The organism is Micromonospora sp. NPDC005413 (assembly GCF_040606435.1).
Taxonomy (GTDB): Bacteria; Actinomycetota; Actinomycetes; order Mycobacteriales; family Micromonosporaceae; genus Micromonospora.
The window spans coordinates 257588-313737 of record NZ_JBEXEV010000002.1 but is presented as its reverse complement, the minus strand read 5'-3'; the positions used below and the strand labels follow the sequence as shown (position 1 = coordinate 313737).

Genomic DNA, 56150 nt, shown 5'->3' with positions numbered 1-56150 from the left:
CTTGTGGTGCTTTTCCTATATGCATCCGCAGTGCCGGTGGTGACAGTTAGCGTCTGTCCATTCGGCAGTGCGTGAGCAGGCAGTTAGTGCCCGGGGACCTGCTGGAACAGCTCAACCTGACGAGCATATCCACGCAATGTCCCGGTAACTCAAGTTCGCTTGTGAATACTTTCACGAACACTCGCGATGTCAAGGGTGCCGCTCGGAAAAACTCCGGGCGGTGAGCAAGCCCACAACCCATTTGCCCGAGTTCCAGCGCTTTCCTGGTTACCCGCCGTGCCACAGTCGAGGATCAATATAGTACAGTCCGCGTGACATTGCTGACATTTCCGGCACCTGCCCCTCGGTGTGGCGGCGACGGGCCGATGCGGTTGTGGCGACCGTGTCGACCTGGGGCAGTACCCGAGACCTAGCAGATTACTCTCAGTGCGGCGGGAACGGAGGTGAATCTGACTTTCTCCCGCTCGCCAAGATAGTCGCCGTCCAGCTGGAACGCCTGCGGACGGCTGGAGAGCAGCGTGAACTCCGCCGTGTCATGGAGTCGTAACACCTGCCGACCACGCGGATCCGCCTGCCGAGACAGGAACTGCGTCACCGTCCGTGTTGTGCTAGCCACCCGGAGCTGACGCAACGCCAGCACATCCAGCCCGAGGTCGAACGACGCCGCTGGGTTCGGGTTGACCTCCCGGTCGCCCAGATACGTCCAGGGCGCCGTGTTCTGGATGATGACGGTCGCCAGCTCGGCCTCCGCCGGCTCGCCCGGACGCTCCAGGGTGATCGCGGGATGCCGCCGGTCCGAGCCGAGGAAGTACTGGTTCATGATGGAGCGCAGATAGAGCGCCGGCGTGGAGACTCGACCCTTCCGTCGGGCCTGCTCCACCCGGTGGATCACTGCGGCGTCCAGGCCGAACCCGGCGCAGAAGGTGAAGTAGCGGTCGTCCGCGCGGCCCAGCCCGACCGTCCGGCTCCGGCCCAGCCGCAGCCCTTCGAGGATCATGCTCGTCGCCTCCGGCCACTCCCGGGGGAGGCCCAGCGCGCGGGCGAACACGTTGGTCGATCCGCCCGGGACGGTCGCCAGCGCGGGCAGCCGCTCGGACAGCGGGGCGTCACCGGCGCGGGCTGGTGGGTCGGCCGTCATCAGGCCGTTCACCACCTCGTTCACGGTGCCGTCGCCACCCAGGGTGACGACCAGGTCGACCCCCTCCGCGGCGGCCTCCCGGGCCAGCGCAACGGCGTGCCCGCGCCGCCGGGTGTAGCGCACACTGAGGTCGACTTCGCTGCGCAGCGCCCGGACAAGCACGTCCCGGCTGCGTTCGCTGGTGGTGGTGGCCTTTGGATTGACCACCAGGACGGCCCGCATGGGCGGCACTTTACCTGCCGGTAGCCCAGGTATCGTGGCGCGCGTGACCATCGACTCGGCCCCTTTTCCTGTCACGCTCCGCTGGGCGGTCCGGCTGCTGTGGGCGGAGGCGGCTGTCGTCGGGCTGATCGCCATCTGGCTGGTCTGGGCCGACCTCACGGCCACCACCACCGATCTTCTGTCAGCGTTGCTGATCACGGTGTTCGCCATCGGGGCGGCGGTCGTGCTCTGGGCGCTGGGCCGTGCGCTGCTGCGCCGTCAGGCGGGCGCACGCTCCCCCGCGATCGTGCTCCAGCTGATGCTGCTGCCGATCGGGTGGTTCATGATCCAGGCCGGGCTTGTCTGGTTGGGCGTGCCGTTGATGGCGCTCGGCCTGGGCGTGGGCTGGCTGCTGGTCAGCCCTCCGACGACCCGGGCCCTCGGCTTCGAGTGACCGTGCCGGCGCGCGTTGGCCCGGTCAGTAGCCGCCAGCGCGGCGGGTGAGCAACGCGATCGTGGCCCGACCGTCGGTGGCCGTGGCGGACGCCGAGGTGGTCAGCGCGGTGAGCACCTTCCAGGCGAAGGACGACTCGGCGGGCAGCGTGGCACCACGCACGGTCGGCACGGTCACCTCGACGGTCAACGCGTCCTCGGTGACCGCGAAGCGGCATTCCAGCTCGGCGTCGCGGGTGGCGATGGCGAGCAGCATGGCGCACGCCTCGTCGACCGCGATCCGCAGATCCTCGATTTCGTCGAGGGCGAACTGCAACCGGGCCGCGAGGCCGGCGGTGGCGGTACGGAGCACGCCGAGGTAACCGCCGTCGGCAGGCACCGTGAGGTGCACCACGTCGTCGTCGGTTGCTGGCTGGCCAGTCAGTTGAGTCACGCCTCATCCCCCCGGTCGGGGACTCTACCCGGTCGGTCGCCTGTACGCGTGCCGGCGGCGGTGGCATGGTTGGCCAGCTCGCGCAACGCGTCGCCGCTGAGCCGGTAGGGGGCCCACTCGCTCATCTGCTCCGCGCCGATCGAGGCGTAGAACCCGGCCGCGAGGTTCCAGTTGAGCATCCACCACTCCAGTCGCCGGTAGCCGCGTCGTACGCAGATGTCGGCCAGGGTGGCGAGCAGCAGCCGACCAGCCCCGGTGCCCCGGGCCGCCGGCCGGACGTAGAGATCCTCCAGGTAGACGCCGTGCACGCCGGTCCAGGTGGAGAAGTTGAGGAACCACAGCGCGAAGCCGGTCGGCTCGTCGTGCTCGTCGACCGCGACGTGCCCGAACAGCGCCGGCGCAGTCGTGAAGAGGGCCGAGGTCAACTGCTCGGTGGTGAGGTGGCACTGGTCGGAGGCACGTTCGTACTCCGCCAACTCGTGCACCATGGCGACGATGGCCGGCACGTCCTCGGGACGTGCCGGCCGGGTCGTCGAAATGACCGGTGAGGTCACGCCTTCTTGGTCTCCCAGAAGATCTTCGAGATCTCGTCGATCTTCGCGAGCAGCTTGTCGGCGGTGGCCGGGTCGAGGCTGCCCTTGACGCCACCGGCGCCGGCGAGCTTGGTGGCCTCGTTGAACAGGCTGTGCAGGTTCGGGTACTTCTCGAAGTGCGGCGGCTTGAAGTAGTCGGTCCAGAGCACCCAGAGGTGGTGCTTGACCAACTCGGCGCGCTGCTCCTTGATGATGACGGCGCGGGTGCGGAACTCCGGGTCGGTGTTCGCCTGGTACTTCTCGCAGATCATTTTGACCGACTCGGCCTCGATCCGGGCCTGAGCCGGATCGTAGACACCGCACGGCAGGTCGCAGTGAGCGCTCGCGATGACGCGGGGCGCAAGGATGCGCGGAAGTCGCATCGGGATCCTCCATGGGAAGTTTGCGATGATCAAAGGCGACATTACTCCTGGGAGTGCTCCCCGAACCGGGTGGAGGTGAAACCAATGGCCACCGATCACCCGGCTGAGGCCGCACGGTTGCGGAGGCCGCTCACCGCCGTTCTGGTGACCGGACCGTCCATGGCGCCGACGCTGCGGCACGGCGACGCGGTGCTGGTCCGCCCCGGTGGCCGCCCGATCCGTCCCGGTGACGTGGTGGTCGCGGTCTTCCGGACCCGTCCGGAGCTGCTGGTGGTGAAGCGGGCGGTTCGGCCGCAGGACGGCGGTTGGTGGCTGCGTGGTGACAACGACCTGATCACCGATGACTCCCGGGCGTACGGCGTGGCCGACGTGCGGGGGAGGGTGGTGGCCCGCTACTGGCCGCGCCCCGGCCGGGTTCCTCGCCACCAGTTATGACCCTGCTCACATCCGAGCGGCAGTGCCGACACTATGCTCGGAAGTGCCCGGGTGACCCCCCGCACCGCGTGCCACCGCTCGCCGCCCACCTCGCGGCCGGGCCCGGCCGCCCCATCTGCTCGACAGATCCTGGAGTCACCACCATGTCTTCGTCCACCGTGGACCCTGCTGATCCCGTCTTCCTGCTGCACCGGGGCGGCAAGATGGCCGTCACCTCGACCGTGCCGCTCACCAGCCGGGAAGATCTCTCCCTGGCGTACACCCCGGGGGTGGCCCGGGTGTGTGAGGCGATCGCCGCCGATCCCACCCTGGTGGACGACTACACCTGGGTGTCGCACACGGTCGCGGTGGTCACCGACGGCTCGGCGGTGCTCGGGCTCGGCAACATCGGCCCCCGCGCCGCGCTGCCGGTGATGGAGGGCAAGGCGGTGCTGTTCAAGCAGTTCGCCGGGGTGGACGCGGTGCCAGTCTGCCTGGACACCCAGGACGTGGACGAGATCGTCGCCGTGGTGCGGGCGCTGGCCCCCTCGTTCGGCGGGATCAACCTGGAGGACATCAGCGCGCCGCGCTGCTTCGAGGTGGAGCGGCGGCTCGACGAGGCGCTGGACATCCCGGTCTTCCACGACGACCAGCACGGCACCGCGATCGTCGTGCTCGCCGCGCTGCGCAACGCCGCCACCCTGCTCAACCGCAAGCTCGGTGATTTGCGGGTGGCGGTGAGCGGTGCGGGCGCGGCTGGGGTGGCCGTGACGAAGATGCTGGTCGCCGGGGGCGTCAACCCCGACCAGGTGGTGGTCTGCGACTCCAAGGGGATCATCGGCCGGCACCGCACCGAGCTGACCGGCACCAAGGCCGAGCTGGCGGCGAGCACCAACGCGGACGGCCGCCGCGGTGACATCACCGAGGCGCTGCGCGGCGCGGACGTGTTGATCGGCGTCTCCGGTGGGCAGATCCCCGAGGCCGCCGTCGCCGGGATGGCCCCGGGAGGGATCGTGTTCGCGCTGGCCAACCCGACCCCGGAGGTGCACCCCGAGGTGGCTGCCCGGCACGTCGCGGTGGTCGCCACCGGGCGCAGTGACTACCCCAACCAGATCAACAACGTGCTGGCGTTCCCGGGGGTGTTCCGTGGTGCGTTGGATGCCGGCGCCACCCGGATCACCGAGGCGATGAAGGTCGCCGCCGCGGACGCCATCGCCGGTGTGGTGGCCGAGTCGCTGACCATCGACGCGATCGTCCCGTCTCCGCTCGACCCGCGCGTCGCGCCGGCCGTCGCCGAGGCCGTCGCTGAAGCCGCCCGCCGCGACGGCGTCGCCCGTCGGTAAGGACGCGTGGGCCGGGGGCGCTCCGGCGCAGCATGCGCCGCCGGCCTAGGCGACCGCGTGGGCGGGGGCGCTCGGGCGCAGCCTGCGCCGCCGGCCTACGCGACAGGGCACCTTCTTAACGGGCGCTCAGCTTGTTACCGTGCCGATCATGCGTGCAGCCTTCGCCTCCAGCTTCAACGACGCCGATCCGCTCGCCGCGCTCACTGTCGGTGAGCGGCCCGAGCCGACCCACCCGGCCGACGACTGGGTGACCGTGCAGTTGCGGGCCACCTCGCTCAACCACCACGACCTCTGGTCACTGCGCGGGGTGGGGCTCAACGAGGCCCAGCTGCCGATGGTTCTCGGCTGCGACGCGGTCGGGCTGGACCCGGAGGGACGCCCGATGGTCGTGTATCCGGTGGTGGTCACTCCGGGCGACCCGCGTGGGGTTTCCATCCTCTCCGAGCACTTCCCCGGGACGCTCGCCGAGCGGGTCGCCGTACCCCGGTCGAACCTGATCCCGCTGCCCGACGGCATGGCGGCGACCGACGCGGCGTGCCTGCCCACGGCCTGGCTGACCGCGTGGCGGATGCTGACCACCAAGGGCCGCGTCGCGGACGCGGACTGTGTGCTGGTGCAGGGTGCGGGCGGTGGCGTCGCCACGGCGGCCGTCGCGCTCGCGGTCGCGATGGGCAAGCGGGTGTACGCGACCAGCCGCGACGCCGCGAAGCGGGAGCGGATCTCCGCCCTCGGCGCCACCGCCGTGGAACCCGGTGCCCGGCTGCCGGAACGGGTCGACGTGGTGATCGAGACGGTCGGTGCGGCCACCTTCGACCACTCGCTGAAGTCGGCCGCGCCGATGGCCCGGATCGTGGTCTCCGGCGCGACCGCCGGGCACGAGCCGTCGGTCAACCTGCGCCGGGTCTTCGCGATGCAGTTGGAGATCCTGGGCACCTCGATGGGCACCCCCGGCGAGTTGTACGAGCTGCTGGCGTTCTGTTCCGACAACGAGGTGCGCCCGGTGGTGGACAGCGTCATCCCGTTCAGCCGGGTCGAGGACGCCTTCGCCCGACTGCACTCCGGCAACGCCTTCGGCAAGATCGTCATCGACCACACCGCCTGACGCGGCGCAAGATCCGCACAACATCACGGAAATAGTGGTCTCCGAGGACATTGAGGCCACTATTCCGCGGATGTTGTGCGGATCTTCGCGCGATCGTGCCGCCGCTTACAGGTGGTCGTCGAAGGTGGCGATGTCGCCGCGCGTCGCGTCGGTGTGGATGCGGCCCTTGGCCCCCGCGTCGCCGTAGAGCGTCCAGCGGAGGAACTCGACGGACGTGTCCGAGACCACCCGCAGCGTCGCGCCGTCGCCGAGCAGCGCCCGCCCGTGGTCGCCCTTCGGCAGGCTCAACATCGCCTTCGGCCAGGGCACCTTGTCGTACGCGGCCTTACCCGCCGCGTACTCGACCACCTCGTCCAACTCCCCGTGCACGAACAGCTGCGGCGCGGCAGCACCAGCGAACGCGGTGCCCACGCCGATCGCCGTGCCGGCGAACACCACGCCCGCGTCCAGCCGTTCGTCCCGGCTGGCGGTGAAGAGACCGATGGTGGTCACCCCGCCTGCCGAATGCCCGGCCGCGGCCACCCGGTCGGCGTCCAGCCGGCCACGCAACGAGTCGCCGGCCTTGCCGTCCAACGCCAGCACCTGCGTCAGCGCGTACGACACGTCGGCCGGCTGGTTGAGCACGTCGAGGACGTTGCCGTCGCCACCCTTGGAGGTGTGCGGGAAGGTCGGCGCGGCCACCACGAAACCCGCCGCCGCCCACCGGGTCAGCAGCGTGGCGTAGTCGTCGGGCCGCCCGCCCAGGCCGTGGCTGAACATCACCACCGGAAAACGGCCGCTCGCCGCCGACGCCGTCCGCTTGGGCGTGCCGCCCGCCTCCCCGGCCGCCGGGTACCAGAGCGTCACCGGCAGCGCACGGCCGTCCCGGTTCAGCTTCAGTTGGCGTACGCCGACAGCGAAGGCGCGCTGTGGCGCGGTCCCGGAAGGGACCTGCGGCGTTGGCGTGGCGGCAGGCTTCGGCTCGGCCGGCGCCTGCCAGCTTTCGCTCGGCCGGGTGTCCGTTGAGCAGCCGACCAGACCGGCCATGAGCACGGTGCTGGCCATCAGTGCGAGGGTGGTGCGACGCGACATGAAACTGATTGTGCCCTGCCCGGCAGGCCCGATCGACAGGGTCCGACGCACTGTGCCCACCCCATCACCCGGCGCTGCGCCGCCGGCATCAGGCGGCAGCACGTTCCGCGAGTGGGCGCCGCCGTCGTGCGGTGTCGGTCAGTGCACGTGGCGGGAAGGCGGCGTTGGGGTTGTACCGGTTCGTCCCGGGCGGCACGATCTCGTCGATCCGATCGAGGGTCGCATCATCCAGGGTGAGCGTGGCGCCCTTGATCAGATCCTCCAGTTGCTACAGCCAGGATGACGTGGACTGGCTGACCGTCTGCATCATTCTCCGCGCCTCGGGGATGCCGCTCCCCGTGCTGCGCCGGTACGCCGACCTCGTCCGGGAAGGTGCCGGCAACGAGGAGGAACGACTCGCGCTGCTCCGCGAGCACCACGGGCAGGTCACTGACCAGATCGGCAGGCTCACCCAGTGCCTGGACCTGATCACATTCAAGGTCGGGGTGTACGAGGACCTGCTCGACCAGGACCGGCGCGCAGCCGAGCCAGGTCGTCGGCGTCCTTCGGTCGACGCGGGCGCTCCGGCATCCAGACCGGGTACATCTGCTTGAACTCGATCTGGGCCGCCACCGAGATCGTCGGCACGACGAGCGGGCCGATCCGGCCTGGCGACGCGTCCAACATTCCGGCCGGCAACGGGGTGCCCTCCCAGGGCCCGGCGCCCACCGTGGGCCTACCGGTCCGATCCCGACCGAGGTACGCGAAGCTGACCTCCAGGTCGCCGACGAACAAATCCAGCTGCCGGTCCACCGGCATTCGGGGGTCGAAACGCCAGCCCCGGCTGAGCAGCAGGGTGGCCAGCCGGTCCGCGTCCTCGCGCCAGCAGTACCAGTCGACATCGACGTGCGGGCGGGTCGCCGCGCCGAGCTGGAAGTCCATTGCCCAACCGCCGCGCAGCCATACCGGCACGCCGGCCGCCCCGGTCACCGCGACCACCTCGGCGATGCTCGCCAACTGGCGGCGCGCGAGCTCGTCCACCGGGCCACCGTACCGGCGCGGCAGCATCAGCGGGCTGGGCGGAACTCGTAGGTGGTCAGCGTGGGGGTGCGGGCGTCGGCGGGGAGGCGGGCACCCGCCGCCGGGTCGCCGTAGAGGGTCCAGCGCAGGAAGTCGGTGGTGGTGGCGAGAACCGGGACGAACCCCGGGTTGCCCGGCGTGAGGTACGCGCCGTGGTCCTGCCCGAGCAGGCTGAGGAACGCGGCCGGGCCGGGGGTACGCCCGTACGCCGCCCGCCCGACCGCCACCGGCACCACCGCGTCGGCCGTGCCGTGCACGAAGAGCACCGGCGCGGCCGGCCCGGCGAAGCTGCCGGGCAACCCACCCCCGGCGATCACGATCCCGGAACGCAACCGGGCCGGGTGCCCCTCGCTGAACATGCCGGAGGTGGTGTAGCCGCCGGCCGAGTGCCCCGCGGCGGCGATCGACGTCAGGTCCAGGTGGCCGGCGAGCGGATCCTCACGGTCCCGGTCGAGGCGGCCCAGGTGTCGGATCAGCCGCCAACCGTCAGCGGGCTGGTTACGCACATCCGCCCGGCTGAAGTGGGCGGCACCCTGACGGGTGTGCGGGAACGCGGGAGCGGCCACCACGAAACCGGCAGCCGCCCAGCGGGTCGTCAGGCCGGCATGCAGGTCGGGTCGGCTGTGCAGCCCGTGGCTGTAGATCACCACCGGGAAGCGCCCGACGGCCACCCCGTCGGCCGACGCCGGATACCAGATCGTCACCGGCAGGGGGCGCGCCGAGCGCGGATCGAGGGTGAGCGTACGCACGCCGACGGCGTACGACCCCTCGGGCGCCCGACGCGCCGACGGCGGCCCGCCGGACCCGCCCGCCACGGCGGTGGCCGGCGCGCAACCCGCCAGCAGAGCTGTCACCAGTACGGCGATCAGCCGTCCCGCCCCCATCGTTCCACGGTAGGTGCCCGAGAGTGCGCAGCGAGCCCGCCGTCCGGCCCGCCTGCACCCGCCACCCGGTCGGGTCCGCTCCGCCGGCCGGGTCGACCCGACCGGTCGGCGTGGGCCGGGGGCGGTGCGCCGCGACCAGCTTCGCTAGGGTCACCGGCATGCCTGAGAACTACACCGACCCCAGCGGCAACACCGAGGCGTTCCGCGCCTTCAACCAGACGGCGGAGGCCACCCCGCAGGCGGAGTCGCCGTCCCGCCTGCCGCTGATCATCGGCGCGGCGGTGGTCGTCGTGCTGCTGGTGGCCCTCGTCGCCTGGCTCGCCTAGGCGTCCGTCGAGGTCCGCTGACCCGGTCGCTCCCTGCTGTGGTCAGCGGCCTTCGACCACATCCCGGGTCTGCCGGGCGATCTCGCGTTCCTCGTCCGTGCGGATGACGCAGACGCTCACCTCGGCGCCGTCGGGCGAGATCACCCGGTCACCGTCGCCGTCATTGCGGGCATCGTCCACGGCGATGCCGAGCCGGTCCAGGCCGGCCAGCGCGGCGGCCCGAACGGGCGCCGCGTGCTCGCCGACCCCGGCGGTGAAGGCGATCGCGTCGACCCGGCCGAGCAGCGCGTAGTACGCCCCGACGTACCCGGTGATCCGCCGGCAGTAAACGTCGAAGGCCAGCTCCGCCGCCCGGTCCCCGGTCGCCCGGCGCTTGAGCACTTCGCGCATGTCGTTGACGCCGGTCAACCCGAGCAGGCCGCTGCGGTGATTGAGCAGGTCGTCGATGTCGTCGACCGACATCCCGCCCTCCCGGCGCAGGTGGAAGATCACGGTCGGGTCCAAATCGCCGCTGCGGGTGCCCATCACCAGTCCCTCCAGCGGGGACATGCCCATCGAGGTGGCCACGCTACGACCGTTCGCCACCGCGCAGGCGCTCGCTCCGTTGCCCAGGTGCAGGGTGATCGTGTGGAGCTGCTCGTACGGGCGGCCCAACAGCTCGGCGGTGCGCCGGGACACGTACGCGTGCGAGGTGCCGTGGAAGCCGTACCGGCGGATGCCGTACCGCTGCGCGGTGTCCCGGTCGATCGCGTACGTCGCGGCGGCCTCCGGCAGGGTGTGGTGGAACGCGGTGTCGAAGACGGCGACCTGCGGGACTTCCGGCAGCGCCTCCCGGGCCACCTCGATGCCGGCCAGGTTGGCCGGGTTGTGCAGCGGGGCGAGCGGCACCAGGTCCTTGATCGCGGCCAACACCGCGTCGTCGATCAGGACGGGCGTGGTGAACTTGCGGCCACCGTGCACCACCCGGTGCCCGACCGCGGTCAGCCCGGTCAGGTCCAGCCCGTCGAGGATCTGCCGGACCGCAGTGGTGTGGTCGGCCGGGCCGCCGCCGGGCTCACCGACCCGCTCGACGGTGCCGTGGTCGAGCACCCGGTCGCCGTCGTAGTGGCGCCACTTCACCGACGACGACCCGCAGTTGAGCACCAGCACCCCACTCATGAGGCCTCCTCGGTGGCCGCCTGGATGGCGGTGATCGCCACCGTGTTGACGATGTCCGGCACGGTGGCACCGCGGGACAGGTCGTTGACCGGCCGCCGCAGGCCCTGCATCACCGGGCCGACGGCGACCGCCCCGGCGGAGCGCTGCACCGCCTTGTACGTGTTGTTGCCCGTGTTCAGGTCCGGAAAGATGAAGACCGTGGCCCGGCCGGCGACCGGGCTGCCGGGCAGCTTCGTCGCCGCGACCGCCGGGTCGATCGCCGCGTCGTACTGGATCGGTCCCTCGACGAGCAGGTCGGGCCGGCGCTCCCGGACCAGCGCGGTGGCCGTGGCGACCTTCTCCACGTCCGCGCCCGCACCGGAGCTGCCGGTGGAGTACGACAGCATGGCCACCCGGGGTTCGATGCCGAACCGGGCGGCGGTGTCGGCGGACGAGATCGCGATGTCGGCGAGCTGCGCAGCGTCCGGGTCGCGGTTGACCGCGCAGTCGCCGTAGACCAGCACCCGGTCGGCGAGCAGCATGAAGAAGACGCTGGAGGCCACCGAGACCTCCGGCACGGTACGGATGATCTCGAACGCCGGCCGGATGGTCGCGGCGGTGGTGTACGTGGCACCCGAGACCATGCCGTCAGCGTGCCCGGTGGCCACCATCAGGGTGCCGAAGTAGTTGGGCTGCGTCACGATGTCGTACGCCAGCTCGGCGGTGACGCCCCGGTGGGCGCGCAGCCGGGCGTACTCGACCGCGAAGTCGTCCCGCCACTGGCTGCCGGCCGGGTCGACGACGTCCGCGCCGGTCAGGTCGATGCCCAGCTCCCGGGTGCGGCGGGCGACGTCGTCGGGGCGCCCGAGCAGGGTGAGGTCGGCCACGCCCCGGCGGAGCAGGATCTCGGCGGCGCGCAGGATCCGCTCCTCGGTGCCCTCCGGCAGCACCAGCCGGCGGCGGTTGGCCCGGGCCCGGTCGATCAGGTCGTACTCGAACATCAGCGGGGTGACCCGTTCGGAGCGGCTGACCCGCAGCCGGCGGGCCAGGTCGACGGTGTCCACGTTGCCCTCGAACGCGCCCAGCGCGGCCTCCACCTTGCGCGGGTTGGCCGGGTTGGGCCGTCCCTCGATCCGGCTGGACGCCTCGACCGTGTCGTAGCTGTCGCTGGTCACCGAGAGCACGGCGAAACCGGTGTTGAGCCGCTCCACCAGGCGCATCGCCCGGGGATCCGGCTTTTCACCGAGGGTGAGCACCACGCCGGCCAGCGAGACCTGCCCGGCGACGTGCGCGGCGCTCGCCGCGACCAGCAGGTCGGCACGATCGCCAGGGGTGATGACCAGCGCTCCCTCGGTCAGGTGGTCGAGCAGGATCGGCACGTGCGCCGCACCGACCACGTAGTCGAGCACGTCCCGGCCGAGGGTGGCGTCGTCGCCGGCCAGCAGGGTGGCGTCGAGCGCCGCCGCCACCTCGGCCACCGTCGGCGCCGACACCGTCGGCACCTCCGGGATGGCGTACGCGGGGACCGGCAGCTCCGGCATTGTCATCGGCCCGGCCACCCGGTTGGCGATGACCGCCAGCACCGTCGCGCCCAGGTCCTCCAGATCGTGGTACGCCCCACGCGCCGCCGCCGCGATCGTCTCCGGTTGCTGCCCGAAGCCGTCGATCACCGGCACCACCACGCTGCCGAACTCGGTGGCGAGCCGGGCGTTGAAGGCCAGCTCGCGGGGGCCGGCGCCGTCCCCGCCGTCGGCGAAGTCGCTGCCCACCACGACCACCGCCGGGCAGCGCCGCTCGACCGCCCGGTACCGCTCGACGATCCGGGAGATCAGCTCTTCCCGGCGACCGTCCGCCACCAGGGCCGCCGCCTCGGCGTACGTCATGCCGGTCAGGTCGGCCTCGGGCAGGTCGACCCGGTAGCGGTCGTGCAGCAGGGCGAGGATCGGGTCGGGGCCGGTGCCGGAGACCAGCGGCCGGAACGCGCCGATCCGTTCGACCTGCCGGGAGAGGAGTTCCGCGAGGCCGAGGGCGATGGTCGACTTACCCCCGCCGGACCCCACGCTGGTCAGATAGACGCTGCGGGCCACGCCCCCACCTTAGAAGATCACCGCCTGACCCGTCCGGGGTCCAATGGCCCTGAAGCGCCGTCTCCACAGCCCGGAGGACGGGTGGAGACCCTCCGTGACGACGAGAAAGTGATGCAACCGACTCTGCGCGCCTGCCGCCCTGCGTGCTCTGCTGGTCGCGGCCGACCAGCGCCGGTCAGCCGTTCAGGAACCCGCGCCGCCCGTGGTCCGGGCCGCCCGTGGTCCGCGCCGGTGGTGCCGTTCCGGGGCGGCCGCCGGGTGGTTCAGTCCTCGTCGATGTCGTCGAGGCGAGCCAGCCAGGTGGCGAACCGCTCGATCGGCGTCTCGAACTCGGGATTGAGGTCGACGAAGTCGCGCAGCCGCTCGCCGAGCCACTCCAGGGTGACCTGCTCGTCGCCCCGGCGCTCGACCAGTTCCTCAATGCCCCGGTCGGTGAAGTACATGGTGCACGTCCTCGCTCGTCGTATCTGATGCGTCGATCTAGGGCTAGTCGTTGTTAGTCGATCTCGGATCGCGACGATAAGCCCTAGATCGCGGCGGAAAGGCCGCCGGTCCCGCCCGCGGGTAGCGGGGCGGGACCGGGGGGAGGGGGTAGGGGGGTAGGGGGTGGGAGGGGGTGGGAGGGGGTGGGGTGGGGGTTAGGGGCGGGGGAGTGCTGCCTCGATGAGGGCGTTTTGCTCGACCTCGTGGGTCTTGGCCGAGCCGACCGCCGGGGCGGCCGCGGCCGGGCGGGAGATCCGCCGCAGCCGGACGTCCGTGAGGTGCTCCAGCAGGTTGAGCGCGACGAACGACCAGGCACCCTGGTTGGCCGGCTCCTCCTGCACCCAGGCGAAGTCCTCCGCGTTCGGGTACTGCGCGAGGGCGGCCCGGATCTCCTCCACCGGCAGCGGGTACAGCTGCTCGATCCGGAGGATCGCGGTGTCGGTGACCTCGCGCTGCTGCCGGGCCTGGAACAGGTCGTAGTAGATCTTGCCGGTGCAGAGCAGCACCCGCTTCACCGCCTCCGGTGCCGGGGCGGCCGTGTCGCGCAGCACCGGCTGGAAGGTGCCGGTGGTGAAGTCCTCCACCGACGAGATGCAGAGCTTGTGCCGCAGCAGCGACTTCGGCGTGAACACCACAAGCGGCTTGCGCTTGGGCGACAGGGCCTGGCGGCGCAGCAGGTGGAAGTAGTTCGCCGGGGTGGTCGGGATGGACACCCGCATGTTGTCCTCGGCGCACATCTGCAGGAACCGCTCCGGCCGGCCAGAGGTGTGGTCCGGGCCCTGGCCCTCGTGGCCGTGCGGTAGCAGCAGGGTGACGGCGGAGCGCTGGCCCCACTTCACCTCGCCGGACGAGATGAACTCGTCGATCACCGACTGGGCACCGTTGACGAAGTCGCCGAACTGGGCCTCCCAGGCGACCAGCGCGTTGATGTTCTCCACCGAGTAGCCGTACTCGAAGCCCATCGCCGCGTACTCGCTGAGCAGCGAGTCGTGCACGAAGAACCGGGAGCGCTCGCCATCGCCGGTGAGCGACTTCAACGGCAGGTAGTCGTCGCCGGTGCGGGCGTCGACCACCGAGGCGTGCCGCTGGACGAACGTGCCGCGACGCGAGTCCTGACCGGCAAGCCGGACGGTGATCCCGTCGTGCAGCAGCGACCCGAGCGCGATGATCTCGCCGAAGCCCCAGTCGATGTTGCCCTCGACGGACATCTTGGCCCGCCGGTCGAGCAGCTGCAGGATCCGCTTGTGCGGGGTGAAGCCCTCCGGCAGGTTGATGTGCGCCTCGCCGATCGCCTTCACCACGGACGCGTCGGTGGCGGTGTCGACCTGCGGCTCCGGCTCCTCCTCGCGGCGCGGCCGGTTGAGCTGGCGCGGTGCCGCGGCGGCGTCCCGGGTGGCCTTGAAGACCTTCTCCAGCTGCGCCTGGTAGTCGCGCAGCAGCTCCTCCGCGTCCTCCACGGTGATGTCGCCGCGACCGATCAGCTCCTCGGTGTAGAGCTTGCGGACCGAGCGCTTCGAGTCAATGATCTTGTACATCTGGGGGTTGGACATCGACGGGTCGTCGCCCTCGTTGTGCCCGCGCCGCCGGTAGCAGACCATGTCGATCACGACGTCCTTGTTGAACGTCTGCCGGTATTCGAAAGCCAGCCGGGCCACCCGGACCACGGCCTCCGGGTCGTCGCCGTTGACGTGGAAGATCGGCGCCTGGATCATCCGGGCCACGTCGGTGCTATAGAGGCTGGACCGGCTGTACTCCGGGGCGGTGGTGAAGCCGACCTGGTTGTTGACCACCACGTGCACGGTGCCGCCGGTGCGGTAGCCGCGCAGCTGCGACAGGTTGAGCGTCTCGGCGACCACGCCCTGCCCGGCGAACGCGGCGTCACCGTGCACCGCCAGCGGCAGCACGGTGTAACCCTCGAGCTTGAGGTCGATCCGGTCCTGCTTGGCCCGGACGATGCCCTCCAGCACCGGGTCGACGGCCTCCAGGTGCGACGGGTTGGCCACCACCGACACCTTGACCGCGTGCTCGCCGCCCGGGCTGGTGAACTTGCCGTTCTGGCCCAGGTGGTATTTCACGTCGCCGGAGCCCTGCGTCGAGCGCGGGTCCAGGTGGCCCTCGAACTCCGAGAAGATCTTCTCGTACGGCTTGCCGACGATGTTGGCCAGCACGTTGAGCCGGCCCCGGTGGGCCATGCCGATGACGACCTCGTCCAGCCCGCTCTCGGCGGAGGACTCCAGCACCTCACCGAGGAGCGGGATCAGCGACTCGCCGCCCTCCAGCGAGAAGCGCTTCTGGCCGACGTACTTGGTCTGCAGGAAGGTCTCGAACGCCTCGGCGGCGTTGAGCCGGTTGAGGACGTGCTTCTGCTCGTCGGCGGACGGCTTCTCGTACTTGCGCTCGATCCGTTCCTGGATCCAGCGCCGCTCCTCCGGGTCCTGGATGTGCATGTACTCGATGCCGACCCGGCGGCAGTACGAGTCGCGCAGCACGCCGAGGATCTCGCGCAGCTTCATCCGCTGCCGGCCGGCGAAGCCGTTGACCGGGAACTCGCGGTCCAGGTCCCACAGGGTCAGCCCGTGCTGGAGGACGTCCAGGTCGGGGTGCTTGCGGATCTTGAATTCCAGTGGGTCGGTGTCGGCCATCAGGTGACCGCGCACCCGGTACGCGTGGATCAGCTCGTGCACCCGGGCGGTCTTGTTGATCTGACCCTCGGAGTTGACGGCCACGTCGCGCATCCAACGCACCGGCTCGTACGGGATGCGCAGCGCGGTGAAGATCTGGTCGTAGAAGCCGTGCTCGCCCAGGATCAGCTCGTGCATCACCTTGAGGAACTCGCCGGACTGCGCGCCCTGGATGATCCGGTGGTCGTACGTGCTGGTCAGCGTGATGATCTTGCTGACGGCCAGCTCGGCCAGGGTGGTCTCGGACATGCCCTGGTAGGGGGCCGGGTATTCCATCGCGCCGACGCCGATGATCGCGCTCTGCCCCTGCATCAGCCGAGGCATTGAGTGCACGGTGCCGATGCCGCCCGGGTTGGTCAGCGAGATCGTGGTGCCGGAGTAGTCGTCCATGGTCAGCTCATTGCGCCGCGCCCGTCGGACCACGTCCTCGTACGCCTGCCAGAACTGCCGGAAGTCCATCTGCTCGCAGCCCTTGATGGAGGGGACCACCAGGTTGCGACTGCCGTCCGGCTTGGCCAGGTCGATCGCGATGCCGAGGTTGACGTGCGGCGGGCGGACCACCGCAGGCTTGCCGTTGGCCTCGGTGAAGGAGTTGTTCATCTCGGGGTGCTGGACCAGCGCCCGGACCATCGCGTAGCCGACCAGGTGGGTGAAGCTGACCTTGCCGCCCCGCCCGCGGGCGAGGTGGTTGTTGATCACGATGCGGTTGTCGACCAGCAGCTTGGCCGGGATGGCGCGCACGCTGGTCGCGGTGGGCACGCTCAGCGAGGCGTCCATGTTCTGGACGATCTTCGCCGCGACGCCTCGCAGCGGCGTGGTCTGCGGGCCGTCGGCGCTCGGCGCGGCGGGCTTCGCAGCCGGCTTGGCCGGGCCGGCCTTCTCCGGGGCGGCCTTGGTCGAGGCCGGCGCGGCGGCGGCGGGCTTGGCCGGTGCCGACTTGGCGGCGGACGGCTTGCTCGCGGTCGCCGGCTGCGCCGTGGCGCTCGGCTGGCTGACCTTGGCGGCTGCCTCCGGCTGGCCGTCCGGCTCGGGGGCGGCGGCCGGCTTCTCCGACGGCTCAGCGCCGCGCGGTGTGGCCGCGCCGGGTGCCGGCCGGTAGTCGGCGAAGAAGTCGTGCCAGGCCGAATCGACACTCGTTGGGTCGGCGAGGTAGCGCTGGTACATCTCCTCGACGATCCACTCATTCGGGCCGAAACCCGCCAGTGGGTTCTCCTGCGAAGTCTGCTGGGTCGACACGGCCGGTAATCGCCTCTTTCACGCGGGTTTGTGTGGCACGCGGTGTGTCCCTCGCGCCCGATTAGGAGCACGGACTGGACAGCTCCCAGGCTACGCCGTACCGATCCCGCAGGCATTTCCGCCTCGGTCCCGTGGCCGGTTTCACAGAAGATGCCAGAAGTTCAGCAACCGCTGCGCGGCCGGTGAAGGGCTGGTAAGCGGCCCGGGTCCACGACGTCCGGGCCCGCCGTCAACGGGTGACGACCCCGGAGCGGCCACCTTGTCGCGGCCACTCCGGGGTCAGGAACGCCGTCAGGCGATGTCGCGCCGCCGAGTGAGCAGCACTCCGACGATCCCACTGACCAGCGCGTAGCCGACCAGCACCAGGGCGCCGACCCACCAGGCCGGAACGAGCTCCGACTGACCTTCGGTGATCATGACCTGGGATGCCACCGCGGGCCAGACCACCTGCCACTTGAGCACCGCCTCGCTGTCGAGCAGGTTCGACAGAAGCAGGAACAGCAGGCCCACCACCTGGGTACCCACCAGGTAGAGCACCGCGGCCGTGATCACCGCTCCGAGCTGGTTGGTGATCAGCGTGCCGATACCCACACCGAGGATCGTCCAGATGGCGTAGGCGAGCAGGTTGAACAGCAGGGCCCGCTGCACCGGCCACTCACCGAGCTGAGTGCCGTAATCGTTCACGGAAAGGAAGATCGTGCCGGCGGCCAGGTCGATCAGCGTGGTCCCGAGCCAGAAGATGAAGCCGAGCAGGCTGGCCGCGACGAGCTTGCCGACGATGACCGAGGTTCGCCGCGGGGTCGTCAGGAACGTCGTGGTCGCCGTCTGGTGGAAGAACTCGTTGGTGACCATCAGGATGCCGATGAGCATCACGAACATCAGCCCGAGGTACTGGCCCGAGGTGTAGATGTTCGCCGCCTGCGCTGCTGGTGTCGACTGCTCTGGGCTGGCGCCGAACTCCCCGCCGTCGCCGCCGAGAACGGTGACGGCGTACCAGGCGTTGAACGCGAACGCCAGGGCGATCGACAGGAACGCGCCGAGAGCCAGCCACCACCAGGTGCTGGTGGTGCGGATCTTGAGCAGTTCGGCTCGGACCAGGTTCATCGGATGCCCGCCTTTCCGGCCGTCAGCTCCAGGAAGACCCGTTCCAGATCGGGTCGTTCGGTGGACAGTTCGTGCAGCTCCACCCCGGCGGCCAGGGCGGACCGGCCGATCGTCGGGGCGTCCACCCCGGCAACCAGCAGGGTGCCGTGCTCATCGGTGTCGACGGTCGCCGACTGCGCCTTGAGCGCGGCGATCAGCGTTTCGGCCTGCGGAGTGCGGACCCGGACCCGGGCGCTCTGCGCCATCGATCCGAGGACCTGTTCGACCGGTCCCTGCCGGATCAACTGCCCGGCCGCGATGATCACCACGTCGTCGGCGAGCAGCTGCATCTCCGACAGCAGGTGGCTGGAGACCAGCACGGTGCGGCCCTCGTGGGCGAGGTTCTTGAGGAACCCGCGCATCCACCGGATGCCCTCCGGGTCGAGCCCGTTGGCCGGCTCGTCGAGGATCAGCACCCGGGGGTCGCCGAGCATCGCGGCGGCGATGCCGAGCCGCTGCTTCATGCCCAGCGAGTAACCCTTGAACTTGCGCTTCGCCGCCGGGGTCAACCCGACCAGGGCCAGCGCCTCGTCGGCCCGCTGGCTGGGCAGCCCGGCCGCCGCGCAGATGACCCGCAGGTGGTTGATGCCGGTGCGACCCTTGTGCGCGCTGGAGGCCTCCAGCACCGCGCCGACATGCCGCAGCGGGTCGGTGAGGTCGGTGTACCGGTGGCCGCTGATGGTGGCCGTGCCGGCAGTCGGCGTGACCAGGTTCAGCAGCATGCGCAGGGTGGTGGTCTTGCCGGCGCCGTTCGGGCCGAGGAAGCCGGTCACCCGCCCGGGCGCCACGGTGAAGGACAGGTTGTTCACCGCCCGCACGTTCTTGTACTGCTTCGTCAGACCGGACACCACGATCTGACCGTCGCTGGTGGGGCTTCGCTGCCCGTCAGTCATCGTTCTCCTCCCGTGTATGGCGTCGATATGCGCCGTGGCACAGCGTGACGGCCTGCGGCAACAAGGTCAATCAGGCGCGGTCCGGACGTTCTGGTCCGTCGCAGGGTGGAGGCGGGTCCTCCCTGCGGACGACGGCCGGGGTCAGCGCGCGATCCAGGTTGCCCGGGCCGTGCCGAGCAGCGCGCCGTCCGGGCCGTACAGGCTGGTGTGCACGAGGGCCTTGCGCCCATCGACGCGGAGCAACACGCCGGTCACCACGCACTCGTCGCCCGGCCTCGGCAGCGCCGCGACCACGGCGGCGATCCGGCCCAGCAGGTAGGGGCGGCCCGGCGCGAGCACCGTCCAACCGCCGGGGCAGTCCAGCGCCGCCCAGACCGTGGGCTCGCTGACCTGCTCGGGCGCCCGGAACGGCGCGGCGGTCCGCCCGTCCGGCAGTCGGCCGGGAAAGATCCGCAGCCCGTCCGCCCGCTGCGGTCCGCAGACGTAACAGCTGGGGAACGGATGCTCGACCAGGCCGGGGTAGCGGGCCGCCGCAGCCACCGCGGTCTCCAGGTCGACAGGGGGTACGACGGCATCGACGACCCCGGTCGGGCGCACCTCGGCCACCAGTTCGCCGGCCGGGTCACGGACCTCGCCGTCGACCAGACTCAGCTCGGTCTCCAGGGGCGGTGGCAGACGCAGCGTCACCTCCACCGGTCCGGTGCCGCCCGCCTCGGCGGCGAACACTCCCGCGCTCCAGCCGCCGTTGCCGGAGCCGGCAGGCCCGTTGTAGCGGGACTCGATGCGCATCGTCGACCTCCGGTGGGGCGTGCCGGCGCCTTCGCCGGCCCGCCCGGCAGCCTCGCACGGTCACCGCCGGGTGTCGCTAGCGGTCTCGCCTGCCGGCGTTCATCCGATCGACACCGGTGGTCCCCGCGGATGGCAACCCGGGCACCTACACAGAACCCATGGCCGTTCTGCATGCCGCTGGCGCACCCCTGACGACCAGCGGATACACCCTGGAGATCGCCGACGACCCCACCCAGGTCGCGGCCGCGCAACGCCTGCGCCACGAGGTGTTCGCCACCGAGCTCGGCGCCACCCTCCTTCCCGGCGAGGCCGGGTTGGACGTGGACCCCTTCGACGCGTACTGCGACCACCTGATCGTCCGCGAGGACAGCACCGGCGAGGTGGTCGGCACGTACCGGCTGCTGCCGCCCGACCGCACCAACCGGCGGTACGCCGAGGGCGAGTTCGACCTCGGCGCGCTCGACCCGCTCCGCGACGACCTGGTCGAGGCGGGCCGGTCCTGTGTGCACCCGGACCACCGCTCGGGCGCGGTGATCAACCTGATGTGGGCCGGCATCATCCGCTACCTGCACCTGCGCGGCTCCCACTGGCTCGGCGGCTGCGCCTCGGTGCCGGTGGCCGACGGTGGGCGGACGGTCGCCGAGGTGTGGGCCCAGGCCCAGACCCGGCACCTGTCGCCGCCGCCGCTGCGGGTCCGCCCGCTGCGGCCCTGGTTCGCCGAGCCGGCCGCCGCTCTCGACCGGGCTGCTCTCGACCCGGCCGGCGGTGCCTCGGTAGCCGCTGCTGAACCGGCCGGGCGCGTCGCCGTGCCGCCGCTGCTGCGTGGCTACCTCCGGCTTGGCGCGTGGATCTGCGGCGAGCCGTCGTACGACCCCGACTTCGGGTGCGCGGACTTCTACGTGCTCTTCTCGCTGGACCGGATGAACCCGCGTTACCTGCGGCACTTCCTGGGCGGGGCGCAGCGGTGACCGCCGTACCGGACGACCTGTGGCGGCCCTCTTCGGGCTGCGACGAGGAGTGCCTGCCGGCGGTCGGAGAGGTGCCCGCGGTGCCGGTGGCTCGCCGGGTGCTCCGGGTGGTCGCCGCGATCGGCATGTTGCTGGCCGGGGTCGGCCTGGTGGTGCTGCTGCCCGTGCTCCCGTCCCGGGAACGACAGGCGGCGGTGCGGGGCTGGGCACGGGCCACGGTGCGCGCCTTCGGCGTCCGGCTGGTGATCCGGGGTCGGCTGCCCCGACGGCGTGCGCTGCTGGTCGCCAACCATGTCTCGTGGCTGGACATCATCGCGGTGCTGGCCGTCGCGCCGACCCCGATGGTGGCGAAGCGGGAGATCCGCTCCTGGCCGGTGGTCGGTCTGCTGGCTGCGGCGGCGGGCACGGTCTTCGTGGACCGCTCCCGGCCGCGGGCGCTGCCGACCACCGTCGGCCGGGTCGCCGACGCGCTGCGCGCCGGCCGGTCGGTGGCGGTCTTTCCGGAGGGTACGACCTGGTGTGCTGGTGACGGCGCCGCCGACTGCCGCCCCGGCGGCGGTTTCCGGCCAGCGATGTTCCAGGCGGCCATCGACACGGGCAGCCCGGTGGTGCCGCTGCGGCTCGCCTACCGCTGCGAGGCCACCGGGACGACCACCACGGCCGCCGCCTTCCTCGGTGCGGACACCCTGCTGCGGTCGGTGGCCCGGGTGGTCGCGGCGCGGGAGTTGGTGGTCTCGGTGACGATCGCCGCCGCGCTGCACCCGGCCCGTGATGCCGACCGGCGGTTGCTGGCCCGGGCCGCTGAGTCGGCCGTACACCTGCTGCCCACGGCGGGTGTCGTGGCGCGGACCCGGCTGCGTTCGGTGCCCACGGTGACCCCGGCCGTTCCCGCGCTGACGCCGGCCGCGGGCCGCGAGCTGGACCTGGCGGCCTGAGGCGATCGGCGACCAACTCGCGACCTGTCTTGTGCTGTCGCGATGTATCGCGTTACTGTCCTCTCTGCAAGGCGCGTGTCCGCGTGCCGTCGAGAGGGGGACGCCATGGCCGGATGGACGGTGGAGAGCCCACAGCGGCTCACCGTGGACGGGCCGGTCACCCGGCTGGACGTCCGCCTGGTGAGCGGGCGGCTCAACGTCTTCGCCACCGACGGCCCGACCCGGATCGACGTCACGCAGGTCGGCCGTCGGCCGATCCTGATCGATCACTCCGACGGCCGGCTCAGCATCCGCCAGGAGCACGGCCGGGGCTGGGCGGGCGTCCTGCGATGGTTCCGGTCGATCCACCGCTATCCGCGGGTGGATGTCTCCGTCGCCGTGCCCGCCGACGTCCTCGCCGATCTGGGCCTGGTCGCGGGCTCGCTGGTCGCCTCCGGCCTGCGTCGGCAGACCACGGTCCACGTCACCTCCGGCCAGATCACCCTGATGGGCCTGCGCGGCAGCACCTCCGCGAAGATCACCTCTGGGCCGGTGGAGGCGCTCGGCGTACGCGGCGACCTCACCCTGGAGACGGTCTCCGGGGAGGTGATCCTCGCCGACAGCGCCGCCGACCGGGTGCGGGCACAGACCGTCTCCGGTGCCATCACGTGCGACCTGGACAACCCTCGGCGCAGCGAGATCCGGCTGACCACCATCTCGGGCAGCATCACCGTCCGGGTCCGCGAGGACAGCGACCTTGCCGTCCGGCTGAACACCGCCTCCGGCCGGATCACCAGCGGCTTCCCGCAGGTGCGCACCTCGACGTTCCCGCTGCCCAGCAGCGAGGGAGTGCTCGGCGACGGCGAAGGTAAGCTCTGGGCTTCCGCGACCTCGGGGAGCATCGCCCTGCTCGCCCGAGCGGTCGACGACGATGGGGAGGAACTGCCGTGACCGCCGTGTTCAGCCACGGGCGGCTCCGGCTCTACCTGCTCAAGCTCCTCGACGACGGCCCGAAGCACGGCTACGAGCTGATCCGCCTGCTGGAGGACCGGTTCCTCGGGCTCTACGCGCCCAGCGCCGGCACCATCTACCCCCGCCTCCAGCGTCTGGAGGCCGAGGGCCTGGTGAGTCACACCGCCGCCGGTGGCCGTAAGACGTACGAGATCACCGACGCCGGCCGTGCCGAGCTGCGCCAACGGGCCGGCGAGCTGACCGCGTTGGAGGCCGACATCGCCGCCTCGGTGGCGGACCTCTCCACCCTGGCCGGCGAGATCCGCAGCGAGGTACGCGGCTCGGTGCGCGACCTCAAGCGGGAGCTGAGCGAGGCCACCCGGCAGACCCGGCGTACCCGTACCCGGTGGGAGGAGCCGGCGCCGCCGCCCCGACCGGCATCGGCCGCCGGGCCGCAAGCCGCGCTCCTCGACGAGTTCGACCAGCGGCTGACCGTGTTCACCGCCGAGGTGGGCCGGCTGGTGCGCGCCCGGCAATTCAGCGACACTCAACTGCGCACCGCGATCCGGCTGCTCGACGGCGCGCTGGACGGGCTGCGCCGCCTGCTGCGCTGACCGACGCCGCCCGAGGGGCGGCCGGTGACTCACAGGATTTTTGCAGCAAGAGTCCAGCGTCGGCGCAGTGACGTCACCGATGATGGGCGCATGCCGGCTACCCAAACCGAGGCGCGACTGCTCGTCGTCGAGGACGACCCCAACATCCTCGAACTGCTCTCCGCGAGCCTGCGGTTCGCGGGCTTCGACGTGGCCACCGCGACCAGTGGGAGCGCGGCGCTGCACGCCGCCAAGGACCACCGGCCCGACCTGGTGGTGCTCGACGTGATGCTTCCCGACCTGGACGGCTTCGAGGTCATCCGGATGCTCCGCGAGGGCGGCACGCGTACCCCGGTGGTCTTCCTGACCGCTCGGGACGCCACCGACGACAAGATCCGTGGGCTGACCCTGGGTGGCGACGACTACGTCACCAAGCCGTTCAGCCTGGAGGAGTTGACCGCCCGGATCCGCGCCGTGCTGCGCCGCACCACGACCGGCGAGCAGACCCCGTCCCGGCTCACCTTCGCCGACCTGGAGTTGGACGAGGAGACCCACGAGGTCCACCGTGCCGGCCAGCGCGTGCAGCTCTCGCCGACCGAGTTCAAGCTGCTGCGCTACCTGATGCTCAACGCCAACCGGGTGCTGTCCAAGGCGCAGATCCTCGACCACGTGTGGAACTACGACTTCCGTGGTGACGACAACATCGTCGAGTCGTACATCTCGTACCTGCGGCGCAAGGTCGACACCACCCAACCCCGGCTGATCCACACCCTCCGCGGCGTGGGGTACGTGCTGCGCAAGCCGGCGGCGTGAACCGGGTCCAGCAGGCGAAAGGGCGGGTCCGCAGCGTGCCGCTGCGGGTGAAGCTGGTCACCTCGGTGCTCGCGCTGGTCGCCGCCGCGCTGCTGGTGATCAGCTCGCTGACCGCGTACTTCCTGCGCAACTACCTGCAGGGCCAGGTGGACGGGCAGGTCAGGTCAACCGCCCAGGGTCTCGGTCAGCTGCTCCCCAAGTTACGCAGCGGTCAGATCAACGCCATGCTGCCCAGCGACTACGTCGTGTCGCTGGCCGACGAGCAGCAGGTGTACCCGGCGATCTACGACAAATACAGTCTCGACCCCGCGCAACTGCCGACCTTCCCCACCAGCCGGGTGGGCTTCGAGGAGTTGGAGGGTGAGCCCCGGACCGTCCTGTCCCACGACGGCCGCACCCGGTGGCGGGTCTACTACGCCGCCCAGCCGGATGGCGAGGTGCTGGCCGTGGGCCAGCCGCTGACCGAGGTGGACCGGGCGGTGAAGCAGCTCGTCTGGATAGATCTCCTGGTCGGCGGCGCAGTCCTGATCATGCTGGCGTCGGTCGGCGCGGCGATCGTCCGGACCAGCCTCAAGCCGCTGGTGGAGATCGAACAGACGGCCGCCGCGATCGCCGGCGGTGACCTGTCCCGCCGGGTTCCCGACCCGGAGCAGGGGCAGGAGCATCCGTCCTCTGAACTGGGCCGGCTCTCCCGGGCGTTGAACGCGATGCTCACCCAGATCGAGGCGGCGTTCACCGCCCGAGCCGCCTCGGAGACCGCGGCACGCTGGGCGGAGAGTTCTGCCCGAGACGCCGCCTTCGCCGCTCAGGCGTCCGAGGCACGGGCCATTCGCTCCGAGGAGCGGATGCGGCAGTTCGTGGCGGACGCCTCGCACGAGCTGCGGACCCCATTGACCACCATCCGCGGCTTCGCCGAGCTGTACCGGCAGGGTGCGGCCCGTGCACCGGAACAGACCGCCGGCCTGCTACGCCGGATCGAGGACGAGGCGGCCCGGATGGGGTTGCTCGTGGAGGACCTGCTGCTGCTCGCCCGGCTGGACCGGGAACGGCCGCTCTCGCTGACGCCGGTGGAGTTGCCGGTGCTCGCCTCCGACGCGGTGCACGCCGCGCGGGCGATGGCCCCGGACCGACGGATCGAGCTGGACATCGAGCCCGGATCGGGCCCACTTGTCGTGTCCGCCGACGACGCGCGGCTGCGTCAGGTGATCGGCAACCTGGTCACCAACGCGCTGACCCACACCCCGCCGGAGGCCGAGATCCGGGTACGGCTGCGTGCCGAACCGGGGAACCTTGCCGTCGTGGAGGTGGCCGACACCGGCCCAGGCCTCTCGTCTGAGCAGGCGGAACGGGTCTTCGAGCGGTTCTACCGGGCCGACGCGGCCCGCACCCGGCGGGCCGACGGCAACACCGGCACCGGCCTCGGCCTGGCCATCGTTGCGGCGCTGGTTGCCGCCCACCACGGCTCGGTCGAGGTGGCCGAGACACCCGGCGGTGGGGCCACCTTCCGGGTCCGGCTTCCGCTGCTTCCACAGATCGACGGAGCGGGCGAGTGACTTTCAGCCAACTTCCAGGACGGTTCCAGCTTGATCGCAGTGCTGGGGGAGAAGGTAGTGCCATGACCGAGTTCGAGTCCGACCCGCAGCGCCGGCCGGCCCCCACCGACGCCGAGCCGTCGCACCCCACCGCCGAGCTGCCGCGCGACGAGCGCGCGCAGTCCGACTCCCCGACCACCCCCGTTCCGGTCGTTTCGACCACCGATGACACGCAGACCACCCCGGTCACGGCCGCACCGGCCGCACCGGCCGCACCGGCCGCGCCCGCCGCGTACGCCGGCCAGCCGGCCAGCGCGCCGCCGGCCACCGCCCAGCCGACCGGGTACGAGCCGCCGACCGGGTACGAGCCACCCACCGCCACGCCTTCCGCGCCGCCGTACCCGGTCTCCGGCTACCCGACGTCCGGCCAACCCGGCTACCCGCAGCCGACCGCTGGCCAGTACCCCGGTGCCCCCTGGTACGCGGGCCAGCAGTCCGGCTGGGCCGGCGGGGGCCAGCCGGGCGTGGCGTACCCGCCGCACCAGCAGCACGCCCAGCACCCCGGTCAGCACCCCCAGCACCCCCAGCACGCCCAGCACCCGGGGCAGCCGGCCCCTCCGTGGGGCCCGCAGGTCGCGCCGCCCGGCAGCGGCCCTCGGCCGGGTCGGATCGCCAAGTTCGCCGGCGCCGGCGTCGCGGTGTTCGCCCTGATGCTCGGATCCGGCGTGGCCGGCGGAGCACTCGCACTCGCCGTGGATGGTGACGGTGGTGGCATCACCCGCACCTACTCCGCGGCCCCGGTGATCAACGGCGCCGACCTGCCGAAGATCGCCGCATCCGTGCAGGACAGCGTCGTCTCGATCACCACCGACAGCGGTGAGGGCTCCGGGGTCGTGCTCAGCGAGGACGGGTACGTGCTGACCAACAACCACGTGGTCGCCTCCGCCGCTGGCGGGACCGTCCGGGTGGTCTTCGCTGACGGCAAGACCGCCGACGCCAAGATCACCGGCACCGACCCGAAGACCGACCTGGCCGTGGTCAAGGCGAACGGGGTGAGCGACCTCAAGCCGGCCACCCTCGGCGACAGCGACGCCATGCAGGTCGGCGACCAGGTGCTCGCCCTGGGCAGCCCGCTCGGCCTGCAGGGTTCGGTGACCTCGGGCATCCTCAGCGCCCGGGACCGCACCATCCGGGCCGGCGAGGGCCAGCAGCAGGACCCGACCCAGCAGAGCCAGCCCGTCAGCTCGATCTCCGGCCTGCTCCAGACCGACGCCCCGATCAACCCGGGTAACTCCGGCGGAGCGCTGGTCAACACCCGGGGCGAGGTGATCGGCATCAACACCGCCATCGCGACCTCCGGGCAGAGCACCGGCAACATCGGCGTCGGTTTCGCCATCCCCAGCAACAAGGCCAAGGACGTCGCGGGCAAGCTCCAGCGCGGCGAGAAGGTCAGCCACCCGTCGCTCGGGGTGGGCGTCAACCAGGCCGAGGGCGGCGGCGCACTCGTCGCGTCGATCACCGCGGGCAGCCCTGCCGAGAAGGCCGGCCTGCAACGTGGCGACGTCGTCACCCGGTTCGGCGACAAGCCGGTCAACGATTCGGACGACCTGGTCGGCGCGGTGCAGGCCGGCAAGGTCGGCGACCGGGTCGAGGTGAAGTTCAAGCGCAACGGCGTCGAGAAGTCGGCAACCGTGACGCTCGCCGAGACGTCCTAACCAACATCTGAACCTGCCTCCTCCCTTCGGCGGCGGGTGGCGGGGCCAAGGGGGTTGGCTCCGTCACCCGCCGCTCTTTTCCGCCCGGACGGCGGTTCACCCGGATCGGGTGAACCGCCGTCACCCGTATTGCCGGCAGGTTCACTGGACGAGTCTCGGCAACCGGAACCGGGGGTGGGCGCCATGACCGAGGTGGTGGATGTCCGGGACGACCAGCGGATCCAACGCGACGTCCTGGCAGAGTTGGCCTGGGACGCCCGGCTGCAACCGAACGAGATCGGCGTGACCGTCGACGAGGGCGTGGTCACCCTGACCGGATTCGTGGACGGTGTCGCCCGCAGTTGGGCCGCGACCCGGTGCGCCCAGCGGGTCCGCGGCGTACGGGCGGTGACCGACGAGATCGAGGTGCGGCTGCCGGGCACGCCGGGGCGTACCGACGGCGAGGTGGCCATCGCCGTCTCCCGCGCGCTGGAGTGGGACAGCTTCGTGCCCGCCGAGCGGCTGGACGTGACCGTGGCCAACGGCTGGGTGATGTTGCGCGGGGAGGTCGAATTCGGGTGGCAGCGGCGCGCCGCCGAGGGGGAAGTGCGCCGGCTCGACGGCGTACGGGGGATCGCCAACCTGATCGAGGTACGACCTCCGGTGCCCCTGGCCGCTGATCGGCTGCGTCGGGACGTCCAGCGGGCGCTGCTGCGCACGGTCGGTGCCGAGCGGGTGACCGTCGAGGTGGACGGCGACACGCTGGTCCTCGCCGGGGTGGTCCGTTCGTGGTGGGAACGCGACCAGGTCGAGCGGGTGGCCTGGTCCGCGCCCGGGGTGCGGGTGATCCACGACCAACTCCTGGTGGGCGGGTGACCGTCCGCTCTGTCCGGTTTACCGGGGACACCACAGGGAAATCGCCGCCGACCATGCCGACCGGCGTTGACGCCGCACCGGGGATCAACGGGGAGGACTCGTGGCCGTGACCCACCCGCCTGCGGGCCGTCCTGATGAGCGGTCGTTGCGCATCGCGATGGTGGTTCCTCCCTGGTTGTCCGTTCCGCCGCCCGGCTACGGCGGTCTTGAGCAGGTCGTCGCCGCCCTGGTGGACGCGCTGACGAGGCAGGGACACGCGGTGACCCTGTTCGGTGCTGGTGATCACCACGGCACCGCCGCCGATGGCTTCGTCTCCACCGTTCCCGAGGTCCAGTACGAGCGGCTCGGCGAGTCACTGCCGGAGCTGGCCCACCTGGCCCGGGTGAATCGGCTGATCACGGCGGCCGACTTCGACGTGATCCACGACCACACCACGATCGGCCCGCTGCTCGCCGGCCGCCGGGCCGTGCCGACGGTCGCGACCGTGCATGGCAACCCGGTGGGGGAGTACGGGGACGTGCTCGGCGACATCGATGCGGATGTCGCCCTGGTGGCGATCTCGCACGCCCAGCGCCGGCTGAACCCCGACCTGCCCTGGGCGGGCACGGTGCACAACGCGTTGGACATCCGTGGTTTTCCGCGCAAGACCGAGCCCGGCCCGGGGCCGGTGCTGTGGCTGGCCCGGTTCAGCCCGGACAAGGGCCCGGACATCGCCATCGGGGCGTGCCGGGCGGCCGGGTTGCCGCTGCTGCTGGCCGGCAAGTGCAACGAGCCGGCCGAGCGCCGCTACTACGAGCAGGTCGTCGCGCCACTGGTCGACGACGACGTGACCGTCGTGCTCAACGCCAACCGCGCGGAGACGCTCCGGATGCTGGTCGACGCCCGCTGCCTGATCATGCCGATCCAGTGGGATGAGCCGTTCGGCATGGTGATGCTGGAGGCGATGGCGACCGGCACACCGGTGGTCGCGCTCAACCGGGGTGCGGTGCCGGAGCTGGTCCGGCCCGGGCTGACCGGGTTGGTCTGTGAGCGGCCGGAGGAGCTGCCCGGAGCGTTGCTGGCAGCAGAGCGACTCGACCCGGAGGACTGTGTGGCGCACGTCGCGGAGAACTTCTCAGCCGAGCGGATGGCGTACGGCTACGCGGAGGTCTACCGGCGTTTGGCCGCAGGCCGGCACGACATCCGCGAATCGACCCCGGTGTCGGCCCGCTGACCCGGGCGTCCAGGTGCGGTCAGACCTGGGCCGCACCCAGCTCGGCGATGGCGGCGTCGAGCTGCTGCGCGTACGCCGGACTGATGCCGCCCTCGCCGAGGCGGACCGTGACCTTCTCGCGCAGCCGGGCGACCGGCGGTGCCAGCTCGTCGCGGCCGGAGCTGACCGCGGCGGTCAGGTTTCGCAGCTCGTTGCGGAGGTCGAGGCCGACGTCAACGCGGATCTCCCCGGCGCTCAACCCGGTGCCGATCAGCTCGTCGACCCGGTTGGCGGCCTCGACCAGGGTGCCCGGATCCCTGGCGGGCGAGCTGGTGCTCGGCTTCGCCGACGGCGTGGCGGTCGGCTCGGACGGCACGGAGGCCGGCGGGTCGGCGGGGCGGGTCGTCCCCGGGCCGACCGTGGGCTGCGTCCGGTGTTCCGGCTCCTGATCGGGCAGGAGGGCCACGCCGGCCAGCGTCCCTCCGACCGCCAGGATCACGGGGACCAGGAACAACGCCAGCCGCCGTCGCGACCAGCCCGCCCCGGCCGGCACGGCCGCCGTCTCTCCGGCCGCCGTCGGGACGCCGACCGGGTGCGGCGGCAGGGGCCGGGTGGGCACCCGGACGGTCACCTCCGGGGGATCGACCGGCAGCAGTTGGTCGCGTAGCGCGGTGGCGACCTGCCGGGCGGTCGGTCGGTCAGCCGGGTTCCGGGCGAGGCTGCGCAGGCAGATCTGGACCACCGGTGGGGGCAGCTCCGGCAGCTCGGCGAGCGTCGGCGGCGGGCCGCTGGCCAGCGCGGCGCTGAGCTGCTCCCAAGTGTCCGCCGGGTACGGAACCCGGCCGGTCAGCGCCTCGTGCAGCAGGACGCCGAGCGAGTACACGTCGGTGGACGGCTGGGCCGGCGCGCCGTCGAGCCGTTCCGGGGCGACGTACGCCGGGGTGCCGAAGGTCTCGCCGTCCTCGTCCTCGTCGGGAGCGCCGATCCGGGTGGCGATGCCGAAGTCGAGCACCTTGACACCCGTCCCGGTCATCATCACGTTGGCCGGGGTGATGTCCCGGTGCACGATGCCGAGCCGGTGCGCGGCGGCCAGCGCGTCCGCGACCTGCGCACCCACCTCGACCGCCTCGGTCCACGGCAGCGGCCCCTCGGTGAGTCTCAGCTCCAACTCCTCACCGCTGAGCAGCTCCATCACCACGAACGACGTGATCGAGCCGTCCGGGGCGACCGTCTCGCCGTAGTCGTGCACCGAGGTCACGTGTGGGTGCACCAACTGGGCGGCGGCCCTGGCCTCCTCGCGCACCATGCCTCGGAACCGCGCGTCGGCGGCCAGCGACGGGGCGAGCACCTTGAGCGCGACGACCCGGTCCAGCACCTCGTCCCGGGCACGCCAGATCACCGACATGCCGCCGGCGCCGATCTGGTCGAGAAGCCGGTATCTGCGGGCCAGCAGTCGGCCTGGATGCAGTGCTGCCTTCACGGATCGCACCTGCCTCGGGGGTGGGAGCGGTATCAGGTTGCGCGAATGTGTCCTGCCTGTCAACGCCGTTGCCGACTCGACCGATGGTCGGAGTCTGGCGTTCGCCGACCATCCGGCGACGGTGGCCGAGCGGTCTGCTGCGGGCCCGTGCCAGGATGAGGGGCATGGCGGGGGGACCGGTGGCGTTCGTACTCGGCGGCGGGGGAGTGCTCGGCGCGGTCGAGGTGGGCATGTTGCGAGCGCTGTTCCGCGCCGGCATCCAACCCGACATGGTGCTCGGCACCTCGATCGGCGCGGTGAACGGCGCGCTCGTCGCCGCCGACCCGTCGGAGGCGGTGACCGACCGGCTCGTCCGGCTCTGGGCCTCGCCGGAGGCGAGCGAGGTGTACGGCGACTCGGTCGCCCGGCAGCTGCGCCGCTTCGCCGCCCGCACCCACCTGCACTCACCCCGGCCGCTGCGCCGCCTGCTGGAGAGCGAGCTGGGGGTGGACACCACGTTCGCCGACCTGCGGGTGCCGTTCCGCTGCTGCGCCGCGAACATCGAGCGGGCCGCCGAGCACTGGTTCGACAGTGGCCCGGTGGTGCCGGCGGTGCTGGCGTCGGCCTCAGTGCCGGGCCTGCTCCCGCCCATGCAGATCAACGGCGCGCACTACGTGGACGGCGGCATCGTCAACTCCATTCCGATCGGCGAGGCGGTGGCCGTCGGCGCTCGCCAGATCTTCGTCCTCCAGGTGGGTCGGATCGAACGGGAGCTGACGCCGCCCCGACGGCCGTGGGAGATCGCACAGGTCGCGTTCGAGATATCCCGCCGGCACCGCTTCTTCCGGGAGATGGCGGCGCTGCCCGAGGGGGTGGAGGTGCACGTCCTGCCAACCGGAGGGCTGAACCCACGCGACGACACCCCATGGGCGTACCGGGACATGGCGGCGGTGGGCCGGCGGATCAGCCGGGCGTACACCGCCTCCCGGCGCTACCTCGCCACCCACGTGGTGCGGTGATGCCGCTGCCCCCCAGGTGGCTGCGCCGGCTGCTGATCGCCCCCGCCGTGGTGGTGCTCGCGTTCTTCGTGGTCACCACGTTGCCGGTCTGGGCGCTGCTCGCCGCGGCGGCCTCCCCGCTGGTCCCGGGCCGGTTACGCCCGCTGCGACTGCTCTGGATCGGGTGCGTCTACCTCGTCTGGGATGCCGCCGCGCTACTCGCGCTCTTCGTGCTCTGGGTCGCCTCCGGCTTCGGCTGGCGGGCCCGGTCCCCGGCCTTCCAGCGCGCACACTATGTGCTGGCCGGCTGGTTCCTGCGGGTGCTGTTCTGGCAGGCCCGCTGGACACTGCGGTTGAAAATCGACGTGGTGGGCACCGACCCGGACACTGCGCTGCCCGGCCGACCCGAGTTGGTGCTCTGCCGGCACGCCGGGCCGGGCGACTCCTTCATCCTGATCCACGGGCTGGTCAACTGGTTCAACCGGGAGCCACGGATCGTTCTCAAGGACAGCCTCCAGTGGGACCCGGCGATTGACGTGCTGCTCAACCGGCTGCCCAACCGGTTCATCGCACCGACGCCGGAGCGCGGCGAGGAGACGGTACGCCAGGTCGGGCACCTGGCCTCCGGCCTGGACGACAACGACGCGTTCGTGATCTTCCCGGAGGGCGGCAACTTCACCCCCAAACGGCGACTGCGCGCCATTGCCCGGCTGCGTTCCCTCGGCCTGGAACGGATGGCCCTGCGCGCCGAGCGGATGCGCCACGTGCTCGCCCCGCAGCCCGGCGGGATGCTCGCCGCGTTGGACGCCGCCCCGGACGCCGGGGTCATCTTCGTCGCCCACACCGGGCTGGACCGGATGGTCACCGTCGCCGACGTGTGGCGGGAACTGCCGATGGACAAGCGGATCGTGATGCGGTTCTGGTCGGTGCCACCGGAGGACGTACCGGTCGGACGGCAGGAACGCATCGACTGGCTCTTCGATTGGTGGGCGCAGATCGATACCTGGATCGCGGCCAATCGGTGAGCGCGAGGAGTGCAGCGAAGCGGAGCCCCGCAGTCGCGAACGAAAAACGGGCCCGGTGAGCGCGAGGAGTGCAGCGAAGCGGAGCCCCGCAGTCGCGAACGAAAAACGGGCTCAGTCGGACAATGCCGCGTAGGGTGCGGTCGTGGACCAGATCTGCGTGGTGACGACGGTGGTGGATGCGCGTTCGGTCGCCGACGTGCTGGCGGCCGCGACCGTCGCTGGGCGCCTCGCCGCCTGCGCCCAGGTGGGCGGTCAGGTGGACAGCACCTACTGGTGGCGGTCCGGAATGGAGACCAGCACCGAGTGGTCCGTGCAGTTCAAGACCTCACCGGACCGGCTCGCCGCGCTGGTGGACCAGATTCGGGTCAGTCACCCGTACGAGGTGCCGGAGATCCTGGTGTCCAGGGTGGAGAGTGGCGATCCGGCGTATGCCACCTGGGTGTACGAGCACACCCGACCCTGAGTACGCGCACTCTTTGCCACGCCCAGGGCGGTTCCGGATGATGACCGGGTGGATCACACCCGCTATCCCTGCCCCGCCTGCGGTGCACCGGCCGACCTGAGCACCGGTTGCACCGGCTGCCGCCGCGCGCCCGACCCGATCGCCGCTGAGGTGGTCCGGTTGGGCAGGGAGGTCGCCCAGCTTGAGCCGGAGGTGGAGCGGGCCCGCCGTACGTACACCGAGTTGGCCGGCCGTCTGTCGGCCATGTCGCGGCGGCGGGCGGAGCTGGCGGCGGTCGTCCGCGCCGGGATGGCTGCTCCCGCCGTGGCGCGCCCGGCCCCTCTCGTCGGCCCGGTGCTGCCGATCGCTCCGGGACCGGTCGCTCCGGCAGTTTCGGCGCCGGGTGCGGCGGAGACGTCGACCCGGACCGTCCAGGGTCTGCTCTTCGTCCTCGGTGGACTCCTGTTGGGCACTGCGGCGGTGGTGTTCACGGCGGTGGCCTGGGCGGCGGTGGGGGTCGGCGGGCGGGCGTTGATCCTGGCGGCGTTCACGGCGCTCGCTCTGGCCGTACCCCTGCTGGCGGTCCGTCGCGGGCTGCGCGGCACGGCGGAGACGTTCGCCGCGGTGGGGTTGCTGCTGGTGGTGCTGGACGGTTACGCGGCCTGGTCGGTGGACCTGGCCGGCGTGGCCGGCTGGCCGGGCAGCCGGTACGCCGCGCTGGTCGGGGGGGCCAGCGCGGCGGTCGCCGTGGCGTACGGCCGGTGGAGCAGGTTGACCGGGCCCTGGTTCGCCGCCCTGCTGGTCGTCCAGCCGGTGTTGCCGTTGCTCGCTGCCGAGGCGGAACCGGGCGCGGCCGGTTGGGCGTTGGTCCTGCTCGGGGTGGCGCTGCTGAACCTGGCTGTGCTGGCCACGCTGCGTGGCCGGGAAGGGGCGGCGCAGCTCGTCGGCCGGGTGCTGGCCGGGATCGGGCACGGCGGCGCGCTCGTTGCTGCCGCCAGCTGCGCTCTGGTGCCGCTGATCCTCGGGCGGGCGGCGGGTTCGCCACTGCTGGCCGGGTTGCCGCTGCTGCTGGTCGCGCTGACCGGGCTCGGTGCGGCCTGGCTGGTCGGGGGGCGGGCGCTGCGGACGGTGGCCGCCGGTCTGCTGGTGCCGGTGCTCGCCGCCGCACTGCTGCGCCCGGTGGCCGAACTACGGCCGTCACTGCTGCTGCTCGCGGCGGCGATGGTGGCCGTCGGGCTGGCCGCCGCGGTGCGGCTGCTGCCGGACGCGACCCGAGCGAAGGCGGCTGGTGCCGGTGGTGGGTGGACCGGTCCGCGCGTCGGGGCGCTGCTGGTCGCGGCGGTCACTGCGCAGGTGGCCGTGCTGATCACCGCCGCGCTCGCCGTCGCCGCCTTCGTCCGGTCGATGCCGCCGTGGGGCGGGGCCGCGACGGGGCCGGATCTGAACTGGGGCTGGCAGCTGGCACCCGCCGTGGCGTTGGCGATCGGCGCGACGGTGCTGCTGATGCCCCGGGGCGCGCGGGCGGTGCTCGCCACGACCGGCACGGTGGCGGTGCTGCTCGCCCTGCCCGCCGGCTGGACGGCCGCCTGGCCGGCGGTGCTCGCCGTCGACCTGGTCGGCGGGGTCGCGCTGCTGCTCGCCGTGCTGGCCCGCCCGGCGACCCGCCCGGTCTCCCTGCTCGCCCGCGCGCTCGGCGGTGCCGTCCTGCTCGGGCACGGGCTGCTGGTCGCCCTGGCCGCCCCGGCGGGTGTCCTGGTGGCGCTCGGCACCATCGCCGTGGTCGGGTTGGCACTGGCCGTACGACGGGGCATCGGACCGTACCGGCACGTCGCCGGAACGGGCCTGCTGGTCGCGCAGCTCGCGCTGCCCGGGATCGCGGTGGTGGCGCTGTTCGCCGCGGGCGCGCCGCCCTGGTGGCAGGCCCGGCTCGCGCTGGTCGCCGCCGGGCTGCCGCTGGTCGCGGTGCTCGCGGCGCGTCGCCACCGGGTGGAGCTGACCGGGTACGCGGTGACCGGCGCCGTGGTCGCCGTGACCGGGCCCGGACTCGCGCCGCTGGTCGTGGCGGGGGACGAGCCGTTCGCGCTGTACGCCGCGCTGGCGTCGCTGGGCGTCGCGCTCATCGCCCTGTGGGATCGACCGGAGGCCGTGGCCCACGAGCCGGCCCGGTCGGGCGAGCCGGGGGACGCTGGGTCGCCGATCGGGGGATCGCCGGCTGGGGGGCTGGCGGCTGGAGGGCTGGCGGTCGGGGGGCCTGCGGTCGGGGGGTCGCCGGCTGGGGTGTCGGCGGCTCGGGAGTCGGCGGTCGGGGGGTCGCCGGCTGGGGGGCTGGCGGTCGGGGGGCCTGCGGTCGGGGGGTCGCCGGCTGGGGGGCCTGCGGCTGGGGGGTCTGCGGCTGGGGGGCCGTTGGTCGGAGGGTCGTCGGTCGGGGGGCCGTCGGCGATCGGCCGGTCGGGCCTCGTGGTGGCGGGCGGCGTGCTGGCGGCGGTCGCTGCCCTGGCGGCCCTGCCGACGGTGCTGACCGCGCTCGTGCCGCCGTACGGCGGCGGGGGGTGGGTCTGGTCGGGGGTGCCCACGGTCGTCGCCGACCCGGCGGCGCTCCCCGTCGGGCTGGCGCTGGTCGTGCTGGCGGTGACCGCTGTGCTGGCCGGTCGGCGGGTTCTCCCACCGGCGCTGCCGGCGTTGCCGTTCGTCGGGGCCGCGCTGCCGGTGCTGCTCGTCGCGGTCGGCGCGCCGTGGCCGGTGCTGCCGGCTGCTGTCCTGCTCGCCGGGGTGGCGGCGCTCCTGTTCGCCGCCCTGGCCGCGCCTCGCCCGGCGCTCGCGCCGATCGCCGTACCGATGGGGACGGTGCTGGTCGCCTCCGGTGTGGTGGGGCTGTTGGCCACCCGGGCCGGCACGCTCGCTGCCGAGGGGGTGCTGTTGGTGGCGGCGGTGGTCGTCGCCGTCGGGGCACGCGCGGTCGAGGTGCGTGTCGCCGGTTGCCTCGCCGCGGTGGGTGCGGCGTCCGCGCTGGCGGTGACCGCCCCGCTCGCCGGAGGGCTGCCGTTGCGGGCTGCGGCGTACCCGTTGCTCGCGGTGGCCGCGCTGGTCCTGGCCGTCGCCGCCGCGACCACCCCGTCGCGGGCGGTCGCGACCGCTCCGTCGCTGGCCGACGCGGCGACTCCGTCGCGGGCGGTCGTGAACACTCCGCCGGGGGCCCGGGTCGGGCGGGTGCTGGACGCTGCCGCGCAGGCGGTGGCGCTGGTGGCGGCGGTGCTCGCCGTCGAGGTGGCGCGGCATCTCGCGACCGTCTGCGTGCTCTGGGGTGCCGCCGTCGCGCTGCGGCTGCTGCGCCGGGGTGAGCCGGCCAGCCGGCGGTGGGTGTTCGCCGGCATCGCCGCCGGCAGCGAGTTGCTCGGGGCGTGGGTGCTGCTGGCCGCTGGCGGGGTGACCGTGCTGGAGGCGTACACCCTGCCGGCCGCCGGGCTCGCCCTCGGCGCGGGTCTGCTGGCGCTGCGGACCCGGCCCGGGCTGACGAGCTGGCCGGCCCTCGGCCCGGGGCTGGTCGCGGCGCTGCTGCCGAGCCTGATGTCGGTGCTGGCCGGGCCGGACCCGCAGCCGTGGCGGCGACTGCTGCTCGGTGCGGCGGCGCTGGGCGCGGTGCTGGCCGGCGCGACCCGCCGTTGGCAGGCGCCGGTGCTGCTCGGCGGCGGGGTGCTGGCGCTGTTGGCGCTCCACGAGCTGGCCCGAGGCTGGGACCTGCTGCCCCGGTGGATCTACCTGGGTGCCGGCGGGCTGGCGCTGGTCGGGCTCGCCGCCACCTACGAGCGGCGGCGGCGTGACCTGGCGCGGTTGCGCGCCGTGGTGGGCCGGCTGGGCTGAGCCGTACGACCGGGGGTAGGGCTCGCCCTACCCCCGGTCCGGGGGTTGCCAGGGTTACTCACCGCTACTGCTGGCGGGAGACTTGACAATAAGCCCGAACCACCCCGGTACGGGCGCAAGCGGAACGGGAGCAGCGATGGCGCTCGGAGCGGTGGCGGAACCGCCGGTACAACGGCGAGGTAGCGACTACGCACAGTTGTCCCGACGGATCAGCCAGGCTGGCCTGCTGGAGCGACGCCCCGGCTGGTACGTCGCCCGCATCGTGCTCACCCTCGGGGCCTTCGTGGCCGGCTGGGTGGCCGTGTTCCTGCTCGGCGACTCCTGGTGGCAGCTGCCGCTCGCGGCTCTGATGGCGGTGGCCACCACCCAGGTCGCGTTCCTCGGACACGACGCGGGGCACCGCCAGATGTTCCGTCGGCGCGGTCCCAGCGAGCTGGTGGGGCTGTTCGCCGGCAACGTGGCGGTGGGCATCAGCTACGGCTGGTGGGTCGACAAGCACAACCGGCACCACGCCAACCCGAACCACGAGGACGAGGACCCGGACGTCGGCGCGGGCGCCCTGGTGTGGACGCCCGAGCAGGCGCTGGAGACCCGCGGCGTCAATCGCTGGCTGGCCAAGCGGCAGGCGTACCTCTTCTTTCCGATGCTCCTGCTGGAGGGTCTGAGCCTGCACGTGCACAGCATCCGGGCGATCATCGGCCGCGAACCGGACGGCCGGTACACCACCCCGATGCGGCGCCGGGCGGTCGAGGGGGTGCTGCTCGTCGCACACACCGCCGGCTATGTGGCGCTGCTGCTCGCGGTCATGTCGCCGGTCAAGGCGCTGCTCTTCGCCGCCGTACACCAGGCGCTGTGGGGTCTCTACATGGGCTGCGCGTTCGCGCCGAACCACAAGGGCATGCCGATGCCGACCGCCGAGGACGACCTGGACTTCCTGCGTAAGCAGGTGCTGACCTCCCGCAACGTGCGGGGCGGCCGGATGGTGGACACCGCGTTGGGCGGGCTCAACTACCAGATCGAGCACCACCTGTTCCCGAACATGCCGCGCGCCAACCTGCGCCGGGCCCAGCCGATCGTGCGCGCCTACTGCGTCGAGCAGGGCATCCCGTACGCCGAGACCGGGCTTGTCGAGTCGTACCGGCAGGCGCTCGGCCACCTGCACGCGGTTGGTCAGCCGCTGCGCGGCTGAGCAGGCACGGCCGCTGCGCGGCTGAGCACGCGGGCCGCTGCGCGGCTGAGCAAACTACGTGGGTGGGGGCGGTGCCGGGATGGCACCGCCCTCGCTTCGGCGTGTGGGCTCCCACCGACACCCCGCTACCGCTGGCTCGATGCCGACGGCCGCCCCCGGTAGGGTCGGCGCATGGCAGACCTGCTCACCGCGGAAGCGGTGCGAGACGAGTTGGGCGGGCTGATGGGCTGGTCCCCGGCCCGGCGGATCGACGAAGTCATCTGGAGCGCCCGATGAGATTCGAGATCAGCAAGGTGCTGGACGCCATCGAGGGCCGGGTCTGCACGGACCCGTTACTGGCTCGGGCCGTGCTCGACCTGGCCGAGGTGATCCGCTACCAGGACCTCGACGGCGGCCGGCCAGCCAGCCTGCTGCGCCTCGGCATGGTCATCGACGCGCTCTCCCGCGAGCTGGAGGAGGACAGCGTCCAGGTCTACGCGGTGGTGCACCGGGCGCTGCTCTCCGACGCCGACCTCACCTCCAACGAGCGGATGGTGGTCCGGCGCTGGGCCGACGACGGGCTCGTCGAGGTGCTCGACAACCCGGGCGACCGGATGTTGGAGGTCGCCGACCTGCTCGGGTTGCCGGTGCTCAGCCGGGTCCGCTTCGACGGGTTGCGTGGCCGGTTCCCGTGGCTGGTCGAGCAGCCGGGTCGGGTGCTCGCCCCGGTGCCGGGCGCCGGTGGGCCGGTGTTCATCGCGCACGTCGGTGGCGGGCACTCACCGGTGGCCGGCAAGCGCTCGCAGACCGGGGCAAAGCTGCTGGCCCGCCAGTGGCACTGCCCGGAGTCGGGTTGCGCGCTGTTCGGCAGCGGTGGTGGGGGCGGCGCGTTCGCCGACCTGGCCCCGGCGGCGGAACGCAGCCCGGCAGGGCAGCCGCCGCCCGCGCTGCGAAATGGCGTACCGACCTGCCCCCGGCACGGCGTACGGCTCGGTGACGCGGGCCCTCGGCCGCGTACGGAGGTGCTCGCGGTGCGCGTCGGCGGCCTGGTCCGGCGGCGGTTCGTGGTGAGCGAGGAGCAGCCGGTCGTGGCTGGCCGGGCCCCGGAGCAGGACGGCGGGATCATGCTCGGGCAGTGGCTCAACGATGAGGCCCGGCGGTGGATCAGCCGTGGCCACGTCCGCTTCGAGCTGCGCGTCGGCGAGGTCATCGTGACCGACGTCAGCACCAATGGCTCCGGCATCCGCCCGGGCGGCTCGATGGCTGAATCGGACCGGGTTCCCCTGGCCCCCCAGCAGTCCCGGGTGTTGGGCGAGAACGACATGGTGGAGCTCTACCCCGGGGTGCAGATCGGTCGCGCCGAGGAGTTGCCCACCGGCGCCCCGTTCACCCCCACCTCGGTAATGGCCGAAGCCCCAACGATGGCCATGCGCCTACCCCGCCCCTAACGCCCCGGCCCCGCCACCCGCCTGCCCCGCGCCCCCCCGCGTGCCCCCCGCGCCCCCCGCCCCGTCGATCTAGGGCATATCGTCGTGATTCGAGATCATCAAGCGACGATTTGCCCTAGATCAACGGGGGCGAGGGGCGGGGGGCACGGCGGGCGAGGGCGGGGTGGGCGAGGGCGGGGTGCGGCGGGGCGGGGGAGGGAGGGGGAGGGCGGCGGGTTAGGCGGCTAGCACCTCGGCTAGCCGGGCTACCGCCTGGTCGATCTCGTCTTCGGTGATGACCAGGGGTGGGGCGAGGCGGATGGTGGAGCCGTGGGTGTCCTTGGCGAGGACGCCACGCTCCATCAGGCGCTCACATGCCTCGCGCCCGCTCATCAGCGCCGGGTCGATGTCCAGACCGGCCCACAGACCGCGGACACGCACCCCGACAAGCCCCTTGCCGACCAGCCCTTCCAGGCCGGCCCGCAGCCGCTCACCCAGCTCGGCCGAGCGGCGCTGGAACTCGCCGGTGGCCAGCAGCCGGACCACCTCGATCGCCACCGCGCAGGCGAGCGGGTTGCCGCCGAAGGTGGAGCCGTGCTGGCCCGGCTTGAGTACGCCGAGCACGTCGGCGTTCGCGGCCACCGCGGAGACCGGCACGATGCCGCCGCCGAGGGCCTTGCCGAGCAGGTACATGTCCGGCACGACGCCCTCGTGGTCACAGGCGAAGGTCGCGCCGGTACGCCCCAGACCGGACTGGATCTCGTCGGCGATGAAGAGCACGTTGCGCTCGGTGCAGACCTGGCGGACGCCCGGCAGGTAGCCCTCCGGCGGCACCACCACGCCCTGCTCACCCTGGATCGGCTCCAGCAGCACGGCCACGGTGTTCTCGTCGATCGCGGCGGTCAGCGCGTCCAGGTCGCCGTACGGCACGACCGTGAACCCCGGGGTGTACGGCCCGAAGTCGGCGCGGGCGTCCTCGTCGGTGGAGAAGCTCACGATGGTGGTGGTCCGGCCGTGGAAGTTGCCTTCGGCGACCACGATGTTGGCCTGCCCGGCGGCCACGCCCTTGACCTGGTAGCCCCACTTGCGGGCGACCTTGATCCCGGTCTCCACCGCCTCGGCGCCGGTGTTCATCGGCAGCACCAGGTCCTTGCCGCACAGCTCGGCCAGCTCCCGGCAGAAGTCGGCGAACTGGTCGTGGATGAACGCCCGGCTGGTCAGCGTCAGCCGGTCCAGCTGTGCGTGCGCGGCGGCGATGAGCTGCGGGTGCCGGTGGCCGAAGTTCAGCGCGGAGTAGCCGGCCAGGCAGTCCAGGTAGCGGCGACCGTCCACGTCGGTGAGCCAGGCACCCTCCGCGGACGAGATCACCACCGGCAGCGGGTGGTAGTTGTGCGCTGTCCAACGCTCGGCGTCCCGGACCGCTCCCGGCGTCCGCAGGATGTCATCCACGATCACTTGCTTGCCTTTCCCTGACGGAGTCGTAGCGTGCAGCACTTCGGTCCGCCGCCGGCCTTACGCAGCTCGGACAGGTCGACACCGATGGTCTCGTAGCCCCGGTCGCGCAGTTTGGCGGCCAGGTCGGTGGCCTGCGCGGGCAGCACCACGTGCCGCCCGTCGCTGACCGCGTTCAGCCCCAGCACCTCGGCGTCGGCCATGGTGGCGTGCACCGCGTCGGGGAAGAGCCGGCGCAGCACGGCCTGGCTGCCGGGGGAGAACGCCTCGGGCAGGTACGCCACGGTCCGCTCGTCGAGCACGGTGAGCGCGGTGTCCAGGTGGTAGAAGCGCGGGTCGACCAGTTGCATGGTGATCACCGGGTAGCCGAAGACCTCCTGCAACTGGGCGTGCGAGGCGTGTGCGGTGCGGAAGCCGGTGCCGGCCAGCAGGTGGTCGCCGGCCAGCAGGACGTCGCCCTCGCCCTCGTTGACGTGCTTCGGGTCGTACATCTCGAAGCCGGCGGCCTCGAACCAGGCCCGATAGGCTGGCGCCTCGTCGGCGCGCTGCGGGTCGCGGAACTGCACGGCCATCGCCTTGCCGTCGATCACGGTGCCACCGTTGGCGGCGAAGACCATGTCGGGCAGGCCCGGCACCGGAGTGATCTCCTCGACGGTGTGGCCCAGGTCGCGGTACGTCTGGCGCAGCTGCTCCCACTGCCGGATGGCCAGCGCGGCGTCGACTGGCGCGCTCGGGTCCATCCAGGGGTTGATCGCGTAGTCGACGGCGAAGTACGTCGGCCGGCACATCAACAGGCGCTGGCTGGTGGCGTCCATCGTCATTGTCCTGCTCCCAGGGTCGGGCGCGCCCGGCCACCGTGGCCCACGGGCTGGCGCCGTTGCTCAACGTTATGCGGCGTCAGCGGCAGAATCCACCACCGAGAGTTGCGCAGACCGGATATTCGTTGCGTGTGACGGGTGTGCGGCCGCGATTCGTTGCGTTGATGGTCGGCTGCCGTGGAAATGCGTCGGGGCCCGGCACTCGCCGGGCCCCGGAAACACTTCAGGGGCGGCGAACCGCCGCCCCTGAAAGGGTGTCGCCCGGCCGGTGAACCACCGGATTGTTCGGGCTGCCGGCGAACCGCCGGCTTTTGCCGGTGCATCACCGGCGAGCGGAACAGTGCCCGCTAGAAACGATCGACAAACTGTGAGTCGAGCCACTCGCGGAAGCGCTGCACCCAGTCGCCGTCGGTGGTCGGCCAGTCGAACTGGCCGGTCATCGCGAGCACCCCGACCACCACTGCGGCCAGCCCGATCAGCACACCGAACAGCGCGTCGGTCTTGCCGGCGACGTGCCGGCGGCGGGTGGCCATCAGGCCGAGCACCGAGAGCACCGCGCCGAACGCGCCGAGCCCGATGCCGTACCCGGCCAGGGTGCCGGTCAGCACGAAGAGCGCACCGGCGACGGAGACGATCAGACCGAGGGTGGCGAGCAGGCTGGCCCGGGGCTTCGGGCCGCGCGTCACCGGCGGCTCGGGCGCGGTCGTGCCCGGGGTCGGGTCGACCGGGCGGTCGGTCGTGACCCGGTCCGTCGTGTCGGGTCGCCGGGTCGTGCTGGCGAGGTCCGCGTCCCGCTCGGTGGTACGTCCCGTGGTCGGGTCGGTGCCGGGCCGCGGCTCGGTCTCCACGGGCCGGGCGGTGGTGGTCTCCACGGGCCGGGCGGTCGCGGGCGGGGACTCTTTCTCCACCGGTCGGCCGGTGGCGGCCCGGGCTACCGCGGCCCGCTTGGCGGCCCGCCGCTCGGCCTCGCCGGCCTGCTCGGCCTCGCCGGCCTGCTCGGCCTCGCCGGCCTGCTCGGCCTCGCCGGCCTGCTCGGTGGGCGCGGCAGCGCTGCGGTACGTCGTCTGGTCGGCGTCCCGGTCGGTGACCACCGGGCGGCCAGCGGTCTCGTCGTCCGCTCGACTCACGCGGGCCTCCGAGTCGTCCCGGCCGTCGACGGCCGGGGTGTCGCGGCCGTCGATACGGCCGTCGAGGTTCTCGTCCCGCGTCGGTGCCGGCTCGGACCGGCGGGACAGCGAAGGAATCTTGACCACTACACACCTCCTGATAAATGCGTGGTGGCCGACGGATCGGGATGGCGCCCACGCGGTACCGCCCTGAACTACCCACCTGGGCGTTTCCTGACACCAATTCCGGGTACGGCCGTGGACGGTCGCCGTCTCGATCACACGATCGTGGGCTGACCAGCAGGGGGCATGGGTCGGGGTGCCTATGGAGCTGAATCGTTTACGACATCGGCGGATGACTCGTCTGTGACATCAGCTCCACAGCGCGCGAGCACACCTCATCCGACATCCCGGCCAAGAGGCGATCAGCGGCCGACCGGGTTGGCGTGCAATGCAACAGCCCGGCGCACTCGCACCCCGGCCTGCCGCACGTACACCTCTCGCTTGTCGACGGCCACGCCCTTCTTATTGAGGACGTAGCCCGTCAGCCAGACCCACCCGTGGTACGTCGGGCGGGGGTCCACACTGACCAGCCGTAGGCGGAGCGCCCGATCGCCGGCGAACTGCACCGAGCACGCCTCGCCGATCAACAGCAGGTCACCGGGCCTCAGGTCGATCACGTCGGCCAGTGCCCACGGCTGATCGGGATGCGGTGGCGGGCTCGGCAGGGCAACTCCGCGCCGCAGCGGCACACCGTGCGCCAGCGCCCCCAACTCCAGACGGGTCGATGCCGGCGGGCGAGGGTCAGCGCGGTGACCAAGAGGTATTCGTTGTACGACACGCGCACGGCGGCGTCCTTCCCGAGGAATAGCGCCGCCCCGGCTAATGCGCATGGGCGAGGCGGAGCGCTTTTGTCGACGCCATTCCCGACGCTTTTCCAGAGGCCTCCGACGCGTGCCAGCATGTTCCATGCTGGCCCCCTTGTGCAACGCGCACGGCCGTCCTACTCTCAGGCCATATTGACGCACGAGGAATGGACGACAAATGCGTGCGGGGCGAAACATTCGGTGTTGCAGGAGGGGTGCGGTGATGTTGCATGACGGATGAAACAAGCGGGTCCACGGTCCCTCGGCGGCAGCTCGGACGGCTGCTCACGCAGCTCCGCGAGGACGCCTCGGTGACGCTGGACGCCGCCGCCGACGCACTGGACTGCTCGCGGCAGAAGGTGTGGCGCATCGAGAAGGGGTTGGTCCCGGTGCGCGTGGTGGACGCCCGTGCGATGTGCGCTCTCTACCGGGTGCCCGAGCCTATGAAGGAGATCGTCGCCGGGCTTGCGAAGGAGACTCGCGCCAAGGGTTGGTGGCACTCGTACGGCGATATCGTTCCGTCGTGGTTCTCGCTTTACGTCGGCCTGGAATCGTCCGCGACTCTGATTCGCCGATATGACTCGGAGCTGATCCCTGGGCTCCTGCAAACTCGCGAGTACGCCAGCGAACTGTTTCGCCGGAAGAATCCGACGATGAGCGGGGAGGATCGGGAGAAGCTGGTGGAGGTGCGGTTGCAACGGCAGGGCATCCTCGTTCGTCGGCTGCCCACCGCGCCGGCCTTGAGAGTCGTCCTGAGCGAAGCCGTGCTGCACCGCACCATTCCCGACCGGCTCGCGATGGCCCAGCAGTTGCGGCACCTGCTCGATGTGGCGGCGCTGCCGAACGTGAGTCTGCGGGTGCTCCCGCTTGCCGCTGGCCCGCCCCTGGCCAGTGAGACGGGGACCTTCGTCCTGCTGGATTTCCCGCAGGCGTTCGGGAGGGCATCGACCGAGCCAACTACCGTCTACCTCGAAAACATCACCGGAGCGCTGTATCTGGACAAGCCAGCCGAGGTGGCAGCCTACGAACACGTCTGGTCGGACCTAAAAGCGCTCGCCTCGGGTGAGGCAGAATCAGAAAAAATGATCACTTCGATCCTCGAGGAGCATCATGACTGACCTTGCCGGTGCCATCTGGCGCAAGAGCACCCGCAGCGGCGGGAGCGGCGGTGACTGCGTCGAGGTGGCCGACAACCTTCCCGGTGTCGTGGGTGTGCGGGACAGCAAGGACCCGATCGGCCCGGCGCTGGCCTTCGCCCCGGCCGCCTGGACCGCGTTCGTTGCCGGCATCAAGGGGCAGCGCCAGGGCTGACGGCACCGCCCAGCTCAGTCGGCCCTGCTGAGCGAGACTGGCTATCCTTGGCACCCGTGCCAGAGGGACACACGATCCATCGCCTGGCGGCCCGGCACGCCGAGCTGTTCGCCGGGGACAAGCTGCACGCCCACAGCCCGCAGGGCCGCTTCGCCGAGGGCGCCGCGCGGCTCTCCGGGACCGTGCTGGAGAGCACCGAGGCGTACGGCAAGCACCTCCTGCATCACTACGCCGGTGAGCTGACGCTGCACGTACACCTCGGGCTGTACGGGAAGTTCACCGATGGGTCGGGGGAGCCGCCGGACCCGGTCGGTCAGGTGCGGCTGCGGCTGGCCAGCGACCGGCACTGGCTGGACCTGCGCGGGCCCACCGCCTGTGAGCTGCTCACCCCACCCGAGGTGGCCGCACTGCGAGGCCGCCTTGGGCCGGATCCGCTGCGCGTCGACGCCGACCCGGAGCGGGCGTACCGCAGGATTTCGCGCAGCCCCACGACGCTGGCCGCGCTGCTTCTCGACCAGTCGGTGGTGGCCGGCACCGGCTTGATCTTCGTGACCGAGGCGCTGTTCCGGGCCGGGCTGTCGCCGACGATGCCCGGCCGGCTGCTGAGCAGGGCGGGCTGGGACGCACTCTGGGCCGACCTGGTCGGGTTGATGCGGCTCGCGGTCGAGCACGGCCGGATCGACACGGTGCGCGACGCGCACCTGCCGGAGGCGATGGGCCGGCCGGCCCGGGTGGACCGGCACGGTGGCGAGGTGTACGTCTACCGCCGCCCCGGCGTGCCCTGCCACGTCTGCGGCACCGAGGTCAGCCGCGGTGAGCTGGCCGGTCGCAACCTCTACTGGTGCCGTACCTGCCAGCCCGGCTGAGCCCCCTGCAGGGCGTCAGCCCTCGTCGAGTAACCAGCGGACGACCTCGATCTGGTGCGGAAAGACGACCTTGTCGGCGATGCTCCAGGCCAGCGTGTGCCCGATCGTCCAACCCCGGGCCCGCTCCCGGTCCAGCCCCAGTTCGGTGCTGAGCCGGTCCAGCCGGTGCCGGACGGCGGCCGGCGAGTGGCCGAGCTCCCGGCCGCGCACCATCGGCACGATCGAGAACTCCCGCTCGCCGGTCAGCGGCTTCGGATCGATCGCCAACCACGGGTCCCGGTCGGCGGCGAGCACGTTGCCGGCGTGCAGGTCCTGGTTGACCAGCACCTGCTCGCCCTGGCTCGACGCCAGATCGGTGAGCAGGGTGAGCGCCGCGTCGAGCAGTCGCCGCTCGCACGGCCGGCCGGCTCGTTCCCATGTGCGGGGCATCCGGTCGATCCAGCCGGCGGCCTCCTCGGCCAGCGGGGTGAACGGCGCGCCCGCCGGCCGCCAGAGTCGGGGCAGCAGCACGGTCACCGCGTCCAGCGCGCGGTCCATGGGCAGCTCGTGCAGCGGAGTGCCGGGCTGGCAGCGTTCCACCAGCAGGGCGCGCCGTTCCGGGTCGTGTGCGAGCAGCCGGATCGCCCCGTCGCCGTCCCAGTGGGCCAGCGCGTCGGCCTCGCGCCGGCTCTCCTCGTCGGGATACTGAAGCTTGAGCACCGCAGCCGTGCCGTCGGGCAGATCCGCCGGGAGCGCCAGGGAGGCGTAGGCGTACCGGAAGGGCGGGCCGAGTCGTAGCGACCACCGCTCGGTGCACTCCGCCAGCCACGTCGGGAGTGTGGCTAGCCAGGCCCGGCCCGCCGGTGACGCACGTACCCAGTCAAGTCCCTCGGGTAGATCCATCCGGCCATCCTGGAGCATCCACCGCGCTTTGGTGGGTCAGGAGCGGGGCGGCGTCAGGCGCGGGCCGCGATAGGGCAGGGTGGCGCTGTAGACCACATTGGTGGTGGTGCTGCCGAACCCGGCGAGATCGTTGACGACCTGTTCGAGGTGCGCCATCGACGTCGCGGCCACCTTCAGCACGTAACAGTCGTCCCCGGTCGTGCGCAGGCACTCCAGAATCTCCGACCGTTGATCCAGTAGCCGGTGCAGCGGTTCGTGCCGACTGCCGGGGTACTTCAGTCGGATCACCGCGAGCACGGCGAAGCCCGCCTTGGACAGGTCGACCTCGGCGCGGTAGCCGCTGATCACACCGGTCGCCTCCAGCCGCCTCACCCGCTCGGTGGTGGCCGACGCGCTCAGCTTGACCCGGCGGCTGAGCTCGGTGATCGGCAAGCGGCCGTCGCCCTGCAACTCGATCAGGATCGACCAATCGAGATCATCAAGATTCTCGGCCATCCGGCCAATCTACCGGCGGATTCACGGCAAAGGCCAGCGAAGGCAGGGATCACGGTGTTCCCGCGCCGCTCCACGCTGGCTAGCGTATAACCCGTGCAAATTGGCGTGAACGTACCGAACTTTGCCCCGGGTACCGACCCCGACGTGCTGCGACAGTGGGCGCAGACGGTCGAGGGTCTCGGCTTCGACCTGCTGATGGTCTCCGACCACATAGCGGTGACACCGGACGTCGCCAAGCAGTATCCGGCGCCGTTCTATGAGCCGTTCACCACGCTGTCCTGGCTGGCCGGGGTGACCTCCCGGGTCCGGCTGGGCACCACGGTGCTCATCGTCCCGTACCGGCACCCGCTGCTCACCGCCCGGATGGCGGCGAACCTCAACCGGCTCAGCGGCGGCCGGCTCGTCCTCGGCGTCGGCGTCGGCTGGGCCCAGCAGGAGTTCGAGGCGCTCGGCGTGCCGTACCGGCGGCGCGGCGCGCTGACCGACGAGTACCTGCGCACCATGCGCGATGCCTGGCAGAACACCGACGACTACGACACGGATGCGATCCCGATCTGGGTCGGCGGCAACAGCGAAGCCGGCATGCGTCGCGCGGTACTTCTCGGTGACGCCTGGCACCCGCTGCGGGTCACGCCCGGATGGCTGGCCGAGGCAGCGGTGCGGCTGAAGATCATCGCCGACGAACTGGGTCGCCCGGTGCCCGCGTTGATGCCGCGCATCGCACTGCGGGAGGTCCCTGAACCGATCACCGCCCCGGACCGGCTCGCCGGTGTCGGCACCATCGACCAGATCATCGCCGACCTCGACCAGATCCGTCTGCTCGGCGCGGAGACGGTCGTGCTCGACCCGTTCAACGGCGACCTGACCGAGATCCGCCAGCCCGAACGCGCCTGGCGGACACTTGCGGCCGTGGCCGCCCACCACACATCCCAGGAGGACCGATGACCCCCGACGACGAAGAGTTTCTCCGCCGCGCCGTGGAACTCGCCAGCGAGGCAGGGGCCTCCGGCGAACGGCCCTTCGGCTCGTTGCTGGTCGGTGCGGACGGCACCGTCCTGATCGAGGACCACAACACCGTGGTCTCTGACTCGGACATCACCGCACACCCGGAACTGAAGCTGGCCCGCTGGGCCGCGAGGGAACTCGCCCCCGACGTGGCCGCCGGCACCACCATGTTCACCAGTTGCCAGCCCTGCCCGATGTGCGCGACCGCGATCGACCGGTCCGGCCTCGGACGGGTGGTGTACGCCCTGTCCGGCGAGCAGTTCGAGGAGGTCAAGCCGGCCACCCCGCCGCTGCCCCCGGTCCGGTACGAGGGGCCGGCGCTGTTCGATGAGGCGCGCCAGCCGATCGACAACTATTACTAACCACAGCGGAGGGGCGGTGTGACGCAACCGGAATTGACAGTCGGCCGGCTGCCGGAGCAGGGTTGAGCGGTGACAACGATGTCAACGGGCAAAGGGGAGGAATCGTACACATGATCCTTCCCGCAGCGCACCCGGCGCGGGCAGCCGGTTCGCGGCGTCCCGTTGGCGGTTCCCCGGCGCGGACCCGGTCCGCCCACCGATCCTGGCCGTATGTCCCTTCCCTACCCGGCGGTGACCAGCTGAGATGACCGACGTGCCCCGATCCGACGCCGCAACGACCCCCGCTCCTGCCGGGTCACCCGACCTGCCCGACCTGGACGATTTCCTCGCCGACCAGACCCGCACGCTGCTCGACACGGCCCGCCGCGCGGTCCGGCCCGAGGGCGGCTTCTGGTGGCTGACCGACGACCGCACCCCGGACCGGAGCGAACCGGTATTCACCTGGATCACCTGCCGGATGACCCACGTGGCCGCCCTCGCCCACCGCAACGGCGACCCGGATGCCGCCGCCCTGGTCGACCACGGGATCGCCGCGCTGAACACGCTGCTGCGCGACGACCGGTACGGCGGCTGGTTCAGCGCGGTGGACCAGCACGGAGCGCCCGTCAACGATCGCAAGGCCGGCTACGACCACGCGTTCGTGCTGCTCGCCGCGTCCGGCGCCGCGCGCGCCGGACGGCCCGGCGCGGACCAACTGCTCGCCGACGCGCTGACCGTCGTGCGGGACCGGTTCTGGGACGCCGACGCCGGAGCGGTCCGCGAATCGTGGAACCGGGACTGGACGGTCACCGAGGACTACCGCGGCGCCAACAGCAGCATGCACATGGTCGAGGCGTTCCTCGCCGCCACCGCCGCCACCGGCGACGCGAGCTGGGCCGACCGCGCCCTGCAGATCGGCACCCACCTGGTGCACGGGGAGGCCGCCCGGCACGACTGGCGGCTGCCCGAGCACTTCACCGCCGACTGGACGCCACTGCCCGACTACAACCGGGACCGGCCCGCCGACCCCTTCCGGCCGTACGGCTCCACCATCGGCCATTGGCTGGAGTGGGCCCGGCTGCTGCTGGAGTTGGAGGCGGTCCTGCCGCAGCCACCCCGCTGGCTGCTCACCGACGTCCGTGCTCTGTTCGCCGCCTCCGTTCGTCGCGGCTGGGCGGTCGACGGCGCCGACGGCTTCGTCTACACGATCGACTGGGACGACCGGCCGGTGGTGCGCTCCCGGATGCACTGGGTGCTCGCCGAGGCCATCGGTGCGGCGGTCACCCTGCACCGCCGCACCGGGGACGCGGTCTATGCCGACTGGTACCGGGTCTTCTGGGCGTACGCCCGCCGCTACCTGATCGACGACACCGGCTGGCGACACGAGCTGGACCCGCAGAATTTGCCGGCCGACACGGTCTGGCACGGCCGGCCGGACGTCTACCACGCGTACCAGGCGGTGCTGCTGTCCCGCTCGGCCGACGGGCTCGGCGGCCCCGGCCCGCTCGCACCGGGCGAGGTGACCGCGTGATCGTGGTAGCGGGTGAGGCACTGATCGACCTGGTCGTCACCGCCGAAGGGCAGCGCGCCGTGCCGGGTGGCTCCCCGGCGAACGTGGCGGTCACGCTGGCCCGGCTCGACCAGCCGGTACGACTGCTGGCCCGGCTCGGCACCGACGAGTACGGTCGGCAACTCGCCGAGCACCTGAGCGTCAACAGGGTGGACCTGGCGTGGGCGGTCCGCGCCGAGGAACCCACCTCGGTGGCGGTGGCCACGCTGAACGCCACCGGGCAGGCCAGCTACGACTTCCGGCTGGCCGGCACGGCGGACTGGCAGTGGACGCCGCAGGAGCTGCCCGAGCTGGCCGGGTCGTCGGCGACCGCGCTGCACACCGGGTCGCTCGCGCTCGCGCTGGCACCCGGCGCGCAGGTGCTGGAGGACCTGCTGGCCCGGGAACGCCGCCGGGACGGGCTCACCATCTCGATCGACCTCAACCTGCGGCCGAGCATCGTCACGGACCGGGCGGCGGAGCAGGAGCGGGTACGCCGGCAGGTGCGTCTCGCACACCTGGTGAAGGCCAGCGACGAGGATCTGGCCTGGCTCTACCCGGACCGGTCGGTGGCCGACGTGATGGCCGAATGGCGCGAGGCCGGGGTGTCCTGTGCGGTGGTGACCCGGGGCGGCGACGGTGCCTGGCTGCTCGCCCCGGACGGATCACTGCACGAGGAACCGGCGGTACGCACCGTCGTGGTCGACACCGTCGGTGCCGGCGACTCGTTCACCGGTGGCCTGCTGGCCGCGTTGGCCGATCTCGACGCGCTCGGCGTCCGCCCCGCCGATCGGCTCGCCGCGGTGACCGAGCCGCAGTGGAATGCGGTGCTCCGACAGGCCGCAACGGTGGCCGCCCTGACCTGTAACCGCCAAGGCGCCGACCCACCAACCCGCACCGAGGTCGAAGCCCTGCTCTGACCCGCACCCTCGCCCCGTCGATCATGGACTTGTGGTGGGCGTTTGACTGCACTTCGCGGCATACGTGCGGCACCACAACTCCATGATCGACCCGAGGCCCGAGCCCGAGGCCGGGGTTGCGGGTTGCGGGGTCAGCTCGGGGTTGGTAGGCCTCGGGGGAGCAACCTTGTGGGGAGCACCGTGGTTGCGGGTGGGGAGTCGTCACCGGCGATCCGGCCGAACAGCCGCTGGGTGGCGACCCGGGCCAGCTCCCGGGTGTCGTACCCGACGACGGTCAACGGCCGAGGCATCAGGTGGGCCAGTTCGAAGTCGTCGAAGCCGACCAGCGCGGCGTCACTGCCCCGCCGGTGCAGCTCCTGGAGCGCGCCGACGGTGAGCCGGTTGTTGGCGCAGAAAAAGGCGGTGGGCGGGTCCGGCAGGTCGAGCAGCCCAGCGACCGCCCGGCCAGCCTCCTCGGGAGCGATGAGCCTCTCGCGGACCAGCGACTCGTCCGGCTCGACCCCGGCCGCGGCCAGAGCCGCCCGCGCCCCGGCCAGCCGCTCGCGCATGGTGGGCACGCTCGGCGCGCCGAGCAGGAGGCCCACCCGTCGGTGCCCCTCATCGAGCAGCGCGCCGACCCCGGCGTGGCTGCCGCCCCGGTTGTCCAACAGCACCGCGTCGGCCTGCAGCCCCTGCGGCGGCCGGTCCAGGAACACCACCGGCATCCCCAGCTCGACCTCGCGACGCAGGAACGAGTGGTCGGGGCCCGCCGGCACCACCAGCAGCCCGTCGACCCGGCGCTGGGTGAAATCCTGCAACAGGGCGCGTTCCCGCTCCGGGTCCTCCTCCGACGAGGCGGTGATCAGCATGGTGCCGTGGGCGGCGGCGATCTCGGCGGCGACGCTGGCGATGGTCGCGTAGAACGGGTTGGCGATCTCCTCGATGAGCAGCCCGACCGTGGCGTTGAGCTGCCGGGAGCGCAGGTTGCGGGCGATGTCGTTGCGCCGGAAGCCCAGCTCGGCGATGGCGGCCAGCACCCGGCTGACCAGCTCCTGCCCCACCGGCTCGTCGTTGACCACCCGGGAGACCGTCTTCAGGCTGACGTCGGCACGCCGAGCCACGTCGACCATCGTCGGGCGCCGACGCACGGTCGGCCGGGTCGGGGTCTGCGTCACGGGGTGGTCCTCCACGGCGGGCGCGGGTCAGCGGTCGAGGGCGGCGAGCGCGTCGACCGCTTTTCGGGCGGCGATGAGCACCGGGTCCCACACCGGCGCGTACGGCGGAGCGTAGCCCAGGTCCAGTGCCGTCATATCGTCCACCGTCATACCGTTCCAGAGCGCCACGGCCAGGGTGTCGATCCGTTTGGCCGCCTCGGACCAACCGACGATCTGCGCGCCGAGCAACCGGCCGCTGGGTCGCTCGGCGATCAGCTTCACGGTCATCGGGCGGGCACCGGGGTAGTAGCCGGCCCGGTTGGTCGACTCGGCGACCACCGAGACGAAGTCGAAGCCAGCCTCCGTGGCCTCCCGCTCGCGCAGGCCCGTCCGGCCGACCTCCAGGTCACAGACCTTGGTCACCGCCGTGCCGATCACGCCGGTGAACGTGGCGTACCCGCCGCCGATGTTGATCCCAGCGACCCGGCCCTGCTTGTTGGCGTGGGTGCCCAGCGGCACGTGCACCGGCATCCCACTGACCCGGTGCAGCGTCTCCACGCAGTCACCGGCAGCCCACACGTTGAACAGGCCGGCCACCCGCATCCGACGGTCCACCCGGATCCCGCCGGTCGGCCCGATGGGCAGCCCGGCAGCCTCGGCGAGCGCGGCGTTCGGGCGTACGCCGAGGCCCAGGACCACGACGTCGGTCGGAATCGGCCCCTCGGCCGTGACCACCGCGGACACCCGGCCGTCCCGCTGCTCCAGGCCGGTCACCTTCAGACCGGTGCGGATCGTGACGCCCAGGCCGCGCATCGCGTCGACGACCAGCTCGGCCATGTCGCCGTCCACCGTCGACATGGCCTGGTCGGACGCTTCGACCAGGGTGACGGAGAGACCACGTTGGATCAGGGACTCGGCCATCTCGACGCCGATGTACCCGCCGCCGACCACCACGGCCCGGCGCGGCTGCGGTTCGCCGTCCAGCCAGTCGCGCAGGGCCGCACCGTCATCGAGGGTCTGCATGCCGAACACGCCACCCGCGTCGGTGTTCGCCCACGGCGGCTTCACCGGCACCGCGCCGGCGGCGTACATCAGGTCGTCGAAGCGCTCGCGGACCTCGCCGCCGCCCTCCAGGTCCCGGGCCACGACCTCGCGGCGTTCCACGTCGATGGCCGTGACCTCGTGGCGCATCCGGACGTCCATGGCGTACGTCGTGCGGAACGTCTCCGGATCCCGGGCGATCAACGCGTCCGGGCCGGGCACCAGCCCGCTGATCCAGTATGGGATGCCGCACGCCGAGTAGGAGGTGAAGTGGCCTCGCTCGAAGACCACGATCTCCAGGTCGTCACGGTCGCGGCGGCGTCGGGCCTGGGACGCCGCCGACATTCCGGCGGCGTCCCCGCCGATGACGATCAGGCGTTGCGCCACGGGTTCATCCTGTCACGCTGCTCAGCCACGGGTCTGCCGCGCGACGTCCTGCACCACGTCGGTGAGATTCCCGGTGCGCGCGTACACCGCGCGCTGTCGTGCCGCGCCGCTGCCGTGCCGGCGCAACCCACCCAGCAGATCGGTCACCTCGGCCCAGTCGTCGTGCTGCTCCAGCGCCGGTCGCATCCGTTCCACGAACCGGTCCAGCAGCTCCCAGGCCGGGCGCAGCTCGCCGGTGGTGACGTCGACGGCGTCGCCTTCCAGGCCGTCGTGGGCGGCTCGCCAGTGCGCGCCGACGAGGAGGTGATGGTCGGTCTGCAACGCCGGCCGGTCGGCCTCGACGTCCGCCATGGCGGTGGCCACCAGGGCCCGGACCAGCGCGGCGACCAGCACCGCGTCGTCCACCGACGGGCAGACGTCGCCGATCCGCAGCTCCACGGTCGGGTACTTCGCCGACAGACGGGCGTACCAGTAGAGCATCCCCTCGTCGAGCATCACCCCGCTGGCGATCAACTGGCGGATCAGCCGCTGGTAGTGCTCGTGCGACTCCAGCCACGGCGTCGGCGCCACCGACGGCCAGCGCTCCCACTCGACCGAGCGCCAGCTGGCATAGCCGGTGTCCCTACCCCGGGCGAACGGGGAGTTGGTGGTCACGGCGTGCAGCATCGGCAGCCACGGCCGCACGTGGTTGAGCACCTGCACGCCGGTCTCCGGATCGGGCACACCCACGTGCACGTGCATGCCGTTGTTGCCGGGGCCGGGGACGAGCAGCTGGAACCGCTCGATCATCCGGTCGAAGCGGGGCTTGTCCACCACCGGCGGCACCGGGCCGTCCACCGGGCCGGTGCCGATGGCGAGCAGACGTACGCCGGCCCGCTCGGCGGCGTCGGAGAGCGCCCGACGCAGCACGCCCAGGGAGTGCCGGATCGACGAGAGCTCCAGGCCGGGCGGGCTGCCGATCTCGATCTGACTGGTCTGGAACTCCCGCTCCACCTGCCCGCGCAGCTCCGCCGGCACCTGCTCCATGACCAGGTCGACGGCGGGGACCGCGGCCCCGGTGTGTGGGTCGACGAGCAGGAACTCCTCCTCGACACCCACGGTGAGCAATCCGGTCGCCGCAGCGATCTCGTTGGGCGCCTCAGCCACCTGGCCCGTCATCGACACCACCGTCCGTTCCTACCGGTCGCGGTCCGTCCGCGTCGGTCCGTTGTTTGGTTACCCAACGTGGTGATGCCGGGAAACGTGGCGGCGGCGCGTCTCGGCCCACACCGGGGAGGCCGCGATCCGGCCCGTCGACGTGACACCGGGTCCTAGGCTGATCCTGTGCCGGTGTCGCTGGGGTTCTTCGGGGTCGCGTGGTTGTCCGCGTTCGCCCAGGTCACCCTGCTTGCGGACCGGCCGGCCGACCTGCTCGCCAGCGCCGCGTTGACCACCCTGACGCTGCTCGCCGCGCTGCTCGCGGCGCGGGTGCTCGGCCGCATGAGTGCGCCGGGCACCGGGCGGCGCTGGGTCGCACTGCGCGCCCGCTCCCGTGGCCGCCCGGTGCCCCGGCAGATCGACCCCGACGCCGCCGGTCGGCCCCGCCCCCGCGCACCCGGTCACCCCTCGGCCGCGTAGCGCCACGCCGCCGCGCGGCCGATCCCGCCGTCACCGGTCCTCCCGCCGTGCAACGCCGTCGGGGGAGGACCCCACCGGAATCGGACCGAGGGGTTTCCCATGCTCGCCTTCGCACCAGTGCACGGCGCGGTCGCCGCCGCAGGCACCGCACTGTCCTGGCTCACCGACCTGCTCGAACCGTTGACCGGCGGTATGGCCACCGCCGCCGCCATCGTGCTGTTCACCATCGCCGTCCGGTTGCTCATCTCGCCGCTCACCGTCGCGCAGGTCCGCGGCGAGCGGCGCCGCGCGGCGCTCGCCCCGCAGGTGCGCGATCTACAGCGGCGGTACGCGGACGACCCGGCGAAGCTCCAGGGCGAGGTGTTCGCCCTGTACCGCTCGGCCGGCGCCAACCCGATCGCCGGCTGCCTGCCGTTGCTGCTCCAGGCACCGTTCCTGCTGGTCCTCTACCGGCTGTTCAGCAGCTCCGAGGGCGGCACCGGGCTGCTCGACGAGCGGTTGGCCGGGGTGCCGCTGGGCCACCATCTCGGCGACGGGTTGGCCGGCGCGGCCGGTCCGCTCTTCGCGATCCTGCTGGTCGTACTGCTGCTGTTGGCCTGGTGGTCGTCGCGGCGGGCCCGCCG

Annotated in this window: 54 protein-coding genes (1 of these 54 cut by a window edge); 29 read left to right on the top strand and 25 right to left on the bottom strand. The window is 72.0% G+C overall.

Annotation, left to right across the window (positions count from 1 at the left end; translation table 11 throughout):
• Window positions 1–409: 409 nt before the first annotated feature.
• Entirely contained in the window at window positions 410–1360 is a 951-nt protein-coding gene (locus ABZS37_RS04190; protein ID WP_355165385.1) for a diacylglycerol kinase family protein, read from the bottom strand.
• Here ABZS37_RS04190 and ABZS37_RS04185 point away from each other — a divergent pair.
• Complete coding sequence (locus ABZS37_RS04185; RefSeq protein WP_355165383.1) at window positions 1359–1793, top strand: hypothetical protein; 435 nt, start codon at window positions 1359–1361, stop codon at window positions 1791–1793. The genes ABZS37_RS04190 and ABZS37_RS04185 overlap by 2 nt on opposite strands.
• A 24-nt stretch (window positions 1794–1817) precedes the next feature.
• Here ABZS37_RS04185 and ABZS37_RS04180 read toward each other — a convergent pair whose 3' ends face one another.
• From ABZS37_RS04180 to sodN, 3 genes are read right to left on the bottom strand one after another with little or no spacing between them, the layout of a single operon-like run.
• Entirely contained in the window at window positions 1818–2225 is a 408-nt protein-coding gene (locus ABZS37_RS04180; protein ID WP_355165381.1) for an ATP-binding protein, read from the bottom strand.
• Window positions 2222–2779, bottom strand: coding sequence for a GNAT family N-acetyltransferase (locus tag ABZS37_RS04175; protein ID WP_355165379.1), 558 nt, complete (start codon window positions 2777–2779; stop codon window positions 2222–2224). Before ABZS37_RS04175 ends, ABZS37_RS04180 begins: the two co-directional genes overlap by 4 nt.
• Complete coding sequence (sodN, locus tag ABZS37_RS04170; protein ID WP_355165377.1) at window positions 2776–3180, bottom strand: superoxide dismutase, Ni; 405 nt, start codon at window positions 3178–3180, stop codon at window positions 2776–2778. The genes ABZS37_RS04175 and sodN overlap by 4 nt, the downstream gene beginning before the upstream one ends.
• 84 nt (window positions 3181–3264) lie before the next feature.
• On the opposite strand from sodN, the gene ABZS37_RS04165 reads away from it, so the two are divergent.
• From ABZS37_RS04165 to ABZS37_RS04155, 3 genes are all read left to right on the top strand, one after another.
• On the top strand, window positions 3265–3615 hold the full coding sequence (locus ABZS37_RS04165; RefSeq protein ID WP_355165375.1) for a S24/S26 family peptidase: 351 nt from the start codon (window positions 3265–3267) through the stop codon (window positions 3613–3615).
• A 143-nt stretch (window positions 3616–3758) separates the two neighbouring features.
• Window positions 3759–4937: an NADP-dependent malic enzyme gene (locus ABZS37_RS04160; RefSeq protein WP_355165373.1), complete on the top strand. Its 1179-nt coding sequence runs from the start codon at window positions 3759–3761 to the stop codon at window positions 4935–4937.
• 139 nt (window positions 4938–5076) lie between these two features.
• The gene (locus ABZS37_RS04155) at window positions 5077–6039 is read left to right on the top strand and encodes a zinc-binding dehydrogenase (RefSeq protein WP_355165371.1); all 963 of its coding nucleotides are present in this window, start codon (window positions 5077–5079) and stop codon (window positions 6037–6039) included.
• Window positions 6040–6144: 105 nt separating this feature from the next.
• Here ABZS37_RS04155 and ABZS37_RS04150 read toward each other — a convergent pair whose 3' ends face one another.
• The 3 genes from ABZS37_RS04150 to ABZS37_RS04140 all read right to left on the bottom strand — a co-directional run bounded on the left by ABZS37_RS04150 (window position 6145) and on the right by ABZS37_RS04140 (window position 9053).
• On the bottom strand, window positions 6145–7110 hold the full coding sequence (locus tag ABZS37_RS04150; protein ID WP_355165369.1) for a chlorophyllase: 966 nt from the start codon (window positions 7108–7110) through the stop codon (window positions 6145–6147).
• A 474-nt stretch (window positions 7111–7584) separates the two neighbouring features.
• A complete protein-coding gene (locus ABZS37_RS04145) occupies window positions 7585–8130 on the bottom strand; it encodes an aminoglycoside adenylyltransferase (RefSeq protein WP_355165367.1) in 546 nt (181 codons plus the stop codon).
• A gap of 26 nt (window positions 8131–8156) precedes the next feature.
• A complete protein-coding gene (locus tag ABZS37_RS04140; RefSeq protein ID WP_354995331.1) occupies window positions 8157–9053 on the bottom strand; it encodes an alpha/beta hydrolase in 897 nt (298 codons plus the stop codon).
• Between the two features lie 158 nt (window positions 9054–9211).
• Between ABZS37_RS04140 and ABZS37_RS04135 the strand changes: the two genes are divergently transcribed.
• Window positions 9212–9379 carry a hypothetical protein gene (locus ABZS37_RS04135; protein WP_355165365.1) on the top strand — a complete coding sequence of 56 codons (168 nt, stop codon included), beginning with the start codon at window positions 9212–9214 and terminating at the stop codon, window positions 9377–9379.
• 42 nt (window positions 9380–9421) lie between these two features.
• On the opposite strand, the gene ABZS37_RS04130 is transcribed toward ABZS37_RS04135, so the two are convergent.
• The 7 genes from ABZS37_RS04130 to ABZS37_RS04100 all read right to left on the bottom strand — a co-directional run bounded on the left by ABZS37_RS04130 (window position 9422) and on the right by ABZS37_RS04100 (window position 19828).
• Window positions 9422–10537 carry an acetate kinase gene (locus ABZS37_RS04130; RefSeq protein ID WP_355165363.1) on the bottom strand — a complete coding sequence of 372 codons (1116 nt, stop codon included), beginning with the start codon at window positions 10535–10537 and terminating at the stop codon, window positions 9422–9424.
• Complete coding sequence (pta, locus tag ABZS37_RS04125) at window positions 10534–12603, bottom strand: phosphate acetyltransferase (RefSeq protein ID WP_355165361.1); 2070 nt, start codon at window positions 12601–12603, stop codon at window positions 10534–10536. Before pta ends, ABZS37_RS04130 begins: the two co-directional genes overlap by 4 nt.
• 263 nt (window positions 12604–12866) lie before the next feature.
• The gene (locus ABZS37_RS04120) at window positions 12867–13046 is read right to left on the bottom strand and encodes a DUF6104 family protein (RefSeq protein WP_053660250.1); all 180 of its coding nucleotides are present in this window, start codon (window positions 13044–13046) and stop codon (window positions 12867–12869) included.
• A 195-nt stretch (window positions 13047–13241) separates the two neighbouring features.
• Window positions 13242–17003, bottom strand: a complete 3762-nt coding sequence (locus ABZS37_RS04115; RefSeq protein ID WP_355165359.1) for a multifunctional oxoglutarate decarboxylase/oxoglutarate dehydrogenase thiamine pyrophosphate-binding subunit/dihydrolipoyllysine-residue succinyltransferase subunit — start codon at window positions 17001–17003, stop codon at window positions 13242–13244.
• Window positions 17004–17294: 291 nt separating this feature from the next.
• Window positions 17295–18107, bottom strand: coding sequence for an ABC transporter permease (locus ABZS37_RS04110; RefSeq protein WP_355165357.1), 813 nt, complete (start codon window positions 18105–18107; stop codon window positions 17295–17297).
• The gene (locus ABZS37_RS04105) at window positions 18104–19039 is read right to left on the bottom strand and encodes an ATP-binding cassette domain-containing protein (protein WP_355165355.1); all 936 of its coding nucleotides are present in this window, start codon (window positions 19037–19039) and stop codon (window positions 18104–18106) included. The genes ABZS37_RS04110 and ABZS37_RS04105 overlap by 4 nt, the downstream gene beginning before the upstream one ends.
• A 141-nt stretch (window positions 19040–19180) precedes the next feature.
• The gene (locus ABZS37_RS04100; RefSeq protein WP_355165353.1) at window positions 19181–19828 is read right to left on the bottom strand and encodes a hypothetical protein; all 648 of its coding nucleotides are present in this window, start codon (window positions 19826–19828) and stop codon (window positions 19181–19183) included.
• A 158-nt stretch (window positions 19829–19986) separates the two neighbouring features.
• Here ABZS37_RS04100 and ABZS37_RS04095 point away from each other — a divergent pair, with 158 nt between their 5' ends.
• The 9 genes from ABZS37_RS04095 (at window position 19987) to ABZS37_RS04055 (ending at window position 29382) form a co-directional block, all read left to right on the top strand.
• A complete protein-coding gene (locus ABZS37_RS04095; RefSeq protein WP_355165351.1) occupies window positions 19987–20796 on the top strand; it encodes a GNAT family N-acyltransferase in 810 nt (269 codons plus the stop codon).
• The gene (locus tag ABZS37_RS04090) at window positions 20793–21731 is read left to right on the top strand and encodes a lysophospholipid acyltransferase family protein (protein ID WP_355165349.1); all 939 of its coding nucleotides are present in this window, start codon (window positions 20793–20795) and stop codon (window positions 21729–21731) included. Before ABZS37_RS04095 ends, ABZS37_RS04090 begins: the two co-directional genes overlap by 4 nt.
• A gap of 105 nt (window positions 21732–21836) precedes the next feature.
• Window positions 21837–22661, top strand: coding sequence for a DUF4097 family beta strand repeat-containing protein (locus tag ABZS37_RS04085; protein WP_355165347.1), 825 nt, complete (start codon window positions 21837–21839; stop codon window positions 22659–22661).
• On the top strand, window positions 22658–23275 hold the full coding sequence (locus ABZS37_RS04080) for a PadR family transcriptional regulator (protein WP_355165345.1): 618 nt from the start codon (window positions 22658–22660) through the stop codon (window positions 23273–23275). Before ABZS37_RS04085 ends, ABZS37_RS04080 begins: the two co-directional genes overlap by 4 nt.
• Before the next feature lie 90 nt (window positions 23276–23365).
• A complete protein-coding gene (locus ABZS37_RS04075; RefSeq protein WP_354995316.1) occupies window positions 23366–24067 on the top strand; it encodes a response regulator transcription factor in 702 nt (233 codons plus the stop codon).
• Complete coding sequence (locus ABZS37_RS04070; protein WP_355165343.1) at window positions 24064–25620, top strand: HAMP domain-containing sensor histidine kinase; 1557 nt, start codon at window positions 24064–24066, stop codon at window positions 25618–25620. Before ABZS37_RS04075 ends, ABZS37_RS04070 begins: the two co-directional genes overlap by 4 nt.
• Window positions 25621–25682: 62 nt before the next feature.
• A complete protein-coding gene (locus ABZS37_RS04065; protein ID WP_355165341.1) occupies window positions 25683–27314 on the top strand; it encodes a trypsin-like peptidase domain-containing protein in 1632 nt (543 codons plus the stop codon).
• Window positions 27315–27497: 183 nt separating this feature from the next.
• Complete coding sequence (locus tag ABZS37_RS04060; RefSeq protein ID WP_355165339.1) at window positions 27498–28169, top strand: BON domain-containing protein; 672 nt, start codon at window positions 27498–27500, stop codon at window positions 28167–28169.
• Window positions 28170–28326: 157 nt separating this feature from the next.
• Window positions 28327–29382, top strand: coding sequence for a glycosyltransferase family 4 protein (locus ABZS37_RS04055; protein WP_355165883.1), 1056 nt, complete (start codon window positions 28327–28329; stop codon window positions 29380–29382).
• Between the two features lie 19 nt (window positions 29383–29401).
• Here the strand turns inward: ABZS37_RS04055 and ABZS37_RS04050 are convergent, their stop codons facing one another.
• Window positions 29402–30841, bottom strand: coding sequence for a protein kinase (locus ABZS37_RS04050; protein WP_355165337.1), 1440 nt, complete (start codon window positions 30839–30841; stop codon window positions 29402–29404).
• A gap of 164 nt (window positions 30842–31005) precedes the next feature.
• Between ABZS37_RS04050 and ABZS37_RS04045 the strand changes: the two genes are divergently transcribed.
• From ABZS37_RS04045 to ABZS37_RS04020, 6 genes are all read left to right on the top strand, one after another.
• Window positions 31006–31839 (top strand): patatin-like phospholipase family protein, encoded by an 834-nt coding sequence (locus tag ABZS37_RS04045; protein ID WP_355165335.1) that lies wholly within the window; start codon window positions 31006–31008, stop codon window positions 31837–31839.
• A complete protein-coding gene (locus ABZS37_RS04040; RefSeq protein ID WP_355165333.1) occupies window positions 31839–32843 on the top strand; it encodes a 1-acyl-sn-glycerol-3-phosphate acyltransferase in 1005 nt (334 codons plus the stop codon). Before ABZS37_RS04045 ends, ABZS37_RS04040 begins: the two co-directional genes overlap by 1 nt.
• Window positions 32844–32985: 142 nt before the next feature.
• Entirely contained in the window at window positions 32986–33306 is a 321-nt protein-coding gene (gene cutA / locus ABZS37_RS04035) for a divalent-cation tolerance protein CutA (protein WP_355165331.1), read from the top strand.
• A gap of 48 nt (window positions 33307–33354) precedes the next feature.
• Window positions 33355–37143, top strand: coding sequence for a hypothetical protein (locus ABZS37_RS04030; RefSeq protein ID WP_355165329.1), 3789 nt, complete (start codon window positions 33355–33357; stop codon window positions 37141–37143).
• Window positions 37144–37279: 136 nt separating this feature from the next.
• Window positions 37280–38332 carry an acyl-CoA desaturase gene (locus ABZS37_RS04025; protein WP_355165327.1) on the top strand — a complete coding sequence of 351 codons (1053 nt, stop codon included), beginning with the start codon at window positions 37280–37282 and terminating at the stop codon, window positions 38330–38332.
• 272 nt (window positions 38333–38604) lie between these two features.
• The gene (locus ABZS37_RS04020; protein ID WP_355165325.1) at window positions 38605–39759 is read left to right on the top strand and encodes an FHA domain-containing protein; all 1155 of its coding nucleotides are present in this window, start codon (window positions 38605–38607) and stop codon (window positions 39757–39759) included.
• 216 nt (window positions 39760–39975) lie between these two features.
• Here the strand turns inward: ABZS37_RS04020 and rocD are convergent, their stop codons facing one another.
• From rocD to ABZS37_RS03995, 5 genes are all read right to left on the bottom strand, one after another.
• Window positions 39976–41190, bottom strand: coding sequence for an ornithine--oxo-acid transaminase (gene rocD, locus ABZS37_RS04015; protein WP_355165881.1), 1215 nt, complete (start codon window positions 41188–41190; stop codon window positions 39976–39978).
• The gene (gene ddaH / locus ABZS37_RS04010; RefSeq protein WP_354995405.1) at window positions 41190–42005 is read right to left on the bottom strand and encodes a dimethylargininase; all 816 of its coding nucleotides are present in this window, start codon (window positions 42003–42005) and stop codon (window positions 41190–41192) included. Before ddaH ends, rocD begins: the two co-directional genes overlap by 1 nt.
• Window positions 42006–42355: 350 nt before the next feature.
• Window positions 42356–43261: a thrombospondin gene (locus ABZS37_RS04005; protein WP_355165323.1), complete on the bottom strand. Its 906-nt coding sequence runs from the start codon at window positions 43259–43261 to the stop codon at window positions 42356–42358.
• Between the two features lie 278 nt (window positions 43262–43539).
• A complete protein-coding gene (locus ABZS37_RS04000) occupies window positions 43540–43794 on the bottom strand; it encodes a hypothetical protein (protein ID WP_355165321.1) in 255 nt (84 codons plus the stop codon).
• On the bottom strand, window positions 43791–43961 hold the full coding sequence (locus ABZS37_RS03995; RefSeq protein WP_355165319.1) for a hypothetical protein: 171 nt from the start codon (window positions 43959–43961) through the stop codon (window positions 43791–43793). The genes ABZS37_RS04000 and ABZS37_RS03995 overlap by 4 nt, the downstream gene beginning before the upstream one ends.
• Window positions 43962–44210: 249 nt before the next feature.
• On the opposite strand from ABZS37_RS03995, the gene ABZS37_RS03990 reads away from it, so the two are divergent.
• From ABZS37_RS03990 to ABZS37_RS03980, 3 genes are read left to right on the top strand one after another with little or no spacing between them, the layout of a single operon-like run.
• The gene (locus ABZS37_RS03990) at window positions 44211–45098 is read left to right on the top strand and encodes a helix-turn-helix transcriptional regulator (protein WP_355165317.1); all 888 of its coding nucleotides are present in this window, start codon (window positions 44211–44213) and stop codon (window positions 45096–45098) included.
• Window positions 45091–45291 (top strand): DUF397 domain-containing protein, encoded by a 201-nt coding sequence (locus ABZS37_RS03985; RefSeq protein WP_355165315.1) that lies wholly within the window; start codon window positions 45091–45093, stop codon window positions 45289–45291. Before ABZS37_RS03990 ends, ABZS37_RS03985 begins: the two co-directional genes overlap by 8 nt.
• 56 nt (window positions 45292–45347) lie before the next feature.
• Window positions 45348–46157, top strand: coding sequence for a DNA-formamidopyrimidine glycosylase family protein (locus ABZS37_RS03980; RefSeq protein ID WP_355165313.1), 810 nt, complete (start codon window positions 45348–45350; stop codon window positions 46155–46157).
• Between the two features lie 15 nt (window positions 46158–46172).
• Here ABZS37_RS03980 and ABZS37_RS03975 read toward each other — a convergent pair whose 3' ends face one another.
• A complete protein-coding gene (locus tag ABZS37_RS03975) occupies window positions 46173–47039 on the bottom strand; it encodes an aminoglycoside phosphotransferase family protein (protein WP_355165311.1) in 867 nt (288 codons plus the stop codon).
• Between the two features lie 36 nt (window positions 47040–47075).
• Window positions 47076–47534: an Lrp/AsnC family transcriptional regulator gene (locus ABZS37_RS03970; protein ID WP_354995299.1), complete on the bottom strand. Its 459-nt coding sequence runs from the start codon at window positions 47532–47534 to the stop codon at window positions 47076–47078.
• Window positions 47535–47627: 93 nt separating this feature from the next.
• On the opposite strand from ABZS37_RS03970, the gene ABZS37_RS03965 reads away from it, so the two are divergent.
• From ABZS37_RS03965 to ABZS37_RS03950, 4 genes are all read left to right on the top strand, one after another.
• On the top strand, window positions 47628–48479 hold the full coding sequence (locus ABZS37_RS03965) for a TIGR03619 family F420-dependent LLM class oxidoreductase (protein ID WP_355165309.1): 852 nt from the start codon (window positions 47628–47630) through the stop codon (window positions 48477–48479).
• Complete coding sequence (locus ABZS37_RS03960; RefSeq protein ID WP_355165307.1) at window positions 48476–48901, top strand: nucleoside deaminase; 426 nt, start codon at window positions 48476–48478, stop codon at window positions 48899–48901. Before ABZS37_RS03965 ends, ABZS37_RS03960 begins: the two co-directional genes overlap by 4 nt.
• A gap of 244 nt (window positions 48902–49145) precedes the next feature.
• A complete protein-coding gene (locus ABZS37_RS03955; RefSeq protein ID WP_355165305.1) occupies window positions 49146–50411 on the top strand; it encodes an AGE family epimerase/isomerase in 1266 nt (421 codons plus the stop codon).
• Window positions 50408–51349, top strand: a complete 942-nt coding sequence (locus ABZS37_RS03950) for a carbohydrate kinase (RefSeq protein ID WP_355165303.1) — start codon at window positions 50408–50410, stop codon at window positions 51347–51349. Before ABZS37_RS03955 ends, ABZS37_RS03950 begins: the two co-directional genes overlap by 4 nt.
• Window positions 51350–51480: 131 nt before the next feature.
• Here the strand turns inward: ABZS37_RS03950 and ABZS37_RS03945 are convergent, their stop codons facing one another.
• From ABZS37_RS03945 to ABZS37_RS03935, 3 genes are all read right to left on the bottom strand, one after another.
• On the bottom strand, window positions 51481–52458 hold the full coding sequence (locus ABZS37_RS03945; protein WP_355165879.1) for a LacI family DNA-binding transcriptional regulator: 978 nt from the start codon (window positions 52456–52458) through the stop codon (window positions 51481–51483).
• A gap of 72 nt (window positions 52459–52530) precedes the next feature.
• Window positions 52531–53910: an FAD-dependent oxidoreductase gene (locus tag ABZS37_RS03940; protein ID WP_355165301.1), complete on the bottom strand. Its 1380-nt coding sequence runs from the start codon at window positions 53908–53910 to the stop codon at window positions 52531–52533.
• A 21-nt stretch (window positions 53911–53931) separates the two neighbouring features.
• Entirely contained in the window at window positions 53932–55068 is a 1137-nt protein-coding gene (locus ABZS37_RS03935; RefSeq protein ID WP_355165299.1) for a glutamate--cysteine ligase, read from the bottom strand.
• 165 nt (window positions 55069–55233) lie between these two features.
• Here ABZS37_RS03935 and ABZS37_RS03930 point away from each other — a divergent pair, with 165 nt between their 5' ends.
• Entirely contained in the window at window positions 55234–55527 is a 294-nt protein-coding gene (locus ABZS37_RS03930; RefSeq protein WP_355165297.1) for a DUF6412 domain-containing protein, read from the top strand.
• Window positions 55528–55626: 99 nt separating this feature from the next.
• Window positions 55627–56150: the 5' portion of a membrane protein insertase YidC gene (gene yidC, locus ABZS37_RS03925; RefSeq protein ID WP_355165295.1), read on the top strand. Its footprint extends 232 nt past the window's final position; only the first 524 of its 756 coding nucleotides appear in the window; the start codon lies at window positions 55627–55629; its stop codon lies beyond the right edge, outside the window.

Excerpts from the sequence above, each read along its gene's own strand:
- ABZS37_RS04185 (WP_355165383.1), top strand. The coding sequence starts at position 1,359 with ATGGGCGGCACTTTACCTGCCGGTAGCCCAGGTATCGTGGCGCGCGTG.
- ABZS37_RS04190 (WP_355165385.1), bottom strand. The coding sequence starts at position 1,360 with ATGCGGGCCGTCCTGGTGGTCAATCCAAAGGCCACCACCACCAGCGAA.
- sodN (WP_355165377.1), bottom strand. The coding sequence starts at position 3,180 with ATGCGACTTCCGCGCATCCTTGCGCCCCGCGTCATCGCGAGCGCTCAC.
- ABZS37_RS04165 (WP_355165375.1), top strand. The coding sequence starts at position 3,265 with ATGGCCACCGATCACCCGGCTGAGGCCGCACGGTTGCGGAGGCCGCTC.
- ABZS37_RS04160 (WP_355165373.1), top strand. The coding sequence starts at position 3,759 with ATGTCTTCGTCCACCGTGGACCCTGCTGATCCCGTCTTCCTGCTGCAC.
- ABZS37_RS04150 (WP_355165369.1), bottom strand. The coding sequence starts at position 7,110 with ATGTCGCGTCGCACCACCCTCGCACTGATGGCCAGCACCGTGCTCATG.
- ABZS37_RS04140 (WP_354995331.1), bottom strand. The coding sequence starts at position 9,053 with ATGGGGGCGGGACGGCTGATCGCCGTACTGGTGACAGCTCTGCTGGCG.
- ABZS37_RS04135 (WP_355165365.1), top strand. The coding sequence starts at position 9,212 with ATGCCTGAGAACTACACCGACCCCAGCGGCAACACCGAGGCGTTCCGC.
- ABZS37_RS04130 (WP_355165363.1), bottom strand. The coding sequence starts at position 10,537 with ATGAGTGGGGTGCTGGTGCTCAACTGCGGGTCGTCGTCGGTGAAGTGG.
- ABZS37_RS04120 (WP_053660250.1), bottom strand. The coding sequence starts at position 13,046 with ATGTACTTCACCGACCGGGGCATTGAGGAACTGGTCGAGCGCCGGGGC.
- ABZS37_RS04110 (WP_355165357.1), bottom strand. The coding sequence starts at position 18,107 with ATGAACCTGGTCCGAGCCGAACTGCTCAAGATCCGCACCACCAGCACC.
- ABZS37_RS04105 (WP_355165355.1), bottom strand. The coding sequence starts at position 19,039 with ATGACTGACGGGCAGCGAAGCCCCACCAGCGACGGTCAGATCGTGGTG.
- ABZS37_RS04100 (WP_355165353.1), bottom strand. The coding sequence starts at position 19,828 with ATGCGCATCGAGTCCCGCTACAACGGGCCTGCCGGCTCCGGCAACGGC.
- ABZS37_RS04095 (WP_355165351.1), top strand. The coding sequence starts at position 19,987 with ATGGCCGTTCTGCATGCCGCTGGCGCACCCCTGACGACCAGCGGATAC.
- ABZS37_RS04085 (WP_355165347.1), top strand. The coding sequence starts at position 21,837 with ATGGCCGGATGGACGGTGGAGAGCCCACAGCGGCTCACCGTGGACGGG.
- ABZS37_RS04075 (WP_354995316.1), top strand. The coding sequence starts at position 23,366 with ATGCCGGCTACCCAAACCGAGGCGCGACTGCTCGTCGTCGAGGACGAC.
- ABZS37_RS04065 (WP_355165341.1), top strand. The coding sequence starts at position 25,683 with ATGACCGAGTTCGAGTCCGACCCGCAGCGCCGGCCGGCCCCCACCGAC.
- ABZS37_RS04060 (WP_355165339.1), top strand. The coding sequence starts at position 27,498 with ATGACCGAGGTGGTGGATGTCCGGGACGACCAGCGGATCCAACGCGAC.
- ABZS37_RS04055 (WP_355165883.1), top strand. The coding sequence starts at position 28,327 with ATGGTGGTTCCTCCCTGGTTGTCCGTTCCGCCGCCCGGCTACGGCGGT.
- ABZS37_RS04045 (WP_355165335.1), top strand. The coding sequence starts at position 31,006 with ATGGCGGGGGGACCGGTGGCGTTCGTACTCGGCGGCGGGGGAGTGCTC.
- ABZS37_RS04040 (WP_355165333.1), top strand. The coding sequence starts at position 31,839 with ATGCCGCTGCCCCCCAGGTGGCTGCGCCGGCTGCTGATCGCCCCCGCC.
- ABZS37_RS04025 (WP_355165327.1), top strand. The coding sequence starts at position 37,280 with ATGGCGCTCGGAGCGGTGGCGGAACCGCCGGTACAACGGCGAGGTAGC.
- ABZS37_RS04020 (WP_355165325.1), top strand. The coding sequence starts at position 38,605 with ATGAGATTCGAGATCAGCAAGGTGCTGGACGCCATCGAGGGCCGGGTC.
- ddaH (WP_354995405.1), bottom strand. The coding sequence starts at position 42,005 with ATGGACGCCACCAGCCAGCGCCTGTTGATGTGCCGGCCGACGTACTTC.
- ABZS37_RS03990 (WP_355165317.1), top strand. The coding sequence starts at position 44,211 with ATGACGGATGAAACAAGCGGGTCCACGGTCCCTCGGCGGCAGCTCGGA.
- ABZS37_RS03985 (WP_355165315.1), top strand. The coding sequence starts at position 45,091 with ATGACTGACCTTGCCGGTGCCATCTGGCGCAAGAGCACCCGCAGCGGC.
- ABZS37_RS03975 (WP_355165311.1), bottom strand. The coding sequence starts at position 47,039 with ATGGATCTACCCGAGGGACTTGACTGGGTACGTGCGTCACCGGCGGGC.
- ABZS37_RS03970 (WP_354995299.1), bottom strand. The coding sequence starts at position 47,534 with ATGGCCGAGAATCTTGATGATCTCGATTGGTCGATCCTGATCGAGTTG.
- ABZS37_RS03960 (WP_355165307.1), top strand. The coding sequence starts at position 48,476 with ATGACCCCCGACGACGAAGAGTTTCTCCGCCGCGCCGTGGAACTCGCC.
- ABZS37_RS03955 (WP_355165305.1), top strand. The coding sequence starts at position 49,146 with ATGACCGACGTGCCCCGATCCGACGCCGCAACGACCCCCGCTCCTGCC.
- ABZS37_RS03945 (WP_355165879.1), bottom strand. The coding sequence starts at position 52,458 with ATGGTCGACGTGGCTCGGCGTGCCGACGTCAGCCTGAAGACGGTCTCC.
- ABZS37_RS03935 (WP_355165299.1), bottom strand. The coding sequence starts at position 55,068 with ATGACGGGCCAGGTGGCTGAGGCGCCCAACGAGATCGCTGCGGCGACC.